This is a genomic window from Micromonospora saelicesensis (assembly GCF_900091575.1).
In the GTDB taxonomy this organism is placed as follows: domain Bacteria; phylum Actinomycetota; class Actinomycetes; order Mycobacteriales; family Micromonosporaceae; genus Micromonospora; species Micromonospora saelicesensis.
The window spans coordinates 738746-785121 of sequence record NZ_FMCR01000003.1; the positions used below are offsets into that span (position 1 = coordinate 738746).

36 protein-coding genes (1 of these 36 cut by a window edge) are annotated in these 46376 nt (G+C 70.0%); 18 read left to right on the forward strand and 18 right to left on the reverse strand.

Annotation, left to right across the window (positions count from 1 at the left end; genetic code table 11):
• The 4 genes from GA0070561_RS34535 to GA0070561_RS16425 all read left to right on the forward strand — a co-directional run.
• A protein-coding gene (locus tag GA0070561_RS34535) for a family 10 glycosylhydrolase (RefSeq protein WP_091401444.1) crosses the window boundary here: on the forward strand, positions 1 to 1974 show its 3' portion. Its footprint begins 30 nt before the window's first position; 1974 of the gene's 2004 nt are visible here — the last part of the coding sequence; its start codon lies beyond the left edge, outside the window; it ends in the stop codon at positions 1972 to 1974.
• A gap of 210 nt (positions 1975 to 2184) precedes the next feature.
• Positions 2185 to 2541, forward strand: a complete 357-nt coding sequence (locus tag GA0070561_RS16415) for a hypothetical protein (protein ID WP_141710387.1) — start codon at positions 2185 to 2187, stop codon at positions 2539 to 2541.
• 102 nt (positions 2542 to 2643) lie between these two features.
• The gene (locus GA0070561_RS16420; RefSeq protein ID WP_091401449.1) at positions 2644 to 3225 is read left to right on the forward strand and encodes a DUF6346 domain-containing protein; all 582 of its coding nucleotides are present in this window, start codon (positions 2644 to 2646) and stop codon (positions 3223 to 3225) included.
• A 71-nt stretch (positions 3226 to 3296) separates the two neighbouring features.
• On the forward strand, positions 3297 to 3773 hold the full coding sequence (locus GA0070561_RS16425) for a hypothetical protein (protein WP_141710388.1): 477 nt from the start codon (positions 3297 to 3299) through the stop codon (positions 3771 to 3773).
• A gap of 210 nt (positions 3774 to 3983) precedes the next feature.
• On the opposite strand, the gene glgB is transcribed toward GA0070561_RS16425, so the two are convergent.
• From glgB to GA0070561_RS16445, 4 genes are all read right to left on the reverse strand, one after another.
• Positions 3984 to 6086, reverse strand: coding sequence for a 1,4-alpha-glucan branching protein GlgB (gene glgB, locus GA0070561_RS16430; RefSeq protein WP_091401454.1), 2103 nt, complete (start codon positions 6084 to 6086; stop codon positions 3984 to 3986).
• A complete protein-coding gene (locus GA0070561_RS16435; RefSeq protein ID WP_091401457.1) occupies positions 6074 to 8329 on the reverse strand; it encodes an alpha-1,4-glucan--maltose-1-phosphate maltosyltransferase in 2256 nt (751 codons plus the stop codon). The genes glgB and GA0070561_RS16435 overlap by 13 nt, the downstream gene beginning before the upstream one ends.
• Before the next feature lie 190 nt (positions 8330 to 8519).
• Positions 8520 to 9305 (reverse strand): hypothetical protein, encoded by a 786-nt coding sequence (locus GA0070561_RS16440; protein WP_244166267.1) that lies wholly within the window; start codon positions 9303 to 9305, stop codon positions 8520 to 8522.
• Positions 9302 to 9625, reverse strand: coding sequence for a hypothetical protein (locus GA0070561_RS16445; protein ID WP_309251768.1), 324 nt, complete (start codon positions 9623 to 9625; stop codon positions 9302 to 9304). Before GA0070561_RS16445 ends, GA0070561_RS16440 begins: the two co-directional genes overlap by 4 nt.
• 83 nt (positions 9626 to 9708) lie before the next feature.
• Here GA0070561_RS16445 and GA0070561_RS16450 point away from each other — a divergent pair, with 83 nt between their 5' ends.
• The gene (locus GA0070561_RS16450; RefSeq protein ID WP_091401462.1) at positions 9709 to 10653 is read left to right on the forward strand and encodes an inositol-3-phosphate synthase; all 945 of its coding nucleotides are present in this window, start codon (positions 9709 to 9711) and stop codon (positions 10651 to 10653) included.
• Positions 10654 to 10664: 11 nt separating this feature from the next.
• Here GA0070561_RS16450 and glgA read toward each other — a convergent pair whose 3' ends face one another.
• Complete coding sequence (gene glgA, locus GA0070561_RS16455; RefSeq protein WP_091401465.1) at positions 10665 to 11882, reverse strand: glycogen synthase; 1218 nt, start codon at positions 11880 to 11882, stop codon at positions 10665 to 10667.
• 70 nt (positions 11883 to 11952) lie between these two features.
• Between glgA and glgC the strand changes: the two genes are divergently transcribed.
• Both glgC and pgm read left to right on the forward strand, forming a co-directional pair.
• Entirely contained in the window at positions 11953 to 13185 is a 1233-nt protein-coding gene (gene glgC / locus GA0070561_RS16460) for a glucose-1-phosphate adenylyltransferase (protein WP_091401467.1), read from the forward strand.
• Positions 13186 to 13216: 31 nt separating this feature from the next.
• Complete coding sequence (gene pgm / locus GA0070561_RS16465; protein WP_091401469.1) at positions 13217 to 14857, forward strand: phosphoglucomutase (alpha-D-glucose-1,6-bisphosphate-dependent); 1641 nt, start codon at positions 13217 to 13219, stop codon at positions 14855 to 14857.
• Positions 14858 to 14966: 109 nt separating this feature from the next.
• Here the strand turns inward: pgm and GA0070561_RS16470 are convergent, their stop codons facing one another.
• Entirely contained in the window at positions 14967 to 15875 is a 909-nt protein-coding gene (locus tag GA0070561_RS16470) for an NAD(+)/NADH kinase (RefSeq protein WP_373861496.1), read from the reverse strand.
• A 100-nt stretch (positions 15876 to 15975) separates the two neighbouring features.
• Positions 15976 to 19083 (reverse strand): M14 family metallopeptidase, encoded by a 3108-nt coding sequence (locus GA0070561_RS16475; protein WP_091401474.1) that lies wholly within the window; start codon positions 19081 to 19083, stop codon positions 15976 to 15978.
• Positions 19084 to 19510: 427 nt separating this feature from the next.
• On the opposite strand from GA0070561_RS16475, the gene GA0070561_RS16480 reads away from it, so the two are divergent.
• The 5 genes from GA0070561_RS16480 (at position 19511) to GA0070561_RS16500 (ending at position 25535) form a co-directional block, all read left to right on the forward strand.
• A complete protein-coding gene (locus tag GA0070561_RS16480) occupies positions 19511 to 20728 on the forward strand; it encodes a hypothetical protein (protein WP_141710389.1) in 1218 nt (405 codons plus the stop codon).
• Positions 20646 to 21413, forward strand: coding sequence for a class I SAM-dependent methyltransferase (locus GA0070561_RS16485; RefSeq protein ID WP_091401478.1), 768 nt, complete (start codon positions 20646 to 20648; stop codon positions 21411 to 21413). Before GA0070561_RS16480 ends, GA0070561_RS16485 begins: the two co-directional genes overlap by 83 nt.
• A gap of 55 nt (positions 21414 to 21468) precedes the next feature.
• Complete coding sequence (locus GA0070561_RS16490) at positions 21469 to 22779, forward strand: phenylacetate--CoA ligase family protein (protein ID WP_091401480.1); 1311 nt, start codon at positions 21469 to 21471, stop codon at positions 22777 to 22779.
• Positions 22780 to 22936: 157 nt separating this feature from the next.
• Complete coding sequence (locus tag GA0070561_RS16495) at positions 22937 to 24166, forward strand: hypothetical protein (protein ID WP_091401483.1); 1230 nt, start codon at positions 22937 to 22939, stop codon at positions 24164 to 24166.
• A 124-nt stretch (positions 24167 to 24290) separates the two neighbouring features.
• The gene (locus tag GA0070561_RS16500) at positions 24291 to 25535 is read left to right on the forward strand and encodes an MATE family efflux transporter (RefSeq protein ID WP_141710390.1); all 1245 of its coding nucleotides are present in this window, start codon (positions 24291 to 24293) and stop codon (positions 25533 to 25535) included.
• Here GA0070561_RS16500 and GA0070561_RS16505 read toward each other — a convergent pair.
• Genes GA0070561_RS16505 through GA0070561_RS16520 form a run of 4 tightly spaced genes read right to left on the reverse strand, consistent with a single transcriptional unit; the run spans position 25519 to position 29616 of the window.
• Positions 25519 to 26649 carry a DegT/DnrJ/EryC1/StrS family aminotransferase gene (locus GA0070561_RS16505; RefSeq protein WP_091401487.1) on the reverse strand — a complete coding sequence of 377 codons (1131 nt, stop codon included), beginning with the start codon at positions 26647 to 26649 and terminating at the stop codon, positions 25519 to 25521. The two genes, GA0070561_RS16500 and GA0070561_RS16505, sit on opposite strands and share 17 nt — an antisense overlap.
• Complete coding sequence (locus tag GA0070561_RS16510) at positions 26646 to 27845, reverse strand: glycosyltransferase (RefSeq protein WP_091401490.1); 1200 nt, start codon at positions 27843 to 27845, stop codon at positions 26646 to 26648. The genes GA0070561_RS16505 and GA0070561_RS16510 overlap by 4 nt, the downstream gene beginning before the upstream one ends.
• On the reverse strand, positions 27842 to 28855 hold the full coding sequence (gmd, locus tag GA0070561_RS16515; protein ID WP_091401492.1) for a GDP-mannose 4,6-dehydratase: 1014 nt from the start codon (positions 28853 to 28855) through the stop codon (positions 27842 to 27844). The genes GA0070561_RS16510 and gmd overlap by 4 nt, the downstream gene beginning before the upstream one ends.
• Before the next feature lie 35 nt (positions 28856 to 28890).
• Positions 28891 to 29616, reverse strand: coding sequence for a NeuD/PglB/VioB family sugar acetyltransferase (locus GA0070561_RS16520; protein ID WP_091401495.1), 726 nt, complete (start codon positions 29614 to 29616; stop codon positions 28891 to 28893).
• Between the two features lie 210 nt (positions 29617 to 29826).
• Between GA0070561_RS16520 and GA0070561_RS16525 the strand changes: the two genes are divergently transcribed.
• The 4 genes from GA0070561_RS16525 to wecB all read left to right on the forward strand — a co-directional run bounded on the left by GA0070561_RS16525 (position 29827) and on the right by wecB (position 34420).
• The gene (locus tag GA0070561_RS16525; protein WP_167362423.1) at positions 29827 to 30966 is read left to right on the forward strand and encodes a glycosyltransferase family 4 protein; all 1140 of its coding nucleotides are present in this window, start codon (positions 29827 to 29829) and stop codon (positions 30964 to 30966) included.
• A gap of 130 nt (positions 30967 to 31096) precedes the next feature.
• Positions 31097 to 32137 (forward strand): SDR family NAD(P)-dependent oxidoreductase, encoded by a 1041-nt coding sequence (locus tag GA0070561_RS16530; RefSeq protein ID WP_091401500.1) that lies wholly within the window; start codon positions 31097 to 31099, stop codon positions 32135 to 32137.
• Positions 32131 to 33258: a polysaccharide biosynthesis C-terminal domain-containing protein gene (locus GA0070561_RS16535; RefSeq protein ID WP_091401502.1), complete on the forward strand. Its 1128-nt coding sequence runs from the start codon at positions 32131 to 32133 to the stop codon at positions 33256 to 33258. Before GA0070561_RS16530 ends, GA0070561_RS16535 begins: the two co-directional genes overlap by 7 nt.
• A 37-nt stretch (positions 33259 to 33295) precedes the next feature.
• Positions 33296 to 34420, forward strand: a complete 1125-nt coding sequence (gene wecB / locus GA0070561_RS16540; protein WP_091401504.1) for a non-hydrolyzing UDP-N-acetylglucosamine 2-epimerase — start codon at positions 33296 to 33298, stop codon at positions 34418 to 34420.
• A gap of 186 nt (positions 34421 to 34606) precedes the next feature.
• Here wecB and GA0070561_RS16545 read toward each other — a convergent pair whose 3' ends face one another.
• The 4 genes from GA0070561_RS16545 to GA0070561_RS16560 form a co-directional block, all read right to left on the reverse strand.
• A complete protein-coding gene (locus tag GA0070561_RS16545) occupies positions 34607 to 36481 on the reverse strand; it encodes a nucleoside-diphosphate sugar epimerase/dehydratase (protein ID WP_091401506.1) in 1875 nt (624 codons plus the stop codon).
• 251 nt (positions 36482 to 36732) lie between these two features.
• Entirely contained in the window at positions 36733 to 37983 is a 1251-nt protein-coding gene (locus tag GA0070561_RS16550) for a glycosyltransferase family 4 protein (protein WP_091401509.1), read from the reverse strand.
• Between the two features lie 99 nt (positions 37984 to 38082).
• A complete protein-coding gene (locus GA0070561_RS16555; protein ID WP_091401510.1) occupies positions 38083 to 39186 on the reverse strand; it encodes an NAD-dependent epimerase/dehydratase family protein in 1104 nt (367 codons plus the stop codon).
• Positions 39155 to 40192: an MraY family glycosyltransferase gene (locus GA0070561_RS16560; RefSeq protein ID WP_091401513.1), complete on the reverse strand. Its 1038-nt coding sequence runs from the start codon at positions 40190 to 40192 to the stop codon at positions 39155 to 39157. Before GA0070561_RS16560 ends, GA0070561_RS16555 begins: the two co-directional genes overlap by 32 nt.
• 177 nt (positions 40193 to 40369) lie before the next feature.
• On the opposite strand from GA0070561_RS16560, the gene GA0070561_RS33085 reads away from it, so the two are divergent.
• Positions 40370 to 40552, forward strand: coding sequence for a hypothetical protein (locus tag GA0070561_RS33085; protein WP_141710391.1), 183 nt, complete (start codon positions 40370 to 40372; stop codon positions 40550 to 40552).
• Here the strand turns inward: GA0070561_RS33085 and GA0070561_RS16565 are convergent.
• The 3 genes from GA0070561_RS16565 to GA0070561_RS16575 form a co-directional block, all read right to left on the reverse strand.
• Complete coding sequence (locus tag GA0070561_RS16565; RefSeq protein WP_091401515.1) at positions 40524 to 40949, reverse strand: hypothetical protein; 426 nt, start codon at positions 40947 to 40949, stop codon at positions 40524 to 40526. The two genes, GA0070561_RS33085 and GA0070561_RS16565, sit on opposite strands and share 29 nt — an antisense overlap.
• 24 nt (positions 40950 to 40973) lie before the next feature.
• Entirely contained in the window at positions 40974 to 41858 is an 885-nt protein-coding gene (locus GA0070561_RS16570; protein WP_091401518.1) for an aminoglycoside phosphotransferase family protein, read from the reverse strand.
• Positions 41859 to 42135: 277 nt separating this feature from the next.
• Positions 42136 to 44604 (reverse strand): Tex family protein, encoded by a 2469-nt coding sequence (locus tag GA0070561_RS16575; RefSeq protein ID WP_208603780.1) that lies wholly within the window; start codon positions 44602 to 44604, stop codon positions 42136 to 42138.
• 154 nt (positions 44605 to 44758) lie between these two features.
• Between GA0070561_RS16575 and GA0070561_RS16580 the strand changes: the two genes are divergently transcribed.
• On the forward strand, positions 44759 to 46270 hold the full coding sequence (locus GA0070561_RS16580) for a deoxyguanosinetriphosphate triphosphohydrolase family protein (protein WP_091402187.1): 1512 nt from the start codon (positions 44759 to 44761) through the stop codon (positions 46268 to 46270).
• Positions 46271 to 46376 lie beyond the last annotated feature (106 nt).

Consider the following 46376-nt stretch of genomic DNA (forward strand, 5'->3'; position numbering starts at 1 on the left):
GGGCTGGCGCTGGTAGCGGCGCTGACGCTCGGCGCAGCAGCCCCCGCCTCCCTGCCGGACACCGTGCCGGTGGCCGCCCAGGCAGCCTGCGTGACAGATCCGGCCACCCCGAAACGGCAGTTCCGGGGCATGTGGATCGCCAGCGTGGCCAACATCGACTGGCCCAGCCGCACCGGGCTCACCGCCGCCGCCCAACAGGCGGAGTACCGAGGTTGGCTCGACCTGGCCAAGCAGCGTCGGATGAACGCCGTTGTCGTGCAGATCCGCCCCGCCGCCGACGCGTTCTGGCCGTCGACGTACGAGCCGTGGTCGCAGTGGCTCACCGGAACCCAGGGAGGCAATCCCGGCTACGACCCGATGGCCTTCATGGTGGCCGAGGCGCACGCCCGCAACCTGGAGTTCCACGCCTGGTTCAATCCGTACCGGGTCGCGACCCACACCGACCTCACCAAGCTGGCCGCCAGCCACCCGGCCCGCAAGAACCCGGGCTGGGCCGTCGCCTACAACGGCCAGCTCTACTACAACCCCGGCATCCCCGCCGTCCGCGCCTTCGTGCAGACCGCCATGATGGACGCCGTCAACCGCTACGACATCGACGCGGTGCACTGGGACGACTACTTCTACCCGTACCCGGGCAGCGGTGGGGGCTTCCCCGACCAGACCACCTACGCCCAGTACGGCGCCGGCTTCAGCACCATCACCGACTGGCGGCGCAACAACGTCAACCTGCTGGTGCAGGAGATGAGTGCCAAGATCCGGGCGGCGAAGCCGTGGGTGAAGCTCGGCGTGAGCCCGTTCGGCATCTGGCGCAACGCCGGCACCGACCCGCTCGGCTCGCGCACCACCGGCCTCCAGTCGTACGACGCGATCTACGCCGACACCCGACGTTGGGTGAAGCAGGGTTGGATCGACTACATCGCCCCGCAGATCTACTGGCAGATCGGCCACCCCGCGGCCGACTACGCGGAATTGGTCCGCTGGTGGTCGGAGACCGTCACCGGCACCACCGTGCAACTGCTCGTCGGGCAGGCAACCTACCGCGCCGGGGCCTCCGGGCAGGATGCCGCCTGGCAGGACCCGGCCGAGCTCACCGACCACCTGACCCTCAACCGCGCCTACCCCCGGATCCTCGGCGACATCCACTTCAGCGCCAAGGACGTACGCGCCGACCGCATCGGTGCCGTCTCCCGGGTTACGACCGACCACTACCGCCGGCCCGCCCTGGCACCGGCCGGGGTCGGCGGTGCCGCGCCCGCCGCGCCGAATCTCACCTCGGCGGTACGCGGCAGCGGCGGCGTGACAGTGAACTGGCAGCGTGGCGCCGCCGGCAGCACGGCCTCGTACGCCGTGTACCGACTGCCCGGCGACGGCTCGGTCGACCCCTGCGACCTGGCCGATGCCCGCAACCTGCTCGGCACGGTGCGTGCCTCGGGCAGCACCGGGACGTTCACCGACGCCACCGCCGCCGCCGGCTCGACCTACCGGTACCTGGTGACCGCCCTGGACCGGCTGCACCACGAGAGCCCGGCCAGCAACGCGCGGGTGGTCACCGGCACCGGCGGCACGTTCAGCGTGATCGTGGACAACACCACCACTGGTGGCTTCACCGCCGCCGCCACCTGGGGCACCTCGTCGTACCTCACCGCGCGGTACGGCACGAACTACCGGTTCGCCGAGCCGCAGGCGGTCAGTGACCCGGCCTGGTTCAGCGCGACGCTGCCCGCCGCCGGCTCGTACCGGGTCGAGGTCTGGTACCCGGCCGACCCCGGCTACAACAGCGCCACGCCGCACCTGGTGGCCACCGCGAACGGGACCGTGACGGTCTCCGTCGACCAGCGCAGCGGCGGCGGGCAGTGGCGGGTGCTGGGCACCTACGACTTCGCCGCTGGGACGCGCCAGGTCGTCGGGGTCAGCCGCTGGACCAGCACCCAGGGGTACGTGGTAGCCGACGCCGTCCGGATCACCCGGCTCTGAGCCCGCGTCTGGTTCCCCCGGAGCGTCTCGACGCTTCGGGGGAACGGCAGCGGCCGGCCGAGAGTTGCCGTGCTGCGCTACGGTCCCATCCGACCCGCCCGAGCAGGCGGGCGGGACCGGGGGTGGATGGTGCGATACGCGCAGCCACAGTTGGCGCCTGACGAACGGATCCTGTTCACCCAACGGGGATACTTTCCCATTGGTGGAACGGTGTTCAGCGCCTACGGGGCCCTCCTCGTCCTCACCACCAGGCGCCTGCTCTTCGCGCCAGCTCGGATCTGGAAAATCCACAACCCGGCAGAGACCTGGGTTCGCGCCAAGTCCATGAGCCTTCCGGACGTGAGGGCCGCCGAACCCGCGTCCGGCGCGCGGTTGACGATCAGTTCCCGGTACGGCGACACCGTCTCCTTCTGCGCCATCCTCCCCACGGGCCCGGGCTTCGTCTGGCAGGTGCGCGACGCCGTCCCCTATCGGGACGAGACAGTTCGGCAGATCAGGCAGGCCATTCGGATCACCGGGGCTGGTTCGGGTGCGGCCGACGTCGGTGACGGCGGCGCGTGGCGCTGAACGAGGGGGACGTGGACCAGACCGCTCGCATGCAGGGCGAGCATGTCACCGTGTACGAGCGGCCGGGCCGTCGTTGCGCGTCTCGACGAGGGAGATGAGCCCATGGACCCTGCGATCCGGGACCGCGAGCTGCGACTCTGGCAGACCTTGGGGCCTACCGCCTACCGCCTGCGTTCTGTCGGGGTCGCCGTCCTGCTGGCTCTGGGCGGGGCGGTGGTCTTTCTCGGATTCATGACCGCGATCAACCACTTCCCCGGTACCGGGGCCGTCTACAAGGGGCCAGGAGAGCGCTCGGTGCGCGTGGTCGTCGGCACCTGCCAGCAGCTCGGCCCGATCAGCAAGCAAGGCTTCGGTTACTGGTGGGAGTGCGATGCCGCCGTGACCGGAAGCGGCGGCGCTGTCCGGAAGACCCGGATTGAGCGCTCGGTCGTCACCCCCGAGGACCAAGGTCGGTCGCTCGTGCTGCGCGAGGGGTGCCGTGACAGGAAAGGGTTCACCGACTGCTCGTACGGCAGACCGACCAATTCGTGGCTCGAGATGGGCGTACTGCTCATCGGCAAGGTGGGGTGGATAGTTGCCGTCCTCAGCGGCCTGGGCGCCCTCGTCTACCTGACCCGGGCGCTCCTCGGGGCACCCCGGTACTGCCGCTTCCGTGGCGGCCGTCCAGCGAGCGCAAGATCATGAGCGGAGGTCGCCCGACGTTGATGCCGATGAGGAACTGGGGTACCTGGTTCGGCGGTCTGATCCTGTGGGCCGTGTTCGGCTTCATGATGGTGATGTTCAGTAGGAATCCGGCGAACGGTTGGGGTGAGTTGGTGCTGGTCGCCGGGTTCTTCGTCGGCCTCTGTCACCTCGTCACGGTCGCCGCCATGTTCTCCTACGTGAAGGTGACTCCGGCCGCCCTTCTGGTGGTCAACCCGGGACTGTCGACCGCGATACCGTGGAGTCGCGTCCAGCAGGTGGTCGCGGAGCGCGGTCTCGTTGTCAGGGTCAGAGGCGCCGAGGATGTCCACTGCTACGCGTTTCAGCCCTCCGTCGTCGGCCGCCTGATGGGCTATCCGGGGGCCCATCGAGCGGTCAAGAAGATCGACAGTTATGGGAAGCGTGTCGCCCTCGGCGCCGGCAAGGACGACCCGGAGAGCGCAGTTACCTGGCGTCGCCACCTGCTGTGGTTGGTGGGTGGCTGGTCGGTCTTCGCGTTACTCGTACCCTCGTTGGTCCGTGTCCTTTGAGGAGCAGGCAAACGCCCGCCGGGGGTGACCTTCGGTCCGGCGTCGCCGAACCGTGATACCGGCCATCAAGTAGAGCCACGACGACTTCGCCTCTGCTGGTGACCAGGCGTAGCCCTCCGACGCCGCCGACCTCTGCCTTCACGTCTCTCTCCACGATGGAGAGTGCAGGGTCGAGCAGCCGGCGTTCGGCCGGTGTCTACGGCGGCATGGTCAGCCCTGGCGAAGCCAGACGGCACCGAGCGGCGGGACCTGGAGGGCCGCCGAGGCGACCATTCCGTGCCAGGGCACGTTCTCGGCCCGTACCTCGCCAAGGTTGCCCACCCCCGACCCGCCGTAGTGGTGCGCGTCGGTGTTGAGCACCTCCTGCCAGGTGCCGCCGGCCGGCAGGCCGATCCGGTAGTCGTGCAGCGGCTGGGCGGAGAAGTTCGCCACGCACACCAGCGTCGAGCCGTCCGGGGCGATCCGGACGAATGACACGGTGTTGTTGGCGACGTCGTCGCCGGCGATCCAGCGGAACCCGGCCGGCTCGGTGTCCTGTGCCCAGAGCGCCGGGGTGTCCCGGTAGACCCGGTTGAGGTCACCGACGAGTCGTTGCACACCGGCGCGGGCCGGGTCGTGCAGCAGGTACCAGTCGAGGCCGCGCTCCTCGCTCCACTCCCGGTCGTCGGCCAGTTCGGAGCCCATGAAGAGCAGTTGCTTGCCGGGGTGCGCCCACATGTACGCCAGCAGTGCCCGGACGTTCGCCAACCGCTGCCAGGTGTCGCCGGGCATCTTGCCGGCCAGTGAGCCCTTGCCGTGCACCACCTCGTCGTGGCTGATCGGCAGCACGTAGTTCTCGCTCCAGGCGTACGCCAGGGAGAAGGTGAGCTGGTGGTGGTGGTGCTGGCGGTAGATCGGGTCCTTCGAGGTGTAGAGCAGGGTGTCGTGCATCCAGCCCATGTTCCACTTGAACCCGAAGCCCAGCCCGCCGTCGGCGGTGGGCCGGGTGACGCCCGGCCAGGCGGTCGACTCCTCGGCGATCATGACGACGCCGGCGTGGTGCTTGTAGACGGTCGCGTTCACCTCCTGCATGAGCGCGATGGCCTCCAGGTTCTCCCGGCCGCCGTACTTGTTCGGGGCCCACTCGCCCTGGTTGCGGGAGTAGTCCAGGTAGAGCATCGAGGCGACGGCGTCGACCCGCAGCCCGTCGACGTGGAACTGGTCGCACCAGTAGAGCGCGTTGGCGACCAGGAAGTTGCGCACCTCGTTGCGGCCGAAGTCGAAGACGTACGTGCCCCAGTCGGGGTGCTCGCCGCGCCGCGGGTCGGGGTGCTCGTAGAGCGGGGTGCCGTCGAACCGCGCGAGGGCCCACTCGTCCTTGGGAAAGTGCGCGGGCACCCAGTCCAGGAGTACGCCGATGCCGGCGGCGTGCAGCCGGTCGACGAGGTGGCGGAACTCGTCCGGGTCGCCGAACCGGGAGGTCGGCGCGTAGTAGCCGGTCACCTGGTAGCCCCAGGAGCCGCCGAACGGGTGCTCCATCACCGGCAGGAACTCCACGTGCGTGAAGCCCAGCTCGGTGACGTACGCGGTGAGTTGTTCGGCCAGTTCGCGGTAGCCCAGGCCGGGCCGCCACGAGCCGAGGTGCACCTCGTAGACGCTCATCGGTTCCTGGTGCGGCTGCCGTTCGGCCCGCCGGGCCAGCCAGTCCGCGTCGTCCCACTGGTACGTCGAGTGGTGCACCACCGAGGCGGTGGCCGGCGGCACCTCGGCGTACGCGGCGAGGGGGTCGGCCTTGTCCCGCCACTGCCCGTCGGCGCCCAGCACCCGGTACTTGTAGCGGGCCCCGGCCCGGGCGTTGGGGACGAACAGCTCCCACACCCCGCTGGAGCCGAGCGACCGCATCGGCCAGCCGTCGTCGGGGCCCCAGCCGGTGAAGTCGCCGATCACCCGCACCCCACGGGCGTTGGGTGCCCAGACGCTGAACGCCACGCCCTCGTCGAAGACCCGGGCGCCGAGCGCCTCCCACAGTCGCTCGTGCCGGCCCTCGCGGATCAGGTGCAGGTCCAGCTCGCCGAGGGTCGGCGGGTAGCGGTACGGGTCGTCGTGGGCGGTGCCGTCGACCTCCACCCGGTAGTCGAGCACGCTGCCGTCGACCTGCGCCTCGAAGACGCCCATGTCGTGCACCCGCTTCATCGGGTACCGCTCGTCGCCGACGAGCAGCGCGACGTCGCTGGCGCCCCGGCGCATCGTGCGGATCGTCGTGGAGGAGTCGGCGGGGTGCGCGCCGAGCAGCGCGTGCGGGTCGTGCGTCGCGCCGGAGATCAGCTGGTCCATCGGGCGTCCTTCGGAGCGGCGTCGGTCGGTACGGAGGCGGACGGGCGGGTGGCCGCTCGGCGCGGCGGGGTCGGGACCGGGCCCGACCGGCGGGGCGGAGTCGGAACGGGAGCTGTCGACGCGGCAGCTGTCGACGCAGGAGGCGCCGGAGCAGGAGGCGTCGGTGCAGGAGCTGTCGGCGCAGGAGGTTTCGGGACGGGGGCTGTCGGTGCGGTGCCACCGGACAGGTCGTCCGGCACGTCGGCGACGGTGAGGCTTGCCGGCTCGGCGCCCGCCGGCTGCGGCTGGGTCGGCGGGGTCGGGCGACGCACTGTCAACACGTGCGCGGGTTGCAGGTACGGGTCGAGCCGTACCGCGTTGCGCTGACCCCAGTCGTAACTGGTGCCGGTCAGCTCGTCGTGCACCGTGAACCGTTCGTGCCAGTCGAAGCCGAGCGCCGGCATGTCGAGGGTGGTGTTGCCCCACTGCACGACGCGCGGGTCGAAGGAGCAGATCACGATGACCGTGTTGCCGGTCTCCGGGTCGTGCTTGGACCAGCAGAGCAGCGCCGGGTTGTCGATCTCGTGGAAGCGCAGGTTGCGGAGCTGGTGCAGGGCCGGGTTGTCGTGGCGTACCCGGTTGAGGGTGGCCAGGAACGGCGCCAGCGAGCGGCCCTGCGCCTCGGCGCCGGCCCAGTCCCGTGGTCGCAGCTCGTACTTCTCGTTGTCGAGGTACTCCTCGGCGCCCGGTCGGGCCACGTGCTCGAACAGCTCGTAGCCCGCGTACAGGCCCCAGGAGGGGGAGAGCAGCGCGGCCAGCACCGCCCGGATCTTGAACATCGGCGGCCCGCCGTGCTGCAACGACTCGTGCAGGATGTCCGGGGTGTTCGGCCAGAAGTTCGGCCGCATGTAGTCGGCCGCCTCGATCAGCTCCTCGCAGTACGCCCGCATCTCGGCCGCCGTCGTGCGCCAGGTGAAATAGGTGTACGACTGGGTGAAGCCGATCTTGCCGAGGCCGTGCATGATGGCCGGCCGGGTGAACGCCTCGGCCAGGAACAGCACATCCGGGTCGACCGCCTTCACCTCGGCGATCAGCCAGTGCCAGAAGTCGAACGGCTTGGTGTGCGGGTTGTCCACCCGGAAGATCCGGATGCCCTCGCCGACCCAGTGCAGCACCACCCGCAGCACCTCGGCCCGGATGCCCTCCGGGTCGTTGTCGAAGTTGACCGGGTAGATGTCCTGGTACTTCTTCGGCGGGTTCTCCGCGTACGCGATGCTGCCGTCGGCCCGGGTGGTGAACCACTCCGGGTGCTCGGTGACCCACGGGTGGTCCGGCGCGCACTGCAACGCCAGGTCCATCGCCACTTCCAGGCCCTGTGCCGCCGCCGCCTGGATGAAGGCCCGGAAGTCCGCCGGCGTACCCAGATCGGGGTGGATCGTGTCGTGGCCGCCCTCGGCGGCGCCGATCGCCCACGGCGAGCCCACGTCGGTCGGCCCGGCGGTGAGGGCGTTGTTCGGGCCCTTGCGGTTGACCCGGCCGATCGGGTGGATCGGCGGCAGGTAGAGCACGTCGAAGCCCATCGCGGCCACCCCTGGCAGCCGCTCGGTGGCGGTCGCGAAGGTGCCGGACCGCCCGCCCACCGCTCCTTCGGAGCGGGGGAAGAACTCGTACCAGGCCGAGTAGAGCGCCCGCTTGCGGTCAACCCAGATCGAGTACGTGCCACCGGCGGTGACCAGCTCCCGGACCGGGTGCTCCCAGAGCAGGTCGGCCAGGCCCAGCGCCGGGTCGACCCGCTGCGCCAGCGGCAGGTCGGTGTCGACCAGCGCGGTGAGCGCGTCGGCGACCCGGGGCCGGTCGGCGGTCGGCACGAGGCTCCCGGCGGCGGCGAGCACCCGCGCGCCCTCGGCCAGGTCGTTGGCCAGGTCCTCCGGCCCCTGCCCGGCGGCGATCTTCTTGGTCACCGCGTTCTGCCAGGTCAGGTACGGGTCCTGGAACGCCTCCACGGAGAAGGTCCACGAGCCGACGGCGTCCGGTGTGATGGTGGCGTGCCAGCGGTCCTGGCCGGGCTCGCCGGGGCGCATCCGGGTGAACGGCCGGCTCGCGCCGTCCGGACCAGCCCACACCACGTTGCAGCCCAGCGCGTCGTGCCCCTCCCGGTAGGCGCGCGCCGACACCGGAACGGGCTCGTCGACCACCGCCTTGGCCGGGTATCGCCCGCACGAGACGACGGGGGAGACGTCTTCGATCGGGAACCGTCCAGTCACCCCGCCAACCTACTGCGCGAGATCCGTTCGCGCGCGGTCAAGCCCGCCGGTCCGCCCCACACGCGGTGCCGCGCCCAGGGCCGCCCCGGCAAGATCCGCGCACTTTCGGGGAAGCTGCTGCCTCAACGCATCGTCCACGCGGCAACTTCCCCGAAGTTGTGCGGGTCTTCGCGGTGCCGGCGAGGTGACTTCAGGCGGAGTGCCCCCGGTCGGAGGGGTGACCGGCGCCCCAGCCGGTGTTCGTCGCCCGCCAGGACGGCCAACCATGCGGCCACGTGTCGGGCCAGTTGTCGATTCGGCCGGCCGGCACGATCCCAGTGGGGCTGACCGCGTCTCGGGCGACCCGATCGGCGACCTCGCCGATCTCCACCGCGGTCAGCGGAGCCCACCAGCCGAACCGCTCGAGCGCTCGGTCGACCACAGCCTGCGCTTCTTCCGACGGTATGCCGGCTGCGGTGAGGAACCACTGCAGGGTGCGGCTGCAGTTTCCCTGCCAGCCGTCGTTATCGACGGCGGGGGTGGCGGCGAACGCCATCAGCTGTGCGACGGCGGCCTCCCAGGCGGCGACGACATCCGCCGCACCGGCGGCCCGCGTCGGATCGACCGACGGCAGAAGGTGGTCGAAACGCTCAGCCAGGCTCTCCAACCAGCGCCGCCAGGCCAGCAGCGAGTCGGCGACGAACGTCGGCGCGTCAGCCGGTGCCGGGATGTGGTCGGTCACGAAGCCCACATGCTCCCGCTCCCAGGGCCCCCAGTGCCAGCGGTAGGCCCACGGGCCGTACCGGTCGGACAGGAGCACGCTGACGGACTCGACCCAGGCGAAGTCTTCTGACCACCCGGCGTGTCCACCGTCACCGGAGGTCGCCCGGGGAGGCGGCGGAGGCACCAACGTCCGGACAGCCACCGACATCTCGACCGGGTCGAACGGGTACCGCGCCGGATCGACGTCCGCCCACGTCTCGAGAAGATGCCTCAACCCGTCGTCCGCCATGGCTCCGCATCGTGGCAGGCAGCCACCCCAGCGTCGAGCGAATACCCGCGAGCGGTGCGCCAGTGACCGACGCCGAGCCGCAACCGGTCCCGCAGCCACACAGCGGCCGAGGACGCGCCCTGTGCCGTCGCGGTGCCGCGACCGTCCAGCTCACGTACGAGGGTCAGCTTGACCGCCGCCATGCGCTGCTCGAGGCGATGTGTCGCCTCCAGCGCCGCCACGAGATCGTGCTCGCTGGCAGCCCAGGCGGGTATGCCGAAGCAGGCCGCCACCGAGTCCTCGGCCTGCTCCAACGCATCGATCACCAGAAAGCATTAGAACACGTGTACGACGCCTCTCGGTGTCGGCGGGAGCGCCTCACCGAGCCGAGATGACGTAGCCTCCGGCCATGATCGAACGGGTGAAAGTCGCGGTTGTCGGTGTCGGTAACAACACGTCGGCACTGGTGCAGGGGCTGGCTCTCTACCGCCAGAGCGGCAGCCTGGTCGGAATCCGCAGGCCGATGATCGACGGACTCGGGGTGGGGGACATCGACGTCGTGGCGGCCTTCGCCACCTCCGAGGAGAAGATCGGTCGGGACCTGACCGAGGCGATCTTCCTGGCGCCCAACAACTTCCCCCGGCTGGATTGCGACCTGCCCAGAGCGGGCGTGCCGGTCACGAAGGGCCTCGTCGACGCGAGCGAGGTGCAGCGGGTGGCGGCGGCGCTGACCGGGGCGGAGGTGCTGCTCTACTCGGCGCCGAGTGGCCGGCCGGAGACCGCCCGGGCGTACGCCGAGGCAGCCCACACCGCGGGTGTTGCCTTCATCAACACGACCTCCGACCCGGTCGCCCGCGATCCACGCTGGATCGACAGGTTCGAGGAAGCCGGTCTGCCGTTGCTCGGCGACGACCTGGCCAGCCAGTTCGGCACCTCGGTGTTGCACAACGCGCTGCTGCGGCTCCTGCAGGAGCGGGGCCTCACGCTGGTCAGCTCCTACCAGGTCAATCTGGGCGGCACCGAGGACTTCCGCAACCTGGTCGAGAACCCCAACACCAAGAAGCAGTCCAAGCTCAACGCCCTGTCGGGCGCTGACAGCGTCGAGGTGGCCCCGCTCGGGTACCTGCCGCATCTCGCGTCGCAGAAGGTGGCTCACCTCAACCTTGAGGCGCAGGGTTGGGGTGAGACAGCGGTGAGCCTCGACGTGAAGCTGAAGGTGCACGATCCGAGCGGTGCCGCCGGCGTCAACATCGACCTCGTCCGCATCGCGGCCAGCGCGCTACGGAACGGGCGTGGTGGTCATGCTGCCGAGGCGACGTCGTTGTTCAAGTCGCCGCCGGGCACGGCGATCTGAGGTCGGTCTCCCTAGGCCGCGCCGACGGAGCGGTAGACCTCCAGGGTTTGTCGGGCGATGGCGTCCCAGGAGAAGTGCTCCACCGCGCGCCGCCGGCCGGCCAGGCCGAACCGCTCGGTGCGCGCCGGGTCGGCGAGCAGCGTGTTGATCGCGGCCGCCAGATCGGCCACGAAGCGGTCCGGGTCCAGTGGGGTGCCGGAGCCGTCGGTGGCCTGCTCGATCGGCACCAGCAGGCCCGTCTCGTCGTCGGCCACGACCTCGGGGATGCCGCCGGTCGCGGTCGCCACCACCGCCGTCTCGCAGGCCATCGCCTCCAGGTTGACGATGCCCATCGGTTCGTAGACCGACGGGCAGACGAAGACGGTGGCGTGCGTGAGCACCTGGATCACCTCGGGCTTGGGCAGCATCTCGGCCACCCAGACCACGCCGGAACGGTTGGCCCGCAGCTCGGCGACCAGCTCCTCCACCTCGGCGGCGATCTCGGCGGTGTCCGGCGCGCCGGCGAGCAGGACGAGCTGGGTGTCCGCCGGCAACTCCCGGGCGGCCCGCAGCAGGTACGGCAGCCCCTTCTGCCGGGTGATCCTGCCCACGTAGACCACGCTGGGGCGGGACGGGTCGACGCCGAGCCGGTCGAGCACGTCGGTGCCCTGATCCGGGGCGTACTGGATGGTGTCGATGCCGTTGTAGACCACCCGGACCCGGTCGGGGTCGATCTGCGGGTACGCGGCGAGTACGTCGTTGCGCATCCCGCCGCTGACCGCGATCACCGCGTCGGCGGCCTCCATCGCGGTGCGCTCGATCCAGGAGGAGAGCGCGTAACCGCCGCCGAGCTGCTCGGCCTTCCACGGCCGCAGCGGCTCCAGGCTGTGCGCGGTCACCACGTGCGGCACCCCGTGCAGCAGCTTCGCGGTGTGGCCGGCCAGGTTCGCGTACCAGGTGTGGCTGTGCACCACGTCGGTGCCGGCCGCGCCGGCGGCCATCTCCAGGTCCACGCCCATCGTGCGCAGCGCGGCGTTCGCGCCGGTCAGGCCCGGCGGTTCGGCGTACGCGGTGACGCCCGGCTCGGTGCGCGGCAGGCCGAAGCAGTGCACCCGTACGTCAGCGAGGCTGCGCAACTCCCGAGCCAGGTACTCGACGTGCACGCCCGCGCCGCCGTAGACCTCCGGTGGGTACTCGCGGGTGAGCAGATCGACGCGCAGGGATCCGGTGGCCGGGGAGGAGTCGGTCATGTGCGCACCCTAGTGCAGAAGACTCCCCGTACGAGTGGTGAAGTGGGACGCGGGTGGATAGCGTCGGGGCATGGCTGCCAAGGTGCTCGCGATCGTCCTGGCGGGTGGGGAGGGCAAGCGCCTGATGCCACTCACCACGGATCGGGCCAAGCCGGCCGTCCCGTTCGGCGGGATGTACCGCATGGTCGACTTCGTCCTCTCCAACCTGGCCAACGCCGGCTATCTCAAGATCGTCGTGCTGACCCAGTACAAGTCCCACTCCCTCGACCGACACATCACCAAGACCTGGCGGATGTCCACGCTGCTCGGCAACTACGTCACCCCGGTGCCGGCGCAGCAGCGTCGTGGCCCGTGGTGGTTCGCCGGCTCGGCCGACGCCATCTACCAGAGCTTCAACCTCATCAATGACGAGCAGCCCGACTACGTGATCGTCTTCGGCGCCGACCACATCTACCGGATGGACCCGCGGCAGATGGTGGAGGACCACATCGCCTCCGGCGCGGCGGTGACCGTGGCCGGCATCCGCCAGCCGCTGTCGATGGCCGACCAGTTCGGCGTCATCGAGGTCGGCGAGGACGGCAAGCGGATCCGGGCGTTCCGCGAGAAGCCCACCGACGCGGTCGGTCTGCCCGACGCGCCGGACGAGATCTACGCCTCGATGGGCAACTACGTCTTCACCACCCGGGCGCTCTGCGAGGCGGTCGAGCGCGACGCCGAGGACAAGTCCAGCAAGCACGACATGGGCGGCAGCATCATCCCGATGCTCGTCGAACGCGGCGAGGCCAACGTCTACGACTTCCGCGACAACGAGGTGCCGGGCAGCACCGACCGTGATCGCGGCTACTGGCGGGACGTGGGGACGCTCGACTCGTTCTACGACGCGCACATGGATCTGATCAACGTGCACCCCGTCTTCAACATGTACAACTTCGACTGGCCGATCTACACCGAGCAGCCGCCGTGGCCGCCGGCGAAGTTCGTGCACCAGTGGGGTGAGCGGGTCGGCCGGGCGGTCGGCTCGATGGTCTCCCCGGGTGTGGTGATCTCCGGCTCGCTGGTGGAGAACTCGATCGTCTCGCCGAAGGTGCGGGTGCACTCCTGGGCGCACGTCGAGGGCTCGGTGCTGATGGAGGGTGTGGAGATCGGCCGGCACGCGGTGGTCCGGCGGGCCATCCTGGACAAGAACGTGTTCGTCCCGGAGGGCGTCGAGATCGGCGTCGACCTGGAGAAGGACCGGCAGCGTTACACCGTTTCCGACAACGGCATCGTGGTGATCGGCAAGGGCCAGAAGGTCGTGCCGTGACCGACCCGCACTCCCCGAGGAGGATCCCGCAGTGACCCACCCCCGTGCCGGCCAGCCCGCCGAGCCCGCCGACCTGGTCGACGTGCCGCGCCTGGTGACCGCCTACTACGCCGAGCATCCGGATCCCGCGGACCCGGCCCAGCAGGTCTCCTTCGGCACCTCCGGCCACCGCGGCTCCAGCCTGCGCAACGCGTTCAACTCCGACCACATCCTCGCGGTCACCCAGGCGCTCTGCGACTACCGGCGCGAGCAGGGGCTGGACGGGCCGCTCTTCCTCGCCCGGGACACCCATGCGCTCTCCGCGCCGGCCGCGGTGGACGCCCTGGAGGTGCTCGCCGCCAACGGGGTCACCGTGCTGGTGGACAGCCGCGACGGTTACACCCCGACCCCGGCGCTGTCGCACGCGATCCTCACGCACAACCGTGGGCGGACCAGCGGGCTCGCCGACGGCATCGTGATCACCCCGTCGCACAACCCGCCCGACGACGGCGGTTTCAAGTACAACCCCACCAACGGTGGGCCGGCCGACACCGACGTGACCCGGTGGATCCAGGACCGGGCCAACGCCATCCTCGCCGCAGGGCTCAAGGAGGTCCGCCGGATCACCTACGCGCGGGCGCGGGCCGCCGACACCACCGGGGAGTACGACTTCCTCGCCAACTACGTCGACGACCTGCCGGCCGCGATCGACATCGACGCCATCCGCGACGCGGGGATCCGCATCGGCGCGGATCCGCTGGGCGGGGCGAGCGTGGCGTACTGGGGTGAGATCGCCGAGCGGCACCGCCTGGACCTGACCGTGGTCAACCCGACGGTCGACCCGACCTGGCGGTTCATGACCCTGGACGGCGACGGCAAGATCCGGATGGACTGCTCCTCGCCGAACGCGATGGCGTCGCTGATCGCCGCGCGGGCCGACTACCAGATCTCCACGGGCAACGACGCCGACGCCGACCGGCACGGCATCGTCACCCCGGACGCCGGGCTGATGAACCCCAACCACTACCTGGCCGTGGCGATTCGTCACCTCTTCCGCACCCGCACCGAGTGGGGGCCGGCCGCCGCGGTGGGCAAGACCCTGGTCTCCTCGTCGATGATCGACCGGGTCGCCGCCGACCTGGGTCGGCCGCTGCTGGAGGTGCCGGTCGGCTTCAAGTGGTTCGTACCCGGCCTGCTGGACGGCGCTGTCGGCTTCGGTGGCGAGGAGAGCGCCGGGGCATCGTTCCTGCGGCGCGACGGCTCGACCTGGACCACCGACAAGGACGGCCTGCTGCTCTGCCTGCTCGCCGCCGAGATCCAGGCCACCACCGGCCGCAGCCCGAGCGAGCACTGGGCGGAGTTGGCCGAACGCTTCGGCGCGCCCGCGTACGCCCGGATCGACGCCCCGGCCACCCGGGAGCAGAAGGCCGTGCTCGGCAAGCTCTCCCCGGAGCAGGTCACCGCAACCGAGCTCGCCGGTGAGCCGATCACCGCGACGCTGACCACCGCTCCCGGTAACGGCGCGGCGATCGGCGGCCTCAAGGTCAGCACCGAGTCCGGCTGGTTCGCCGCCCGTCCGTCCGGCACCGAGGACGTCTACAAGATCTACGCCGAGTCCTTCCAAGGCCCCGACCACCTCAAGAAGATCCAAGAAGAAGCCAAAGCCCTGGTAGACCAAGCCCTAACCCGCTAACCCCGGAGCGCTAACCCCCGAACGCCCGCCTTGATCATGAAGTTGTTGCCCTCCACGTCGGCGTGTCGTGGCAATAACTTCATGATCGACGGGGACGGGTGGGGCGGGGTCAGCAGGGCGGAGGTATTTCCCGTTGGGTGCGGCGCAGCTCCTCGGGGAGCAGTTCGCGGAGCTGCTCGGGGAGGAACGGCAGGTCGAGCAGGGTCATCTTCAACTGGTTGCGTTCCTGGTAGCGCAGCGGGTCGAAGCGCACCACCAGGCCGGCGTTGCGGCGGTAGTTGATTTCCACAGCTCCCTCGGTGGCCGGGTCGCGGAACACCAACCCGTCCATCTCCACCACCACCGGGGACGAGTCGGGCTCCAGTTCCAGCCGGATCTTCTCGCTTGGTGACAGCACCACCGACCGGGAGATGCCGGCCATCGGTGCCGACGGCGTGATCACCATCGAGTCCGCCGCCGGGGAGATCAGCGGGCCGCCGGCGGCGTAGCTGTACGCCGTGGAGCCGATCGGGGTGCTGACCACCACGGCGTCGCACCGGTAGTAGCCGTACTGCTGGCCGTCGATGGCGAGTGTGACGTTGACGAAGCCGGAGCCGGGCTGGCGCACCAGCGCGATGTCGTTGAACGCCACCACGTCGTCGCCACACACGTCGCAGGCGAGGCAGGCGTGCGACTCGATGGTGAACTCCTTCGACAGCAACCGGCTCAGCGCCTCAGGAAGCTCCGGCGGCTCGATCTCGACGAGAAAACCCACACGACCCAGGTGTACGCCGAGCACCGGCTTCGGGTCGAGGACGGCGGATCGCAGCGCACCCAACATGGTGCCGTCGCCGCCGACGCTGATCAAGGCGTCGGCGCGGGCCGCCACCTCGTCCGCCGGCACCGGCACGATGCAGGACGAGACGCGGTGCTGGTCCTCCTCGCGAACCATCAGCGTCTTGTGGTGACGCTTCGCCCACCGTTCGATGATCCCGACCACCTCGGTGACATCCCGGGTGGGGTGCAGCACAAGTCCCAGCCCCGACACCCGTACAGCTCACCACATCGGCGGCGACCGTACCCGGCGTACAGCGAAGGTGCGCCGACGGTCCACGGACCGTCGGCGCACCTCGCCACCATCAGGGGCGGGGCTGCCCGGTGAGGTGGTTCAGCGAGCGGGCGACCAGGTCATCGCGGGACGCCGGAGGCAGACCCTCCAACCCGAAGCCCAGGTACACCGTGTCCCCGGTGACCACCACCGAGCCCTCCTCGAACGCCTGCTGGCTGCGCGACCAGTCGTTGGCGTTGCCGGCGGAGCCGGGCGGTGGGCCGGCGACCGTCCAGCCACCCAGGTCGGCCGACTCGAACGAGGTGTCCGCCACTGTCGACCCGTCGACCAGCACCCGGGCGTCGTCCAGGAAGACGCCGAGACCCTGGGTGCTCCAGTCCGAGGCGTACGTGATCGACACCTCGACCTGCTTACCGGCGTAGCCCGACAGGTCGGCCACGAACTCCTTCCAGCCTCCCGACGACCCGCTCGCCGCGTTCCAGCTGCCGGTGCTCCCGGTGGGGGAGCAGTCCGCGCCCTGGTAGTGCGCGAGGAACGGGTGCAACTGCTCCACCCAACCCTCGGCGCAGCTGTCCCCGGTGCCCGTGCTGGTCTTGCCGTTGGCGTCCGGCAGGGTCGTCCAGTCGTCGCTACCCACCTCGTGCGCCTCGACGAACATGAAGTCCCAGTCCTGCTCGATCTCGTAGGAGGTGGAGAAGCGCAACTCTCCGCTGCTCGCCCCGGTGAGATCCACAGTGCGTGTGAGCCGCTTGTACGACTCGTCGGTCTGTCCGCTGTACAGGTACCACTCACCCGTGCGCGGATCGAACGGCGCGCCGCCCGGTCGGCCCCAGCCCACCGGCGCGGAACTGGCGAACTGCGGGAACTCGTCCGGCGGCAGGAAGCTCGACGTGGTCAGGAACGACGCGGTGTGCGCCTGGTTCTCCGCCGAGCCGGAGGCGTTCAGCTGCCCGTCGAAGCCGGTGAACGCGGCGTCGGTCCCGACGACCGGGAACGGCTCCCCGTCCGGGCTGGTCCCGCCGTCGCTGACGTAGGTGTGCGCGCCCAGCCAGTACTGCTGGAAGTCGTTCAACAGCGGCAGACAGCTGGCGGCCTCGGCGTCGGTGCACTCCGGTGGCGCGTCCGGGTGATAGACGTACGAACCGTTGGCGCCCTGCGCGAACAACGCGTACTGGCCGCTGACCAGCAGTTTGCCGCCCTCGTTCAGGTAGTCCCGAACGGCCAGCTCGGTTTCCAGTGCCGCCCTGGCCGTCGTGCCGGCCACCTGACCGGGGGAGCGCAGGATCACGTCGTCGCCGGTCTCCCAGACCACCGCCTCGTAGTGCGACAGCACGCCGAGCGGGTGCGGTGCCTTGCGGCCCATCGCGTCGAAGTCGTACACGTCACTGCTGCGCCCGGCGGCGCCCAGCGACGCCGCGACCTCGTCGGCGTACTTCGCTGTGGTGCCGGTCTGCGCCGGGCTGAGGCCGGTGACGTCCTCCACCGCGAGGACCAGCACGTTGCCGCCGATGTCGTTGTGCACCCGATAGGTGAAGTGTTCGCTGGCCACCACCCCGGCACGTGGTTTGTTTCCGGTGAACCAGACCTCCACCCGGTCGCCCGGCTTCGCGCCGCTGACCGTGCCCCGTAGCTCGGCGTAGTAGTCGTCGTGTGTGTCGCCGTACCGCTCGCCGCCGCGCCACTCGCGGACCGCTACCGTCTTCGGCCGCCCACCGTTGACCGTGTAGTGCATCCGCACGTTCCTCAGCGCCCGACGGGTGATCGAGGCGACCTGCTGGGTGCGCCCGTACGAGGTGTCGAAGGCGTCGACCACGAAGTCCGGGGTGCTTCGACCGACCACCGAGACCGGGTCGTCCGGGTCCGCCGCCGACCGGGCCACGGCCAACGCGAACGGTAGGTTCTTGCTCACCTCGCCAGCGATCAGCGCCTCGTCGTCAGGGAAGATGAAGCCGCTGACGCAGTCCTCCGGGCGCCACTGGTCGTCCGGGTCGACGGCCGAGGCGGCCTCGCAGGTGGACATCTCCGGGGTGAAGCCCAGCGTGCCGTACCTGACGGTGGCGTGACTGTCGGTGTCACCGTTCGTGGTGTACAGCTCCGCGGAGATGTCCGGGTCGTAGCCGGGCACCGCGGGGTGCGCGTCGTCCCCGACCATCGCCTTGTAGATCTCGTCGTCCGGGCTGGGGGTGCTCACCTGCCAGCCGATGCCGTAGAGCAGCAGTTCGGCCGCCGAGTGGTAGTTCACGAAGAACTCGAACCCGACCCGCTTGAAGAGCCGGTCCAGCGCCTTGGTCTCCGGCTCGGAGTTGGGGCCCGGGCCCCGGTAGGTCTCGCTGTTCGGCTCCGGCGACGAGCCCTCGTTGTCGTACCCCCACTTGTAGCTGAAGTTGCGGTTGAGGTCGACGCCGTCGCCGGAGCCGAGCTGCCCGTCGCCGTTGTTGTCCCGCAGGTTCTTGCGCCACAAACGGTTGCCGGGGGTGAACGTGAAGTCGTAGCCGTCCGGGTTGGCGACCGGCAGGAACCACAGCTCGGTCGTGTCCAGCAGTCGGGTGATCTCCCGGTCGGTGCCGTAGCTGTCCAGCACGTGATGCATCAGCCGGCGGGTCATCTCCGGTGTGATCCACTCGCGGGCGTGCTGCGCACCGGCGTAGAGCACCGCCGGTCGCCGGCCGTCTTCGACGGTCCGCGCATTCTTGGTGACCTTCACGGCGACGATCGGCTGCCCCTGCTGGCTGCGACCGATCGTCTCCACCTTGGTCAGCTTGGGATACCGGGCCGCGGTGGCGTTCAGCTCGTCTCGCAGGCCGCCCGGCTCACCATAGGGACGGAAACTCGTCCAGCCGGCCGCGGCCTGCTCCCGTAGCGCCTGCGACGCGTCCTTGCCTCGCACCTTCTTCACCGACAGCGGTACGCCCTTGTCGGTCAACCGCTTCGCCTGCCGTCGGCTGAGGACCGTCTCGACCGTCGTGCGGCCGGCCGCGTCCGCCTTCGCGTCGTGGCCGAGGTCGACCCCCGCCGCGCGCAGTTGCTCCCGCTGTTTCGCGTCGACAGTGCCGACGTACACCTCCAGGCCGTCGCGGACGCCCGGGTCGGACGGCGGCCGCGCGCTGGCCGGTGGGGTCAGTGCCAGTGCGCCGAGCAGGGTGACCACGCCGGCGATCGCCAGTCGTCTCGGTCTCATCGCGCCTCCTTGGGTGAAGGACCTGTAGGCGCGAGCCTTCGGTGCGGCGTTATCGATGTCAATAGTTCGATGGGCGAGAGGTGACTGGCCGTGTCGATGCCGGTGCCAGTTGTGATGGTCTGTTGCTGCCTCAAGCCGGAACCGGGCAAGGGGATGTCAACCGCTTTTGGGTAACTTCTTGATTACTATCCGTTTTGCTCAGCTATGGTGCTCTCGTGTGTTTCATGGGGGAAATGTTCCTAACTCGTCGAATGAACGACGGATCGTGGCGGACGCGGGTAGCACGGTGAGGGGTGCCGGAGTACTCAGCCCTCCCGCAGTCACGGCTCCGCGTCCGAGCGGGCGCGACGGCGTGGGCGCCGGCTCGGGGTCGGGCTCGGCCGGACCGTGGGCCGCGCGAATCTTCCGGTGCTATCCGGTCAGCCTGGTGGTGCTCGCACCGTACGTGCTGTTCATCCTTCCGATAGCTGTGGTGTACGAGAATCCCGACCTCGGATTTCTGATGCGTCTGGTCGGACTGGCACTGGCGGGCAGCCTGCTGGTGGAGACGGCCGCGCTGCCGCTGCGTGGCTCAGCGCTCGGCTGGGCTCGCGGCGTACGGGCGGTGAACGGTCATCCGCGCATCTACGCCGTCGCTCGCTGTGTCGCCGTGGTCAGCATCGCCGCGGATCTGACCGGTGCGGTGGTCGGGCGTGGGACCATTTTCACGCAGGTCTCCGGGGGCCTCCCCGACTCGCCACTCGGCAGTCTCACCGCTCTGGTCTCCGGCTGGTCGGCGCTTGCCGTCGCCCTGCTGATCGCGTCCACCCTGGGCGGCCGTGCCAGCACGCGGAGGGTTGGTGGCTGGCTGTTCGCGCTGGCGCTGACCCAGGCGCTTCTCGTCGTCATGACAGCCCGTGCCGCGCCCCTGCTCGGGTTCATCTCCTTCGTGGCGGCGGCTGGCGCCATCTCCGGAGTCATCCGGGCCCGCTACCTCGCGGTGGCCGCGGTGGTGGTCGCCCTTGCCTGGCCCACCCTTTTCGAGTTGCGCAACGACATCCGCCAGAGCGGTGGGGTCAGTGTGTCCGAGCAGGTCACCGCCGAGGACCGCCTCCGGCTGGACCTCCAGATGTCGGCAGTCGCCCACCACCGGGTCCCGGTGGACCTGCCACAGCCCGGTCCGGTGGACTACCTGCGGTACGGGCTGGTGCCCAGGGTGCTGGACACCGACCGGCCCACCATCTCCACCGGAGTGGTGATCAATCAGTACCTCGGTAGCAGCGCCACCTCGGCCTACAGCTTCCTGGCCCTGGGCAACGTGTATTTCCTCGACGGACCGTGGGCGGTCATCGTCTACTACGGGCTGTGGTCGGCCCTCATGGTGCTGCTGCTGCGGGTCGGCGGGGCGCCCGGTCCGATGCGCCTTGCCGCGCTCTGTTTCACGCTCGCCGGCCCTCTGCTGTGGTCCAGCACCTACCCCGATTCGATGATCGCCGTCATTCAGCACGCGGTTTCGGCGGTACCAGTGTTCGTGCTGCTTCGTTTGACGGACAGGAGTAGCAGCGGTTCAGAAGGGAAGCAGCATGCAGGCAGACGCCATCAGGCAGGAACTGCGGCGATTGGCCACGCACTACCCGCCGGAGTGGCGGGCAGCACTCGAGCATGAGGTGGAGCGGCAGACGTTCCACATCGGGCTGGTGTCCGGGCTCGTGCCCGCGGGGGCCGTTGCCGACATCGGAGGCGGGACGGGGCTCTTCTCGGTCGGGTGCGCCGCAGCGGGCATGTCCGTCACCCTGATCGACGACTTCGCCGACCCCGGGAATGAAGCCCGTACCGACGAGTTGCTCGACGTGCATCGCGGTGGCGGCGTCAAGATCGAGGTTCGGGATGTCGTCCGGGATGGACTGGGCCTGGCGCCTGGGTCGATGGACGTCATCACCACCTTCGACAGCATGGAGCACTGGCACAGCTCACCGAAGCGTCTGTTCGCCGAGGTGACGACGGCGCTGCGCCCCGGCGGATGGTTCCTGCTCGGCGTACCCAACTGTGTCAACCTCCGCAAGCGTGTCACCGTCCCGCTGGGGCGTGGCAAGTGGTCGTCCATGGCCGACTGGTATGAGCGCCCGCATTTTCGCGGCCACGTGCGGGAACCAGACGTCGACGACCTGCGGTACATAGCTCGGGACATGAAGCTGACGAGCGTGCGGATCATCGGTCGCAACTGGCTCGGTCGCGGCCACGCCCATCCGCTCGTCCGGGCGTTGACCCCAGTGGTGGACCGGGTGCTTCGTAGCCGGCCCACTCTCTGTTCGGACATCTACCTGCTCGGACGCAGGCCCCTCGACCACTGAGCGTCGGCCGTGCGATCCCCGACCAACAGTGACATCGACTGAGAGGTGTAGGCCCGTGGACCGTTCCTGGCTTGGTCGAGCAGTCCTGCGTGCCCGTCACCAGGCGCTGGCGCGGAAGGTCGCCCTGTACGACGAGGCGCGGGACCGGACGCGGATCGAACGGCACCAGGTACGACGCTTCAACGAGGTCTGGGAGTACTGCCTCGCCGAGGTGCCGTTCTACCGGTCGTGGCGCCGGGAGCACGGTCTCCCGGAGCGGATCGACCAGCTCGGGGACCTGCGAGGTTTCCCGCCGTTGACCAAGGAAGTCCTTATCGCCCGGCAGGACGAGATCTTTCAGAACGGCCGGATCCGCGACGCCTACACCACCGGAGGCAGCACCGGGCAGCCGACGCGATATCCCCGTGGCGCTGGTGAGGCCGACGGGCGGTGGGTCGACGCGTACCTCGGCCGGCACTGGGCGGGAGTCCGTCCGACCGATCCGGGGGTGCTGCTGTGGGGGCATTCCCACCTGTTCGGCGCCGGCCTGCCCGGCCAGTTGGCCCAGATGAAGCGAAGGCTCGCTGACCTGGTCGTGAACGTCACCCGGCTCAATGCCTACGATCTCAGCGAACCGTCGCTGCACAAGCACTACCTGGCCGTGCGCCAGCGTGATCCGGTAGCGCTCACGGGCTACACCTCAGCGGTGTTCAAACTGGCGCGGTACATCGAACGGAACCAACTCGACCTGGGGGAACCACGGCGGCTGCGGGCGGTGGTCCTGTGTGCCGAAACGGCCAGCGACGCTGACATCGCCATGGTCGAGCGGGTGTTCAAGGTCCCGGCAGTGATCGAGTACGGCTCGGCCGAGACGGGCGTGCTCGCCATGTCCCACCTGAGCACCAGGGACATCAGAGTCATCTGGGACAGCTTCGTCTGTCTTACCGACGGTGACGGTGAACTCAGTGTCACCACTTTGGCGGACCGTCTCTTCCCGCTGGTGCACTATGCCATCGGCGACCGCGTCGAGCCGAGCAACGTGGTGGACGGTAACGCTCTGGCGTTCCGCGCGGTCCTCGGCCGGCAGCAGGACATCGTCCGGGTCGGGTCGGCACGAGGGCTCCTCGACCTGTCCGCCATCCTTCCAGTCCACATCCTCAAGTCGTACCCGGGCATCATCGGAGTTCAGTTCCGGCAGGTGCGTCCGGACGCACTGCGTATCCACGTCGAGGCCGACCGTCCACTCGACCTGGCGGACGTCGGCGCCTATTTCGTGCGCGAACTGCGAAAGGACCATCCCGAGCTGAACGCGGACTCGATCAGCTTCGCCCAGATCTCCGATCCTGCCCGGACCCGGGCTGGCAAGCATGCCCTCTTCGTGCCGTGAGACCGACGGGTGCCGTGGACCGTTGTCCGTTTCTGACGAGGGGGAGCGTCGTTTGACAGTGGTGCCGACTCCTCGGGCTGCCTTCTCGTCTCCGACGGGAACCACACCGCATCGGTTGCCACCTCCGCAGCGATCCGCGCGCACCTCCGGCGGGAGGGTGATCTGGTTCCTGCGGCACTACCCGATCACCATCCTGGTAGCGGCGCCGTACGCGCTGCTCTTCGTACCGATGGCTGTGTTCAACGCCAACCCGCAGACCCCCTTCATCCTTCGGCTGTTGGGTGCGGCGCTCATCGGCACGCTGCTTGTCGAGACGGCTGCCGGTGCGGCTCGTCCTCGACCCCGGTGGCGACCAGACATCACCGCCGTCAGCGCGTCCCATTGCCACCTGTATCTGGTGGCTCGGCTGGTCGCCGTGGTCAGCATCGCCGCCTCGATCACGGGGGCCCGTGCCGGTCAGGGGACCATCTTCACCCAGTTGGGCGACGAGGTAGCCGCCTCCCCGGTCGCCCGGGTGACCGCGCTCTCGGCCGGGTGGTCCTACCTGGCATTTGCGCTGCTGCTCTCCAGCTTCCTCGGTGGCCATGCCAAGCGCGCCAGGGTGCTCGGCTGGATCGGCCTCCTGGTCGCCGGACAGATCGCGACGGCGGCGCTGACCGGCATCACATCTCCGCTGTTCGGCTTCCTGTCGTTCGTCGCCGGCGCCGGCGCGATCTGCGGATTGTTCCGGGTGCGGGAGGTGGTGATCCTCGGTGTGGTGCTCCTGCTGGCGTGGCCGACGCTGTTCGCCGTGCGCAACGACATCCGGGTCGAGGGCGGGGTGAGCGTGGCCGACGACGTCAGCGCCCAGGACCGGATGCGGCTCGATCTCCAGCTCGCTCACGCCGCCGAGTACGATGTTCCGGTGGACGTCGGGCAGCCCGGCCCAAGCGAATTCGTCCGGTACGGCCTGGTGCCACGGATCCTCGACGCGGACCGACCGACCATCTCGACCGGAGCCCTGATAAACCAGTACCTCGGCGGCTCGGCGACCTCGTCGTACAGCTTTCTCGCGCTCGGCAACGTGTACTTCCTCGTCGGCTGGCTGGGGGTGCCGGTCTACTTCGCCGGCTGGGCGGCCTTGGCCCTGCTCCTGCTCCGGGCACGCGGCGCGCCGGGACCGATCCGGCTCAGCCTCTTCTGCTTCGTGCTGGCTGGCCCGCTGCTCTGGTCCAGCGGTTACCCCGACGCCATGATCGCTTTCCTTCAGCACACGGTCGCCGCACTGCCCGTCTTCGTGCTGCTGTTGCTGTTGAAGAAGCGGATGCCGGGTCGACATTCCGTGGACCGGAAGTCGGAGGTCCGGTTGCCGCTTGCCGCGGACCTGCGGACTACGTGGCGGGCCTGACCGAGGGATGACCCGCCCAATCGGCGCGACCGCACACCGGCACCGTGGGCCGCCGAGCCGCGTCCGTGCCCTGGTCCGGGCGTTTGTCGGCGCTCGTGCCCCGTGGGCGGTCCTGACGACCGCCGTGTCGAGCCTGGGAAATCTGCTGCTGTCGCTGACCGTCGTGCGGCTTGCGCCGATCGACGACCTCGGCCGTTTCGCCTTGGCCTTCTCCCTCTACGTACTCGTCACCGGGCTGTCCCGGACGGTGGTCACCGAGGCCGTCCTTGCCGAGGCCGCGGTGGAGCGGGCCAACCGTCCCACGGTCGCGGCGGGCAGCCGCCGGGTAGCCGCTGTCGGCGTCGGGTGCGCCGTTCCACTGCTCGCCGGCGGGATCGCCGACCGCTCCAGCTACCTGATCCTTGTCGCCGTCGCTCTGCCCGGCCTGTTGCTGCACGACTACGCCAGAAACATCGGCGTGGGCGTGGGACGGCCGCGCCCTCCCTGCATGCGAGAGGTGATCTGGACTGGGGTGACCGCGCTCGCTGCCCTGCTGGGCCTGACCGGGGTGGTGGGTCCGTCAGGCGTCTTCGGCCTCTGGGCGGGCGCCGGTGCTCTACTCGGCTACGCCACCGCCCTCCTGCACGGTCACAAGATCAGGCCTGGGTGGCTCCTCGACCGCACCGGCAGCCGCGCGGCTGTCAGCTACGGCCTCCAGTTCCTGCTCACCGCCGGATCGGCCCAACTCGCCCTGACGGCGTTGGGTGTGACGGTGGGTATGGCCGTCGTGGGCTCCTTGAGCGCGGGACGTACCGTACTCGGCCCGGCGACGCTCCTGGTGGGAAGTGCATCCTCTCTGGTCATTCCTCACCTCGCCCGCGTCCGGACGGCGGCGGGGCCGGCACGACGGCGGGCCGCCGTGCGGATAACGGTGGTCCTGCTGCTCGCCACCGCGCCGGCCTGCCTGCTCGTCCTTCTGCTGCCCGACCATGTGGGGGAGACGGTCCTCGGCGACAACTGGCGGCACGCGCAGCCGCTGCTGTGGCTGCTGGCGCTCGAGGTTCTCTTCGGCGGGGTGGCCATGGTGGGGTTCGCGGGGCACCGGGTTCAAGGCGCCGCACGGCGGGCGCTGCTGCTCGGCGGTGTTCTCGGCGGGCTCAGAATCCCGATGGTGGTGGCCGGTGCCGTGGTGTGGGGGGCGGTCGGCGCTGCGGTCGCCCTGGCGCTCATGGGGCTGATCAGTGCCGCGGCGTGGTGGATCAGCTACCTGCAGAAGACCGGTGGCCGGACCGTCGTGGACAGCCGACCGGGCGGTATACCGACACCCGATTCGGGCACCGGTGGAAGGAGGTCCACACTCTCCGCGTCCAGGGTCAGCGGTGGCCGGTGACCCCGGCGAGTGCCGTGCGTACCCGATCCACGATGACCTTGAGGTCCACGTCCGTGAGCTCGGCGTATGTGGGCAGGTTGATCCCCCGTCGAGACAGGTCGGCAGTGACGGGGTGGTCACCGGCGGCGTGCGCGTACGGCGGCAGGTCCGGGATGGGAACGAAGAACGGTCGTGTCTCGACGCCGAGCGTGTCCAGCGCTCGGGCGAGTTCGTCGCGCTGGCCGGCCGCACCAGGAGGGCCGACGAGGAACGACGCCATCCATGGTGCTCGTCGCACCCCGGGCACGACCGGCTGAGGGAAGAGCAGTGGCGCGTCGGCCAGTTCGCGCTCGTACGTGGCGACGACCGCGTCACGCCGGCCGATGATCTCGTCGGCGCGTTCGAGTTGGGCGCAGAGTAGCGCCGCGGCCAGGTTCGTGAGCCGATAGTTGAAGCCGACGACGGGGAAGAAGTAGCGCCTGCGTGGGTCCATGCCCTGGTTCCGTAGCAACCGCATCCGCTCGGCCAGCGCCGTGTCGGAGGTGGTCACGCAACCGCCCTCACCAGCGGTGATCACCTTGTTGCCGAAGAACGAGAAGGTCGTGGCGTTGCCCAGGTCGCCGGTGGGACGGCCGTTCAGGAGAGCGCCGAACGACTCGGCGGCGTCGGCGACGAGGAGCAGTCCGTGCCGCTCGCACAGCTCCCGAAGAGCGGCGTAGTCCGCCGGGTGGCCGTACAGGTCGACGGCAATGACGGCACGGGTACGGGGGCTTACCGAGGCCGCCACCTGTTCCACGTCGATGCACCACGATTGCGGCGACACGTCGACGAAGACCGGTCGAGCGCCGCAGTAGGTCACCGCGTTCGCGGTGGCCACGTAGGTGAGGGCCGGAACGATCACTTCGTCGCCGGGACCTATCCCAGCGGCCGCGAGGACGAGGTGAAGCGCCACTGTGCCGTTGCCGGTGGCCACGGCGGCCGCCGCACCGCACCTGGCCGCGAACTGCTCCTCGAACTTCTGCAGATATGGGCCCTGCGAGGAGATCCAGCCGCTCCGGTACGCGTCGACCAGGTACCGTTCCTCAAGGTCCGACAGGCAGGGCCGGGCAACCGGGTAGCGATCCTGCGTGCTCAACGGTTTCCCCCCGATAGCAGTGTCTGGGCGAACGACGATCGAGGCATCGGCCCGGTCCGACCGGACCGCACCCAGTCCAGCACGGCGACGTAGTCGACAGCGGTGTCCCGCCACGTGCGTGCCGCCAGTAGCTCCCCAGCTGCCCGGGACGCGCGTGCGTAGTGCTGCCGCTCCTGTAGTAACCGCCGGACGGCTGCCGCCAGTGCGGCCGGGTCCTGCGCCGCGAAGACGGCCGCGTCGGCCCCGGTGAATTCGAGCTGGGCCAACAGAGGCTCCGAATCGGCGCAGGCGACGGGGAGCCCCCAACTGAACGCCTCCAGCATGGCCCCGCTGGCCGCCTCCCAGAGGGAGGGCACGACCACCGCCGAGGCACGGGAATAGAGCGACGCAAGCTCCTCGGTGCTCACGAAGCCCGGGAAGGAAACCCGCCCCCGCAGATCGGGGCGGGCGGCGCGAGCGAGCAGCCGGCTGGCCTCAGGTTCCACCAGAGGACCTGGACACACGACCCGGCACTCCGGGAGCAACGCCATCGCCTCCAGCAGTGTGGCGTGGTTCTTCAGCGGCGCGGTCGACGACGGAAACACCAGCAGACCCGGCTCAGGTTCGGTTGGTGGTAGCTGCCGCGCGGCATGGAAGGCCGGCAGCGGAATCATCGCGATCTTGTCGCGTGCCTCGGGGAACGCCCGCACCGCCTGCTCGTAGGGGTGCGGCCAGGACACCACCACGGCGGCCGCTGCGGCGACGTTGCGCCGGATGACCTCCGCGAAGCCAGGGGAGCCGAGGCCCGGCTGAAGCTGACGCAGGTCGTGTAGCACGATGACCGACGGTTCCGCGTGCACCGGTACGGCCGCGAACGGGTAGACAGTGACATCCACCCCCGCCGCCGGCGAGCGGTTCCACTGACGGACGAGGTTGACGGTACGACGTAGAGCTACCGACGTCACCGCACTGCGTGGGGTGTGCCGCCGCAGCAGACGGCCGATGCGGTTGTCCGTGCGCAGAGGCGTACGGACCTGGGACCACCCGATCCGTTCCGACGGGACCCGCTGGCGCCACTCGTCGCCGGTGCCATGGAGGACGTGAACGATCAGCTCATGCGGACCATCGGCCAGGCCGTTGAGCAGACCGTATGTGAACGCCTCGATCCCAGCCGAGTGTCCCGGCCGAACCGAGGTGGCATCGACGCCGATTCTCACCGGTCGACCCGGACCAGCCGGCCCGTTCGCTCGTCCTCGAGCAACTGCCTGTCGGCGTCCACCATGATCCGCACCAGATCGGTGAAATGGGTCTTGGGGGCCCACCCCAGTTGGCGCCGGGCCTTGCTGTAGTCGCCGATCAGCGCGTCCACCTCGGCCGGGCGGAAGTAGGCCGGGTCGGTGACGACGTACCTGTCGCAGTCCAGTCCGATGTGCGCGAAGGCCGCCTCGACGAACTCACGCACGGTGTGCCCCTCGCCGGTCGCCACCACGAAGTCGCCCGGCTCGTCCTGCTGAAGGGTGAGCCAGACCGCCTCCATGTACTCCGGTGCGTACCCCCAGTCACGGACCGCGTCGAGATTGCCCAGGTAGAGCTTGTCCTGGATTCCGGCCTCGATCCGCGCGACCGCCCGGCTGATCTTCCGGGTCACGAAGTTCTCGCCACGACGAGGGCTCTCGTGGTTGAACAGGATGCCGTTGGAACAGTGCATCCCGTAGGACTCCCGGTAGTTCACGGCCGCCCAGTAGGCGAAGACCTTCGCGCAGGCGTATGGGCTGCGTGGGTGGAACGGGGTCTCCTCGCGCTGCGGAGGCGGGGTCGATCCGAACATCTCGGAGGAGGACGCCTGATAGAAGCGGCTGCTCACGCCGGCCAGCCGTGCCGCTTCGAGCAGCCGCAGCGCGCCCATCCCGGTGACGTCAGCTGTGTAGCTCGGGATGTCGAAGGAGACTCGCACGTGACTCTGCGCACCAAGGTTGTAGATCTCGTCGGGCTGAATGTCACGGAGCAGGCCGACCAGCGAACCCGCGTCCGCCAGGTCGCTGTAGTGGAGGAAGAGGCGTGCCTCAGGGTTACGCGGATGAACATCGATCCGGTCGATGCGCTCGGTGTTGAAGCTGGACGAACGGCGCTTCAGTCCGTGCACCGTGTAGCCCTTGTCGAGGAGGAGTTCCGACAAATAGCTGCCGTCCTGCCCGGTGATGCCGGTGATCAGTGCGACTCGACTCATGCCGCGCCTTTCCGAAAGATGAGAATTATCTTCGATCAGTGCACTGCGGGGCGGTCCGACCGCAGAATCCGTGCGGGAACACCCACCACCACGACGTTTTCAGGAACGTCGCGGACAACCACTGCGCCAGCGCCCACCAGCACGTTTTTTCCGATCGAAATGTTGTCGATGACGGTTGCGCCTGCGGCGATGGTCGTGCCTCGGCCGATGCGGCTGTTGCCGGCTATCCGGCACCCCGGCAGGAGTGTGGCGAAATCATCGATCTCGGTGTCGTGACTCACCGTCGCGCCAGTACCGACATGCACGTGTCGACCGAGTCGGACGTCGGTGGTCAGGATCGCACCGGGCCACAGGATGCTGCCATCACCCAGCGAGCACCGCCCACCGACGGTCGCTGCCGGAGAGACCAACGACCCGGCGCGGCGACCGTTGCGGCCGGCCAGTCTGTCGATCCGGTCCCGTACCGAACCGTCGCCAACGCCGATGAGGTAACGCACCGAGGGGTCGGCGCTGTCCAGCCAGTCGTCCTCGCCGAGCCAGGGGGCCGGCAGACGCGCCGCCTCCGTGGCCAGCGGTGGCCCCAGGCAACCCAGCAGTGGGTGGCCTGCGGACTCCCCGATCCAGGCGATCTCCCGGGCGTGCCCCGACGTGCCCAGTACGACCAACGCCGGTCCGGCGGACGTCGACCGATCGGGGGCGGGAACGCGAGCGGCCTCGACGGTGGTCATGGCACGGTTATACCGGCGGCGGGATATCGCCATCGCGTCTTTCACGTTTGACGTGCCAGAGACGAATCTCTCAGCGGGTAAAACTCGCGAAATCGGTAACCGTGGGGGCGGGCGATCGTTTGCAGAATCGTTCACCGATGCGCTGGATGTGGGAGGTTCCTGATGCGAGAGAACCGCCTTATTCCCCGTCCGACCCAGGGTGGTCGGGCGACTCTCTCGGAACCGGCACTGTTCCGTGTCCTGGTGACCTCCACCTTCTTTGAGCCCGGTTTCCGGGGCGGTGGCCCGGTCCGGTCCGTGGCGCACATCCTCGACGCCGCCTCGCCCGGGGTGGCCCCGATTCTGGTTACCCGGGATCGCGACATGGGCGCGACCGAGGCGTACCCGGGCTTGTCTGGTCAGTGGGTGGATCGCGGCCGGGCCAGGATCTTCTACCTTTCGCGGAGGCAGCCCCGGCAGTGGTACCGCCTCTGGCGGGAGCTGCGGGCGACGCGTTTCGACCTGCTCTATGTCAACAGCCTGTGGGCGCCGATGTCACTGGTACCGGTCCTCGCCGCCCGACTCGGTCTTCTGCGGGCGGAACGGGTGATGGTCGCTCCGCGGGGTGAGTGCTCGCCCGGCGCGCTGTCCTTGAAGTCCGGCCGTAAGCGCCTGTTCGTCAAGGGCTGGAGACGGGTACTCCGCAGCCTCTCCGTCGAGTTTCACGCCTCGACCGAGGCGGAAGCCGCCGACATCCGCAGGATTTTCCCCTGGGCGACGGTCCGGATCAACGCGAACCAGACGGCCCTGCCGCCCGAGCCGGCCCCGGTGCCTGCTCTCTCCTCCGCCACACCGGGCCCGCTGCGGCTGGTGTTCGTGGGACGGATCGCCGCGATGAAGAACCTTGCCCTCGCGGTGGAGGCCCTGACGTTGGTACGGCAACCGGTGGTGCTGGACGTGTACGGCCCGATAGAGGACGCGGCCTACTGGCGCCGTTGCGAGGCGCTGCTGGCCGCGCTCCCGCCCAACGTCCGGGCGGAATACCACGGGAGCGTCGCACCGTCGGCCGTGGTGGGCGTGCTCGCGGACCACGACGCGTTGGTGCTGCCGACCCTCGGGGAGAACTTCGGCCACGTCATCGCGGAGAGCCTCGCGGGCTCCTGCCCGGTGCTCTGCTCCGACCGGACACCGTGGAACTCCATCCTGCGCGGTGGAGGAGGGGCGGTGATCCCGGAGTTCACGGCCAGTGCCTGGGCGGCAGAGATCGAGCGGTGGGCCGGCCTCACTCCCGAACAGCGACGCGCCGCCAGGATCGCGGCGGCTGACGCCTACCGGTCGTGGCGCGCCGACTCGGTCAGGGTGACCATCCTGGACCTGATGAGCGAACTCGCACACCAGCGATGACAGAGCTCTGGCAAGACATCCGATTTATCCCAACTCGACGTGTCTGGCCGATCCTTCGCTCGTTGCTCGACGTGTGAGCGTCCGACTGTCTCCGGGCGCGCGCGATTCTGACCGACGAAGAGGAGCTTCCGTGACCAACCCAGTAGCCGGACGCCGGGTGCTCATCACCGGCGGTACGGGTTCCTTCGGCCAGACCATGGTTCGCCGGCTCCTCGCACGCGGCGTCGGCGAGGTGCGGGTGCTCAGCCGCGACGAGGCCAAGCAGGACGCGATGCGTCGACTGCTCGGTGACGAGCGGGTCCGCTACCACGTCGGGGACATCCGGGACTACGACTCGGTGCTCAAGGCCAGCCGGAGCATCGACTACATCTTCCACGCGGCCGCGCTCAAGCAGGTGCCGTCGTGTGAGTTCTTTCCACTTGAGGCGGTACGGACGAACGTGCTGGGCAGCAGCAACGTCGTCGAGGCCGCCGAGCGTAACGGTGTCGGCTCGGTGGTGGTCCTCAGCACCGACAAGGCCGTCTACCCGGTGAACGCGATGGGCATGAGCAAGGCCCTGATGGAGAAGGTCGTCCAGGCGCACGCCCGGAACAACCCGAACAGCGCCACCACGGTCTCCTGCGTGCGGTACGGCAATGTCATGTACTCGCGTGGGTCGGTGATCCCGCTCTTCATCGAGCAGATCAAGGCGGGCCGGGCGCCCACAGTGACCGACCCGGGAATGACCCGGTTCGTCATGTCGTTGGCCGACTCCGTCGAGCTCGTCGAGCATGCGTTCCAGCACGCCCGGACCGGTGACATCTTCATTCGTAAGGCCGCGGCCTGCACCGTCGGCGACCTGGCCGAGGCGGTGTGTCAGCTCTTCGACGTGCCCGCCAAGCTGGATGTGATCGGCGTACGGCACGGCGAGAAGCAGGCCGAGACGCTGGCCAGCCGGGAGGAACTCGTCCAGGCCGAGGACTTCGGGGACTTTCTCCGGGTACCGCTGGACGGTCGCGACCTCAACTACGCGCTATACGTTTCCGAGGGGGAGTTCGGCGACGGGCTGACCGAAGACTTCAACTCGTCGAACGCGCCGCAGCTCGGCGTACCCGAGATTGTCGAGTTGCTGAAGACGCTGCCCGAGGTGCGGGCGGAGCTGGCCCTGCGGGACCCGGTGTTGGCGTGCTGAGGCTCGCCGTCACGGGCGGCGGCGGCTTTCTCGGCTGGCACGTCCGGGTGCTGCTGCGCGTGCTCGGCTGGCCGGAGCCGACCGTGCTCAGCCGCGCCGATCTGGCCGACCCCGGCGTGACCGCGGCGAAGATCGCCGGCCACGACCGTCTGCTGCACCTGGCCGGTGTCAACCGCGGAGAGCCGGCCGAGGTCGCCGCCGGCAACATCCAGCTCGCCACCCAGCTCGCCGACGGGCTCAAGCACTGCGCGGACCCGCCGACGCGGGTGGTCTACGCCAATTCGGTGCAGTCCGGCAACGGCACACCGTACGGCGACGCCAAGGCCGCTGCCGCCCGGGTGCTGGCGGACACCGGCGTCGACCTCGACGACGTGTTGCTGCCGAACCTGTACGGCGAGCACGGCCGGCCCTACTACAACTCGGCCGTGGCGACCTTCTGCCGGCTGCTCGCCGAGGGTGGGCGGCCCGAGGTGCACGCCGATCGCGAGCTGAGCCTGGTGCACGTCACCGACGCCGCGGCGCGTCTCATCGGGGTGCCAGACGGTGGATCGTGGGATCCGGCCATGCCGGCGCTGCGCATCGGCGTCCAGGCTCTCGCGGACCGGCTCACCGGGATGGCCGCGACGTACCGGACCGGGGAGATCCCGTCCCTGCTGAGCCGGCACGACGTACGGCTGTTCAACACGTACCGGTCGCACTGCTTCCCGGCGCACTACCCGATCACACTGCCGCGGCGGGCCGATGCCCGTGGCGAACTGGTCGAGACGGTGAAGGCACACGGTGGGGCGGGGCAGACGTTCTGCTCCACCACCCGTCCGGGGATTACCCGGGGAGAGCACTTCCACCTGGCGAAGGTGGAACGGTTCGTGGTGCTGCGCGGCTCGGCCGAGATCAGCCTGCGCCGGGTCGGCGACTCCGAGGTGCTGCGGTTCCCGGTGAGCGGCGCTGAGCCAGCCCTCGTCGACATGCCCACGATGTGGGTGCACAAGCTGGTGAACACCGGCGCGGACGAACTGGTGACGATGTTCTGGACCAACGAGCTCTTCGACCCGGACCGGCCGGACACCTGGGCCGAGACGGTGGAGGCGGCCGGGTCGGCGCCACTGACGGTCAGCGCGTGAGGTCGACCGCTCACGTGACAGCAGAGAGAGGACGGGCATGACCCGGATCATGACGGTGGTCGGCACCCGACCCGAGATCATCAGGCTCTCCCGGGTGATCGCTCGACTCGACGACACGGTGGATCACACGCTGGTACACACCGGGCAGAACTGGGACAGCGCCCTGTCCGACGTATTCTTCAAGGAGTTGCGCCTGCGGGAGCCGGATCGGTTCCTCCGCGTCGACACCTCATCGCTGGGCCGGGTCCTCGGCGGGGTGCTTGTGGGCATGGAGGCGGCGATCGCCGAGGTGCGGCCGGACGCGCTGCTGGTGCTCGGTGACACCAACAGCTGCATCGCCGCACTGATGGCCCGCCGGATGCGGGTGCCGGTCTACCACATGGAGGCCGGCAACCGGTGCTTCGACCTGAACGTGCCGGAGGAGACCAACCGGCGGCTGGTCGACCACGTTGCCGACTTCAACCTCGTCTACACCGAACACGCCCGGCGCAACCTGCTCGCCGAGGGGCTGCACCCACGCCGGATCCTGCACACCGGCTCGCCGATGCGGGAGGTGTTGGAGCACTACCGGAAGCCGATCGCCAGCTCGACCATCCTGAGTCAACTGGAACTCGCCCAGGGCCGCTACTTCCTCGTCAGCGCGCACCGGGAGGAGAACGTGGATCGCCCCGACCGGCTCCAGCGGCTGCTGGACTGCCTGGTGGCGGTTCGCGACCGGTGGGGCTTCCCGGTGCTGGTCTCCACCCACCCGCGCACCCGTAAGCGGCTGGAGGCGCTGGCCCCGGACGCCACCGGACTGGACGGCATCGCCTTCCACGACCCGTTCGGGCTGCTCGACTACGTCCACCTGCAGACCACTGCCTACTGCACCCTCTCGGACAGCGGCACGATCAGCGAGGAAGCCGCCATCCTCGGCTTCCCCGCGGTGACGCTGCGCGAGTCGATCGAACGCCCCGAGGCGCTCGACGCCGGCGGCATCATCATGACCGGCCTGGACCCGCAGGGCGTGGTCGAGGCTGTCGAGGTGACGGTGGCGCAGGTCGCCGCGGAGGGGGTGCCCTGCCCGGTCGACTACCAGGTGCCCGACACCTCCCGACGCGTGGTCGACTTCATCCTCTCCACCGTGCGCCGACACCACGACTGGGCGGGCATCCGCCGCTGACCAGCAGCACCACCGCCACCCGGGCTGGCCACCACGAACCTGTGGTCGCCAGCCCTGGTGTCGGTGCGCCTGGTCCCGCCCAGCGCCCACGGGGTGCGGCGACCGCGGGGCGCCCTTCAGCCAACGGAACGGGGTGACGCCGCCGCGGCGTCACCCCGTGCACCGCCGTCGCCGCGGCGGGGTCGATCAGTGCGACTGCAGGGGTACGCCCAGCGGCCCCTTCGCCAGCGGACCGACCGGCTGGGCGCAGAGCAGCGCGAGATGCTCGACGATCTTCGCCGCGTCGTCGTACGGGTCGAGCCCGCTGACCTCTATCGGGTCGAGCGCCGGGACGGCCACGTGCGACACCAGCGGATGGAACGGCCGGGTGTCCACCTCACCGGTGCCGAGGAGGTCTTCGTGCAGCTTCTCGCCGGGGCGAAGGCCGGTGTAGACGATCGGAACGGAACTGGACGCCTGGTCGGCCATCTGTCGGGCCAGGTCGGTGATACGGACCGGCTCACCCATGTCGAGCACCAGTGCCTCGCCGTCCTGCCCGATCTCGGCGGCCTGGAGCACCAGGTGGACGGCCTCCTGGACGGTCATCAGGTAGCGGGTGACGTCGGGGTGGGTGACGGTCAGCGGCCTTCCGTCCTCGATCTGCCGTTGGAATGCGGTCACCACCGAGCCGCGGCTGCTCAGCACGTTGCCGAACCGGACGCTGAGGAAGGTCCCCGGGAACCGGGACGCGGCGTGTGCGGTCAGTCGCTCGGTGATCCGTTTCGAGTAGCCGAGGACGCTGATCGGGTTGGCCGCCTTGTCGGTGGAGATGTTGACGAACTTCGCCACATCCTGGCAGGCGTCCAGCACCGACAGGGTGCCCCAGACGTTCGTCTTGACCGCCTCGCCCGGGTGCCGTTGCAGCAGGGTCAGGTGCTTGAGCGCCGCCGCGTGGAAGATGATCTCCGGTCGGCGCTCCCGGATGATCCGCCGAATACCCTCGTCGTCCCGCAGGTCGGCGAGGATCAGCTCGGGGCCGTCCAACATGGCCCGGCCGGCGAGCGACATCTGGAGGCTGTGCAGGGCCGACTCGTCGCGGTCCAGCATCATCAGCTCACCCGGGTTGGCCTTCATCACCTGGCGGCAGAGTTCGGAGCCGATGGACCCGCCGGCGCCGGTGACGAGGATCCGCCGCCCGGTCAGGCTGCTGGTGCTCAGCGGCAGGTCACCGACCACCTGACGGCGACCGAGCAGGTCATCGATCTGCACGTCCCGGACGTCGGTGACGGTGATCCGGTGGTCGACCAGGTCCCGCACCGGGGGCAGCACCTTGAACACCGCGCCGGCGTCAAGGGTGGCCCCACGGATCTGGCGGATCAGCGCGGCGTCCGCGTTGGCAACCGAGAAGATGACGGTGGTGGCACCGGTACGCCGGACCGAGGTGGCGACATCGTTCCGTCCGCCCAGCACGCGGACCCCTCCGATGCGCAGGTCGCGCTTGTCCGGGTCGTCGTCGAGCGCGCCGACCGGTAGGTACCGACCGCGCGGGTCGCTGAGCATGGCCCGGAGCAGCCCCTGGCCGGCGTCTCCCATCCCGAACAGCAGCACCGGCGTCGACGACCGGACATCCGGCCGCATGGCGAGGTCGCGGCGGTGCCGGTACGCGAACCGGGCGCCGAGCATGAACAGCAGGGCGAGCGCGCCGCCGACCAGAGGGGTGCTCGCCGGAACCGGTCGCTCGCCGGACGGCAGCAGGCCGAGCAGCACGATCCCGGCTGTCGTGATGGTGGTGCCGGCGACGCCCTGGACCTCCTGCAGGCTGCCCAGCGGGTGTCGTCCGGAGTAGAGCCGGCGCAACGCCGCCACTGCCACGTGGATGACCGCCGCGGCCGTTCCGACCGCTGCGGCTCGGCCGAACTGGCCGGGAGGAAGCTGGAACTCGGATCGGGTCCAAGCGGCCGCGACTGAGCCGCCGACCCAGGCGGTGGTGTCGGCTGCGAGAAATCCGATGGCCCGGCGGCGAGCCCTGGCTCGCCGCGTCCGCTGGTCCAGCCGCTCCGTGTGCTCCGTGTCCTGGGGCATGTACTGGCTCCCTGTCCCGTCTTCCGACTACTTCCGCCGCCCGGCAGAAGGAGCTTTGCGCTCCTTGTCCTTGTTACAGGGCGAAGCGACACTGTTGGCCGTTTTCGGGTTATCTGAGCTGAAGATCCGGCTATCCTCTTGGCCGCCCAGCGAGCCTGGCCGCTGTCACGGTCAGAGCCGCCGCCGTCCGGGTTCATCCACCGGTGCCGCCGGGTGAGCTGCCGAGTTCGGCGGCGCCACCGGCGCGGTGGTCACCGGTCGGCCGGGACGTGGTCCCGGACCGCCTTCTCCAGCTGCCTGGCGAGGGCAACGCTGCCGACCCGTTCCGAGAGTCGCTCCAGGTAGAACTGCCGGCCGCTGCGGCCCAGCTCTTCACGTTTCTCGGCGCCCAACTCGTACATTCGACGGATCGCGTCGGCCAGGGCGTAAGGGTCGCCGGGAGGAGCGACGAATCCGGCGCCGGACTCGTCGACGAGCCGGGCCGCGTCACCCGCCAGGGCGGCGACGATGGGACGGCCGCACGCGAGGGTGCTCTGCACCTTGCTGGGCATGATCGAGCGGAGGAAGGGCTGGTCGCGCAAGGAGATCAACTGGACGTCCCCGAGTGGCATCAGCTCGACCATCCGCTCGATCGGCTGCTGGCCGAGGAAGACCACCCGGCCGGGCGCGTACCGTGCGGCCGATTCGCGTAGCCGCCGCTCTTCCACGCCGCTGCCCGCGAACACGAGCGTCAGGTCCGGGATGTCGGCGAGGTACTCCAGTGCGTCGACGGCGACATCGAGCCCTTGGAGGTTCCCCATGCTTCCCGCGTACATGACGACGAAGCCCTGCAACCCGAGGGAGGCCGCCATCTGCGGATCGGGTGTTCTCGGGCGGAAGACCCGCTCGTCGACCCAGTTGTAGACAACCGACAGTTTGTCTCGCGGGACTCCGCGGCTGTTCAGGATGTCGGCCATACCCGGCGCGATGACGGCCACCGACGATGCGTTCCGATGCGCCGAGTCGCAGAACCGGGTGAGCATCCGGATTATCAGGTCGGTGCGACGGCCAGGGCGGACGTAGTCGCTCTCCGCCAGGGTGTCCGGCCAGAGATCCTCCATGAGGATCACGTACGGGCGTCCGTGCAGCCAACGGGCCATCATCGCGGGCAGCGCCACAGTCGCCGGCGAGGAGTAGACCAGCCACACGTCGACCTTGCGGAGCAGGTCCAACCGGGCCGCCGCCGAGGCCGCGAAGCTGAGATAGTTGGCAGCCCGTCTGACTGCTGACCGGTCGTGGCTGGGCACCAGTGGCACCCGGTGCACCGAGACTCCGTTCATCTTCTCGAACCGGTACGGACGGATCCGGTAGCCCGGAGACAGTTGGCCGGACGGATAGTTCGGGAAGCCGGTGAGCACGTGCACCTCGTGCCCAAGTGCGACGAGCGACCGACTGATGATCCCCGGCAGAACGGCAGAGCCACCCTCCGGGTCGTACCACTGCGTGATGATTCCGATTCTCACCGCGTTGTCACCGCAGCCGGAGCAGCCAGGGAACCGATCAGGCCAGCCGAGCCCGACACGAGGGCGAGAGTCATGGAGAACCTTCCTGTTGGGGTGGAGCTACTTCGTCAGATACCGGTTGGCCCCGGCCGCTCCGCTGGTGTCGTGCGGTTGCGAGTCACCTGTTCTCGGTCGCGCGAGAGCCTCGGCGCTCGGTGACGAGGCGGGTGTCGGCCCGGTCCCGGCGGTTCTCAGCCGCTCCCATGCCTCGGGGCGCAGCTGGGGCGCCAGCCCCTGGTCGGCGAGCCAGCCCGGCACCTGTCGCTTGCCGAACAGGAGCATCTCCACGCGACGGGCATGCGCGTTGGCGTTCAGACTCGTCCGCCCGTACGCGGTGAAGCAGCGCGTCGCGTACCGGGCCACCGGTGGTGGAAGGTGCAGTGGCTCGCGACCACCGAGAAGGCGGAGCAGGAGCCCGGTCGTCATGCCGTTGTAGGGCTGGAGAACGATGGGCGGTACTGATCCGTCGACGAGCCCGAGATGGGTGATCGCCGCGGCGACATCGTCGATGAGGACCTGGGGCGTTGGTGCGGTGCCGTCCCCGGCGACGCAGCTCGCGCGCGACCGTGCGAGCCGGATGAGGGCGCGGGTGTTCGGCCGGTCCACGTCGTGGACCCAGGTCGACCGGTAGATGACGGCGTCGATGCAGTCCTCGCGCCGCAGCAGGCGTTCACCGATCGCCTTGGAACGCGAGTACGGCGAGAACGGCATCGTCCGTGCTGTCTCGTCGAGCGCCATCTGCCCCTGCGCTGCCGCGGAACTGACGTGGACCAGTCGCCTGGCGTTGACCAGAGCGCTTGCTCGGGCGACCAGTGTGGGTAGCAGGCTGTTTCCGCCGTACAACTCCGCGCTGTCCGGGGCGGATCCGTTCGGTAGTCCGGCCGTGTTGATCACGGTCTGGGCGCCGTCGAGCTGTGCGGCGAGTGCGTCGACGACATCCTCGTAGAGATCTGCCGGCACCGAATCGGCACGAAGAGCGTGGGTGAGCGGCCATGACAAGCGCGGCGCGGCGACGGGCTGCACCTCGACGCCTCTGTTGCCCAACTCGGCGACGACCGCTCGACCCACGAAGCCGCTGCTGCCGAGCACCGCGACCTTGTCGATCGGCCGGCTTCCCGGGCGGCCGGCGAGGTCACCGGCTCGTTGAGCTGACAGTTCTGGCATGGATCGTCCTTCCTTCCGACGAAGGCTGTCGTCGCTGGGCGGCGAGCCACCCCGGGGCGGCGAGGTAGGCGGCGAGGATCGCGAGGGCCGTGGCGTCCAGTGCGGCGCGGGTGATCGGCCCGCTGAAGGACGCGGCAACCAGGCAGCCGGCCACGGCCGCCCCGGCGACGGCCGTCACCACGGTGACCCGCTGGTGTGACCATCCGCCGTCGGTCAGCCGCTGGTAGGCATGGTGGCGGTGCGGTCGATACCAGGCCTCGCCGTTACGGATACGGCACAGGAGCGTCCAGCCCGTGTCGGCGAGATAGAGGGCGAGTGGCGCCACGGCTGCTTCGGGCGGGGTGCCGCGAACGACTGCGTACGCGGCGATCGTGGCCAGCGCGCCGCCGAGGGCGTACGACCCGACGTCACCGAGAAAGACCTTGGCGACCCAGGCGTTCCAGGGGAGGAATGTCAGGGATGCGGCGGCGATCAGACTGCCGGCCGCGGTCAGCAGTGGGAGGTCCGTGAGCACTCCGAGCACGGCGTACACCACTCCGCCGAGGATCGCGTGCACGGCCGAGATGCCGTTGATGCCGTCCATGAAGTTGAAGGCGTTCACAAACGAGGTCAGCCAGGCCGCCAGCGCGAGAATCAGAAGCACGTGGACGTACAACGCCTGCCCACCGGGCACCAGGACCAGGGCCGTGCCCACGCCGGCGAGCAACTGCAGAAGCAGTCGGCTGCGGATCGGGACACCCCGGAGGTCTTCCAGGAGCCCGATCGCCGCGAAGAAGAGCAGCGGTACGGCGATGGATCGTGCGTGCTCGTTCAGGAGAAGTGCGAGCCCTGCCGCTGCGGCGACTCCCACGCCACCGCCGCGCGGGATCGGTGTGCTGTGCGAGGAACGCTCCGACGGTATGTCGAGAACCGCGGCTGCTCTCAGCAGGCGGAGGATCAGTGGCTGCAGCAGGGTGCCGACGACGAGTGCGAGCACGATTCCGCCAGCGAGCGGAACACTCAGCATGGCGTGGTTCCTGCCGAAAAGAAGTGAGGATCCTCTTTAATGTGTACGAGATTCACCACTTGCGCCTTTAGGTTGAACCGGTGATATAGGGATGAATCAATCTTAGAAGGTCGCTACTATAAGTAAACGACTGTTCCCGGTATTCGGTGTGGAGCTACGCAGCTGAAACTGCTCACGTTGCCGTCGAAGACGCCCGGCAGCCCGGTGCGGGCGCTGACCTCGTTGGTCACCCTGCCGGCGGTGGACGTGACGGTGGTCGCCTACCGAGTGTGGGACGAGGCGGCCGGCCTGCTCACCCTCGTGGTGCGACGGGTCCGGTGGTGGAGCCTGGTCAGGTCGCGTCGTCCAGCAGCCGGGTGAGCAGCGTCCGCAGCGGGATCGACTCACCGTCGCGGCCCCCCGCTCCGACGACCAACGGCGCCGGGCTGGGCTGCGGGTCGACGCCGAACAGCAGGGCCCGCAGACCGCCCGGCACGGTCAGCAGGTGGAACCGGCCAGCCACGTCCACCGCGCGGGTTTCGGCCCGGTCGACGTACCAGCCGGTCAGCCCGGTCCGGTAGCGCCCACGCCCGTCGTACCCCCGGGCGACCAGCCGGGTGGTGGGCAGCCCTCGCCGGGTCGCCTCGGCCACGAACCAGGCCACCAGCTCCGCCGCCTCCGCGTGCTCGGCGGCCCGCCGCCGCGCCTCCGCGTCGGCGTGCGCCCGCACCGCCTGCCGCTGCTGATCCCGCCACTCCCGGGCGTCTCGCTCACCCACGACGCCGACGGTACGCGAGCCGCCTCAGACGAGCATGGCCCGCAGCGTGTGCCGGGCGATGCCGGCCATCACCGGGTTGGTCTCGACGTAGTACGGCAGCGCGTTGATCGCCTGCTCCAGGGCCCAGCCGCGCCCCCGCTCCCACGTCGCGTCGTCCACGCCCAGCGCCCGCCGGTACGTCTCCCGGGAACCCGCGTCGAACAGGTTCCACGCCGGCATCAGGTCCACCGCGGGGTCGCCCACGCCGACCGCGCCCAGATCGATGACGGCGGCCAGCCGGCCGTCGCGGACCAGCAGGTTGCCTGGCATCAGGTCGCCGTGGATCCACACGTCGGTGGGGTCGTCGCGGCGCGCGTCCCGGCACCGCTTCCACACCTCGCTGAGCGCGGCGGTGTCGGTGAGCGTGCCGCTGACCGCGAGCGCGGCCCGCACGCCGGCGTCCTCGGCGGCCAGCCGCCCGCCGCGCCCGTTCCCGGACCAGATCCGCCCGCCGGTGTCGATGCCGCGCAGAGCCGTCACCACGCCGGCCAGGTCCCGCGCGAAGACGTCGAGGTCGGCGATCCGGTCGGGCTGGGCCGTCTCGCCCGGAATGAACTGGTACGCCGTCCACGGCCCGGGGTAGCCGTCGCCCGGCTCGCCGAGGCCGAGCGGTTCGGGCACCGAGACCGGCAGGTGCCCGCCGAGCAGCACGGCGTACTCCTGCTCGCGGCGCAGCTCGGCGCGCAGCTCGGGATCGCTTGAGGGGAGCAGCGGAAACCGCAGCACGATGTCCGGGCCGAGCCGGAACAGGGCGTTCACCGTGCCGGTCGAGGGGAGCGGCCGGACCGGCAGGCCCCGCCACCGCGGAAACTGCTCGGCCACCAGCGCGGAAACCACGTCCACGCTCACGTCCACCTGATCGGCGTGCATCCTCACCGCGAGATCATCACCCCGACGCTGCGGCTGCGCGAGCGGATTTCCCCGGGGCCGTGCCGTCCGCTCCTGCGACCCTTCGCTTGCCGTGCGGTCCGCTTGCCGCGGCCGGCCGCTTCCCGGGGGCTGCCCGGGCCGTTCACCTCGATAGCCGTTGACTTCAGGGCCCGATCGCTCCAGATCTTGGACAGTTTCCGTCCTGTGCGAACGGAAACTGTCCAAGATCTGCTGTGGCGTGGGCGTTCCGGTGGCTCTTCGCGCCGGATGGTCGAGGTCAGGCCAGTCCGGCGCGGCGCAGGGCTTCCGCCATCGCGTCATTGGCCGGCGCCGGTGCGCCGTGGCGCTGCTGCCCGCCGCGACCACCCTGTCCGCCGCCACGGCCGGCCTGTCCGCCGCGCTCACCCTGCCCGGCTCGACCGCTCTGCTGGCCGGTGGCGCGACCACCCTGCGGGCCGCCGGATGCGCCCTGCCCGCCGCGACCACCCTGCGGCGCGCGCTGGGCCGGGCCGCCACGCCCCTCCTGGCTCGTCCGACCACCGCCGCCACCACCGGCGGCTGGCTCGTCGTCCAGGCGCAGGGTCAGCGAGATCCGCTTTCGGGGTACGTCCACGTCGAGCACCCGGACCTTGACCACGTCGCCGGACTTCACCACCTCGCGAGGGTCCTTCACGAAGGTCCGGGACATCGCCGAGACGTGCACCAGACCGTCCTGGTGCACCCCGACGTCGACGAACGCGCCGAACGCGGCCACGTTGGTGACCACGCCCTCCAGCACCATCCCCGTCGTCAGGTCGCTGATCTTCTCCACCCCCTCGACGAAGGTGGCGGTGCGGAACTCCGGGCGGGGGTCCCGGCCCGGCTTCTCCAACTCGGCGAGGATGTCGGTGACGGTGGGGAGGCCGAACCGGTCGTCGACGAAGTCGGTGGCCCGCAGCCCGCGCAGGATGCCGCTCTTGCCGATCACCGAACGCAGGTCCTGCCCGGTGGTGGAGAGGATGCGGCGCACCACCGGGTACGCCTCGGGGTGCACGCTGGAGGAGTCCAGCGGGTCGTCGCCACCGGGGATGCGCAGGAAGCCGGCGCACTGCTCGAACGCCTTCGGCCCGAGCCGGGCCACCTTCTTCAGTTCGGTACGCGTACGGAACGGCCCGTTGGCGTCCCGGTGCAGCACGATGTTCTCGGCCAGGCCGGCCCCGATCCCGGAGACCCGGGTCAGCAGCGGCGCGGAGGCGGTGTTGACGTCCACCCCGACCGCGTTGACGCAGTCCTCCACGACCGCGTCCAGCGACCGGGACAGCTTCACCTCGGACAGGTCGTGCTGGTACTGACCGACGCCGATCGAGCGCGGGTCGATCTTGACCAGCTCCGCGAGGGGGTCCTGGAGGCGGCGGGCGATGGAGACCGCGCCGCGCAGCGACACGTCCATCCCGGGCAGCTCCTGCGAGGCGTACGCGGAGGCGGAGTAGACCGACGCGCCGGCCTCGGAGACCATCACCTTGGTCAGGTTGAGCTGCGGATGCCGGGCGATCAGATCACCGGCGAGCTTGTCGGTCTCACGGGAGGCCGTGCCGTTGCCGATCGCGATCAGCTCCACCCCGTGCGCCCCGGCCAGCCGGGCGAGGGTCTCCACCGACGCGTCCCACTGCCGGCGCGGCTCGTGCGGGTAGATGGTGTCGGTGGCGACCACCTTGCCGGTGGCGTCCACCACGGCGACCTTCACGCCGGTCCGCAGGCCCGGGTCCAGGCCCATCGTGGGTCGGGTGCCGGCCGGCGCGGCCAGCAGCAGGTCCCGCAGGTTGGTGGCGAAGACCCGCACCGCCTCCTCCTCGGCCGCCTGCCACAGCCGCATCCGCAGGTCCGCGCCGAGGTGGATGAGGATCCGGGTGCGCCACGCCCAGCGGACCGTGTCGGTCAGCCAACGGTCGGCCGGGCGGCCCGCGTCGGACACCCCGAACCGGCCGGCGATGGCCGCCTCGTACCGGGTCGGGCCGGTCGGTACGGCGTCCGCCTCGCCCGCCTCCTCCGACTCCATGGTCAGGTCGAGCACGCCCTCCTTCTCGCCCCGGAACATCGCCAGGATCCGGTGCGAGGGCAGCTTCGGGTACGGCTCCGAGAAGTCGAAGTAGTCGGCGAACTTAGCGCCGGCCGCCTCCTGGCCCTCGCGTACCCGGGAAACCAGCCGACCCCGCGACCACATCTGCTCGCGCAGCGTGCCGATCAGATCGGCGTCCTCCGCGAAGGTCTCGATGAGGATGGCCCGGGCGCCCTCCAGCGCGGCGGCGGCGTCGGCGATGCCCTTCTCCTCATCGACGAACCCGGCGGCGGTGGCCCGCGGGTCCTGACCCGGGTCGGCCAGCAGCGTCTCGGCCAACGGCGCCAACCCGGCCTCGCGGGCGATCTGCGCACGGGTCCGCCGCTTGGGCTTGTACGGGAGGTAGATGTCCTCCAGCCGGGACTTCGAGTCGGCGGCCATGATCTGCGCTTCCAGGGCCTCGTCCAACTTGCCCTGGCCGCGGATCGACTCCAGTACCGCGGCCCGCCGCTCGTCCAGCTCCCGCAGGTAGCGCAGCCGCTCCTCCAGGGTGCGCAGCTGGGTGTCGTCGAGCAGGCCGGTGGCCTCCTTGCGGTAGCGGGCGATGAACGGCACGGTGGCGCCGCCGTCGAGCAGCTCCACGGCCGCCCGCACCTGACGCTCGGCCACGCCGAGCTCGTCGGCGATCCGCTGATGAACAGACTGGGTCACGATCTCGATCCGCCTTCGGGAGTGGGTACGCCTGCATTCTGCCGGGCGGGCCCCGGCGCTGTCGCCGCGCCCGGCCGGGGCGGGGGACCGAACCACAGCGCCCGGCCGGGGTGACCGGCGGCGGTCCCGTCGGGCCTGCGCTAGCGTGGCGATCATGGAATCTGCTGCGGAGCCGCGCGCCCGGCGGCTCTTCGGCGGCAGCGCCCGAGCCCTCGGCGACCTCACGGCCAACCCGTTCCGTGCCGACCGGGACCGGATCGTCGGCTCGCCGTTCTTCGCCCGCCTCGGTGGTGTCACCCAGGTGATCAGCCCGGTCGGCTCCGGGCTGCTGGTGCACAACCGGCTCACCCACAGCCTCAAGGTCGCCCAGGTGGCCCGGGCGGTCGCCGAGCGGTTGAGCGCCGACGAACGGTGGCGTGACCTGCTGGACAAGCTCGGCGGCTGCGACCCCGACGTGGTGGAGGCGGCAGCACTCGCCCATGACCTCGGCCACCCACCGTTCGGGCACCTGGGGGAGCGGGTGCTGGACCGGCTGGCCCGCCAGCGTCTCGGCCTCTCCGACGGTTTCGAGGGCAACGCGCAGTCGTACCGCATCGTCACCAGCACCGAGATCCGCGGCGCGGCCACCACCGGGTTGGACCTGACCGCAGCGGTCCGCGCGGCCATGCTGAAGTACCCGTGGACCCGCCTGGACCACCCCGACCCGCACCCGCGCACCATGGACCCGCCGCCGCGCGGCGCCACCCCGCCGCCGGACGACCCGGAGAGCGGCTCCTCGAAGTTCGGCGCGTACCGGACCGAGCTGGACGACCTGCGCCAGGCCCGGGCGCCGTTCGCCGGTCGCATCCCGGAGTGGCAGCAGACCGTGGAGGCGTCCGTGATGGACACCGCCGACGACATCGCGTACGCCATCCACGACGTGGAGGACTTCTACCGGGTCGGGGTGCTCCAGCAGGGTTCGGTCTCCGCTGAGTTGATGGCCTGGCAGCGCGAGAGCGGACAGCTGCGGGCGATCACCGACGCGGCGCTGGCCACGGCCGCCCGGCGACCCGGGGCGGCGATCGAGCGGCTACGCCGGCAACTGCACCGCAAGGACGCCTGGATCGCCGACGACGACGCGTTCGCCGCCGCCGTCGAGCACGTCCGCGAGGAATTGGTGGACGGGCTGCTCGCGATGCCGTTCGACGGCTCGATCGAGGCCGAGCAGTACGTGGCCCGCTTCTCCGCCCGCTGGTCCACCCGCTTCGTCGAGGCGATCACGGTCACCGAACAGCCGTCGGTGCGCTCCGGGCACGTGCTGCTGGGCTGCGCCCAGTGGCACGAGGTGCAGGTGCTCAAGTTCGTCCACCACCGGTTCGTGCTGGCCCGCCCGGACCTCGCCCTGCACCAGCGCGGCCAGGCCCGGCTGCTGGGCACCCTGGTCGAGGCGCTCTGGGAGTGGCTGCTCGACCCGGAGGAGGAGTCCCGACTGCCCCGGCGGCTGCACGACCTGGTCGAGCTGGCCGAGGCGGAGCTGCACCCGCGCACCCCGGACCGGATCGGGCGTGCCCGGGGCCGAGCCATCGTGGACTTCGTCGCCCAGCTCACCGACGGTCAGGCGGTGGCCATGCTGGACGCGCTCTCCGGCCGGTCCGGCGCGCTCTGGACCGACGCGTTCGTGCTCTGACCTGACGTCAGGCGACGGCCCGACGTCAGGCGACGCCTGCCTGGCCTGACTCAGGCGATGCCTGCCTGGCCTGACTCAGGCGATGCCTGCCTGGCCTGACTCAGGC

Excerpts from the sequence above, each read along its gene's own strand:
- GA0070561_RS16450 (WP_091401462.1), top strand. The coding sequence starts at position 9,709 with ATGATCGAACGGGTGAAAGTCGCGGTTGTCGGTGTCGGTAACAACACG.
- GA0070561_RS16485 (WP_091401478.1), top strand. The coding sequence starts at position 20,646 with ATGCAGGCAGACGCCATCAGGCAGGAACTGCGGCGATTGGCCACGCAC.
- glgB (WP_091401454.1), bottom strand. The coding sequence starts at position 6,086 with ATGGACCAGCTGATCTCCGGCGCGACGCACGACCCGCACGCGCTGCTC.
- gmd (WP_091401492.1), bottom strand. The coding sequence starts at position 28,855 with ATGAGTCGAGTCGCACTGATCACCGGCATCACCGGGCAGGACGGCAGC.
- GA0070561_RS16560 (WP_091401513.1), bottom strand. The coding sequence starts at position 40,192 with ATGCTGAGTGTTCCGCTCGCTGGCGGAATCGTGCTCGCACTCGTCGTC.
- GA0070561_RS16555 (WP_091401510.1), bottom strand. The coding sequence starts at position 39,186 with ATGCCAGAACTGTCAGCTCAACGAGCCGGTGACCTCGCCGGCCGCCCG.
- GA0070561_RS16475 (WP_091401474.1), bottom strand. The coding sequence starts at position 19,083 with ATGAGACCGAGACGACTGGCGATCGCCGGCGTGGTCACCCTGCTCGGC.
- GA0070561_RS16545 (WP_091401506.1), bottom strand. The coding sequence starts at position 36,481 with ATGCCCCAGGACACGGAGCACACGGAGCGGCTGGACCAGCGGACGCGG.
- wecB (WP_091401504.1), top strand. The coding sequence starts at position 33,296 with ATGACCCGGATCATGACGGTGGTCGGCACCCGACCCGAGATCATCAGG.
- GA0070561_RS16570 (WP_091401518.1), bottom strand. The coding sequence starts at position 41,858 with ATGCACGCCGATCAGGTGGACGTGAGCGTGGACGTGGTTTCCGCGCTG.
- glgA (WP_091401465.1), bottom strand. The coding sequence starts at position 11,882 with ATGACCGACTCCTCCCCGGCCACCGGATCCCTGCGCGTCGATCTGCTC.
- GA0070561_RS16420 (WP_091401449.1), top strand. The coding sequence starts at position 2,644 with ATGGACCCTGCGATCCGGGACCGCGAGCTGCGACTCTGGCAGACCTTG.
- GA0070561_RS16580 (WP_091402187.1), top strand. The coding sequence starts at position 44,759 with ATGGAATCTGCTGCGGAGCCGCGCGCCCGGCGGCTCTTCGGCGGCAGC.
- GA0070561_RS16520 (WP_091401495.1), bottom strand. The coding sequence starts at position 29,616 with ATGGCGATATCCCGCCGCCGGTATAACCGTGCCATGACCACCGTCGAG.
- glgC (WP_091401467.1), top strand. The coding sequence starts at position 11,953 with ATGGCTGCCAAGGTGCTCGCGATCGTCCTGGCGGGTGGGGAGGGCAAG.